This window comes from Ruegeria sp. BG3 (assembly GCF_056538485.1).
In genome coordinates, this window is record NZ_JBQFTE010000003.1 from 288,358 (window position 1) to 346,028 (window position 57,671).

53 protein-coding genes (2 of these 53 only partly in view) are annotated in these 57,671 nt (G+C 56.8%); 16 read left to right on the forward strand and 37 right to left on the reverse strand.

The genetic code is table 11. The annotated features are described in order from the left end of the window. On the forward strand, positions 1–1,087 hold the 3' portion of the coding sequence (locus ACR0AI_RS07215; RefSeq protein ID WP_480701286.1) for a Dyp-type peroxidase. Its footprint begins 398 nt before the window's first position; 1,087 of the gene's 1,485 nt are visible here — the last part of the coding sequence; the start codon falls outside the window, past its left edge; it ends in the stop codon at positions 1,085–1,087. A gap of 9 nt (positions 1,088–1,096) precedes the next feature. Further along, positions 1,097–2,296 carry a catalase family protein gene (locus ACR0AI_RS07220; RefSeq protein ID WP_480672784.1) on the forward strand — a complete coding sequence of 400 codons (1,200 nt, stop codon included), beginning with the start codon at positions 1,097–1,099 and terminating at the stop codon, positions 2,294–2,296. Between the two features lie 68 nt (positions 2,297–2,364). Here ACR0AI_RS07220 and ACR0AI_RS07225 read toward each other — a convergent pair whose 3' ends face one another. The 3 genes from ACR0AI_RS07225 to ACR0AI_RS07235 all read right to left on the reverse strand — a co-directional run bounded on the left by ACR0AI_RS07225 (position 2,365) and on the right by ACR0AI_RS07235 (position 7,835). Beyond that, positions 2,365–5,712: a peroxidase family protein gene (locus ACR0AI_RS07225; protein ID WP_480672786.1), complete on the reverse strand. Its 3,348-nt coding sequence runs from the start codon at positions 5,710–5,712 to the stop codon at positions 2,365–2,367. Between the two features lie 252 nt (positions 5,713–5,964). After that, positions 5,965–6,501: a hypothetical protein gene (locus ACR0AI_RS07230; protein WP_480672788.1), complete on the reverse strand. Its 537-nt coding sequence runs from the start codon at positions 6,499–6,501 to the stop codon at positions 5,965–5,967. A gap of 446 nt (positions 6,502–6,947) precedes the next feature. After that, entirely contained in the window at positions 6,948–7,835 is an 888-nt protein-coding gene (locus ACR0AI_RS07235; protein ID WP_480672790.1) for a LysR substrate-binding domain-containing protein, read from the reverse strand. A gap of 100 nt (positions 7,836–7,935) precedes the next feature. Between ACR0AI_RS07235 and ACR0AI_RS07240 the strand changes: the two genes are divergently transcribed. Beyond that, positions 7,936–9,246 carry an aminotransferase class I/II-fold pyridoxal phosphate-dependent enzyme gene (locus ACR0AI_RS07240; protein ID WP_480672792.1) on the forward strand — a complete coding sequence of 437 codons (1,311 nt, stop codon included), beginning with the start codon at positions 7,936–7,938 and terminating at the stop codon, positions 9,244–9,246. Between the two features lie 628 nt (positions 9,247–9,874). On the opposite strand, the gene ACR0AI_RS07245 is transcribed toward ACR0AI_RS07240, so the two are convergent. The 10 genes from ACR0AI_RS07245 to ACR0AI_RS07290 form a co-directional block, all read right to left on the reverse strand. Continuing rightward, positions 9,875–10,834 (reverse strand): glutaminase, encoded by a 960-nt coding sequence (locus ACR0AI_RS07245; protein WP_480672793.1) that lies wholly within the window; start codon positions 10,832–10,834, stop codon positions 9,875–9,877. Continuing rightward, the gene (locus ACR0AI_RS07250) at positions 10,812–12,251 is read right to left on the reverse strand and encodes an alanine/glycine:cation symporter family protein (RefSeq protein WP_480672794.1); all 1,440 of its coding nucleotides are present in this window, start codon (positions 12,249–12,251) and stop codon (positions 10,812–10,814) included. Before ACR0AI_RS07250 ends, ACR0AI_RS07245 begins: the two co-directional genes overlap by 23 nt. Positions 12,252–13,234: 983 nt before the next feature. Further along, positions 13,235–14,989, reverse strand: a complete 1,755-nt coding sequence (locus ACR0AI_RS07255; protein ID WP_480672795.1) for a SulP family inorganic anion transporter — start codon at positions 14,987–14,989, stop codon at positions 13,235–13,237. 23 nt (positions 14,990–15,012) lie between these two features. Beyond that, a complete protein-coding gene (locus ACR0AI_RS07260; protein WP_480672797.1) occupies positions 15,013–16,692 on the reverse strand; it encodes a bifunctional protein tyrosine phosphatase family protein/NAD(P)/FAD-dependent oxidoreductase in 1,680 nt (559 codons plus the stop codon). Positions 16,693–16,713: 21 nt separating this feature from the next. Then, positions 16,714–17,598 carry an MBL fold metallo-hydrolase gene (locus ACR0AI_RS07265; protein WP_480672799.1) on the reverse strand — a complete coding sequence of 295 codons (885 nt, stop codon included), beginning with the start codon at positions 17,596–17,598 and terminating at the stop codon, positions 16,714–16,716. 24 nt (positions 17,599–17,622) lie between these two features. Further along, positions 17,623–18,060, reverse strand: a complete 438-nt coding sequence (locus ACR0AI_RS07270; RefSeq protein ID WP_480672801.1) for a DUF6691 family protein — start codon at positions 18,058–18,060, stop codon at positions 17,623–17,625. 2 nt (positions 18,061–18,062) lie between these two features. Next, positions 18,063–18,497: a YeeE/YedE family protein gene (locus ACR0AI_RS07275; RefSeq protein WP_480672803.1), complete on the reverse strand. Its 435-nt coding sequence runs from the start codon at positions 18,495–18,497 to the stop codon at positions 18,063–18,065. Further along, a complete protein-coding gene (locus tag ACR0AI_RS07280) occupies positions 18,497–18,706 on the reverse strand; it encodes a YgaP family membrane protein (protein WP_480672805.1) in 210 nt (69 codons plus the stop codon). The genes ACR0AI_RS07275 and ACR0AI_RS07280 overlap by 1 nt, the downstream gene beginning before the upstream one ends. Before the next feature lie 102 nt (positions 18,707–18,808). Further along, positions 18,809–19,483 (reverse strand): Crp/Fnr family transcriptional regulator, encoded by a 675-nt coding sequence (locus ACR0AI_RS07285; RefSeq protein WP_480672807.1) that lies wholly within the window; start codon positions 19,481–19,483, stop codon positions 18,809–18,811. A 194-nt stretch (positions 19,484–19,677) separates the two neighbouring features. Further along, positions 19,678–20,337: a GntR family transcriptional regulator gene (locus ACR0AI_RS07290; RefSeq protein ID WP_480672809.1), complete on the reverse strand. Its 660-nt coding sequence runs from the start codon at positions 20,335–20,337 to the stop codon at positions 19,678–19,680. 134 nt (positions 20,338–20,471) lie between these two features. On the opposite strand from ACR0AI_RS07290, the gene dctP reads away from it, so the two are divergent. From dctP to ACR0AI_RS07315, 5 genes are all read left to right on the forward strand, one after another. After that, positions 20,472–21,458 (forward strand): TRAP transporter substrate-binding protein DctP, encoded by a 987-nt coding sequence (gene dctP, locus ACR0AI_RS07295; RefSeq protein ID WP_170467593.1) that lies wholly within the window; start codon positions 20,472–20,474, stop codon positions 21,456–21,458. Between the two features lie 93 nt (positions 21,459–21,551). After that, the gene (locus tag ACR0AI_RS07300; protein WP_170378218.1) at positions 21,552–22,094 is read left to right on the forward strand and encodes a TRAP transporter small permease; all 543 of its coding nucleotides are present in this window, start codon (positions 21,552–21,554) and stop codon (positions 22,092–22,094) included. 5 nt (positions 22,095–22,099) lie between these two features. Continuing rightward, positions 22,100–23,416, forward strand: a complete 1,317-nt coding sequence (locus ACR0AI_RS07305) for a TRAP transporter large permease (RefSeq protein ID WP_170463731.1) — start codon at positions 22,100–22,102, stop codon at positions 23,414–23,416. Continuing rightward, complete coding sequence (locus tag ACR0AI_RS07310) at positions 23,413–24,669, forward strand: malonyl-CoA decarboxylase (RefSeq protein ID WP_480672811.1); 1,257 nt, start codon at positions 23,413–23,415, stop codon at positions 24,667–24,669. Before ACR0AI_RS07305 ends, ACR0AI_RS07310 begins: the two co-directional genes overlap by 4 nt. Positions 24,670–24,674: 5 nt before the next feature. Beyond that, entirely contained in the window at positions 24,675–26,189 is a 1,515-nt protein-coding gene (locus ACR0AI_RS07315) for a malonate--CoA ligase (protein WP_480672813.1), read from the forward strand. Between the two features lie 385 nt (positions 26,190–26,574). Here the strand turns inward: ACR0AI_RS07315 and ACR0AI_RS07320 are convergent, their stop codons facing one another. From ACR0AI_RS07320 to ACR0AI_RS07335, 4 genes are all read right to left on the reverse strand, one after another. After that, positions 26,575–27,864: an L-fuconate dehydratase gene (locus ACR0AI_RS07320; RefSeq protein WP_480672815.1), complete on the reverse strand. Its 1,290-nt coding sequence runs from the start codon at positions 27,862–27,864 to the stop codon at positions 26,575–26,577. Continuing rightward, positions 27,861–28,706: a fumarylacetoacetate hydrolase family protein gene (locus ACR0AI_RS07325; protein WP_480672817.1), complete on the reverse strand. Its 846-nt coding sequence runs from the start codon at positions 28,704–28,706 to the stop codon at positions 27,861–27,863. The genes ACR0AI_RS07320 and ACR0AI_RS07325 overlap by 4 nt, the downstream gene beginning before the upstream one ends. A gap of 15 nt (positions 28,707–28,721) precedes the next feature. After that, positions 28,722–29,471 carry an SDR family oxidoreductase gene (locus ACR0AI_RS07330; RefSeq protein WP_480672819.1) on the reverse strand — a complete coding sequence of 250 codons (750 nt, stop codon included), beginning with the start codon at positions 29,469–29,471 and terminating at the stop codon, positions 28,722–28,724. A 143-nt stretch (positions 29,472–29,614) separates the two neighbouring features. Beyond that, the gene (locus ACR0AI_RS07335; protein ID WP_480672821.1) at positions 29,615–30,481 is read right to left on the reverse strand and encodes a hypothetical protein; all 867 of its coding nucleotides are present in this window, start codon (positions 30,479–30,481) and stop codon (positions 29,615–29,617) included. A 153-nt stretch (positions 30,482–30,634) separates the two neighbouring features. Between ACR0AI_RS07335 and ACR0AI_RS07340 the strand changes: the two genes are divergently transcribed. Then, entirely contained in the window at positions 30,635–31,411 is a 777-nt protein-coding gene (locus ACR0AI_RS07340; RefSeq protein ID WP_480672823.1) for an IclR family transcriptional regulator, read from the forward strand. A 107-nt stretch (positions 31,412–31,518) separates the two neighbouring features. Here the strand turns inward: ACR0AI_RS07340 and ACR0AI_RS07345 are convergent, their stop codons facing one another. The 16 genes from ACR0AI_RS07345 to ACR0AI_RS07420 form a co-directional block, all read right to left on the reverse strand. Further along, positions 31,519–32,397 (reverse strand): DMT family transporter, encoded by an 879-nt coding sequence (locus ACR0AI_RS07345; RefSeq protein ID WP_480672825.1) that lies wholly within the window; start codon positions 32,395–32,397, stop codon positions 31,519–31,521. Further along, complete coding sequence (locus ACR0AI_RS07350) at positions 32,394–33,113, reverse strand: TfuA-like protein (protein WP_480672827.1); 720 nt, start codon at positions 33,111–33,113, stop codon at positions 32,394–32,396. The genes ACR0AI_RS07345 and ACR0AI_RS07350 overlap by 4 nt, the downstream gene beginning before the upstream one ends. Beyond that, positions 33,110–34,303: a YcaO-like family protein gene (locus ACR0AI_RS07355; protein ID WP_480672829.1), complete on the reverse strand. Its 1,194-nt coding sequence runs from the start codon at positions 34,301–34,303 to the stop codon at positions 33,110–33,112. The genes ACR0AI_RS07350 and ACR0AI_RS07355 overlap by 4 nt, the downstream gene beginning before the upstream one ends. A gap of 121 nt (positions 34,304–34,424) precedes the next feature. After that, on the reverse strand, positions 34,425–34,793 hold the full coding sequence (locus ACR0AI_RS07360) for a hypothetical protein (RefSeq protein WP_480672831.1): 369 nt from the start codon (positions 34,791–34,793) through the stop codon (positions 34,425–34,427). 606 nt (positions 34,794–35,399) lie between these two features. Next, entirely contained in the window at positions 35,400–36,170 is a 771-nt protein-coding gene (locus tag ACR0AI_RS07365; protein ID WP_480672833.1) for a lysophospholipid acyltransferase family protein, read from the reverse strand. Positions 36,171–36,235: 65 nt separating this feature from the next. After that, on the reverse strand, positions 36,236–36,643 hold the full coding sequence (locus tag ACR0AI_RS07370; protein ID WP_480672835.1) for a universal stress protein: 408 nt from the start codon (positions 36,641–36,643) through the stop codon (positions 36,236–36,238). A 71-nt stretch (positions 36,644–36,714) separates the two neighbouring features. Then, positions 36,715–37,725 (reverse strand): Ldh family oxidoreductase, encoded by a 1,011-nt coding sequence (locus ACR0AI_RS07375; RefSeq protein ID WP_480672837.1) that lies wholly within the window; start codon positions 37,723–37,725, stop codon positions 36,715–36,717. A gap of 48 nt (positions 37,726–37,773) precedes the next feature. Next, positions 37,774–38,955 (reverse strand): UxaA family hydrolase, encoded by a 1,182-nt coding sequence (locus tag ACR0AI_RS07380; protein WP_170467617.1) that lies wholly within the window; start codon positions 38,953–38,955, stop codon positions 37,774–37,776. Positions 38,956–38,967: 12 nt separating this feature from the next. After that, complete coding sequence (locus ACR0AI_RS07385; RefSeq protein ID WP_480672839.1) at positions 38,968–39,258, reverse strand: UxaA family hydrolase; 291 nt, start codon at positions 39,256–39,258, stop codon at positions 38,968–38,970. Between the two features lie 11 nt (positions 39,259–39,269). After that, on the reverse strand, positions 39,270–40,250 hold the full coding sequence (locus ACR0AI_RS07390) for a zinc-dependent alcohol dehydrogenase (protein WP_480672841.1): 981 nt from the start codon (positions 40,248–40,250) through the stop codon (positions 39,270–39,272). Then, the gene (locus ACR0AI_RS07395) at positions 40,247–40,969 is read right to left on the reverse strand and encodes an SDR family NAD(P)-dependent oxidoreductase (protein WP_480672843.1); all 723 of its coding nucleotides are present in this window, start codon (positions 40,967–40,969) and stop codon (positions 40,247–40,249) included. The genes ACR0AI_RS07390 and ACR0AI_RS07395 overlap by 4 nt, the downstream gene beginning before the upstream one ends. 41 nt (positions 40,970–41,010) lie before the next feature. Next, positions 41,011–42,318: a histidinol dehydrogenase gene (gene hisD, locus ACR0AI_RS07400; RefSeq protein WP_170720323.1), complete on the reverse strand. Its 1,308-nt coding sequence runs from the start codon at positions 42,316–42,318 to the stop codon at positions 41,011–41,013. Positions 42,319–42,328: 10 nt separating this feature from the next. Beyond that, a complete protein-coding gene (locus tag ACR0AI_RS07405; protein ID WP_170378176.1) occupies positions 42,329–43,657 on the reverse strand; it encodes a TRAP transporter large permease in 1,329 nt (442 codons plus the stop codon). A gap of 11 nt (positions 43,658–43,668) precedes the next feature. Next, positions 43,669–44,184 (reverse strand): TRAP transporter small permease, encoded by a 516-nt coding sequence (locus ACR0AI_RS07410; RefSeq protein ID WP_480672845.1) that lies wholly within the window; start codon positions 44,182–44,184, stop codon positions 43,669–43,671. 115 nt (positions 44,185–44,299) lie between these two features. Then, positions 44,300–45,445: a TRAP transporter substrate-binding protein gene (locus ACR0AI_RS07415; protein ID WP_170467626.1), complete on the reverse strand. Its 1,146-nt coding sequence runs from the start codon at positions 45,443–45,445 to the stop codon at positions 44,300–44,302. A 26-nt stretch (positions 45,446–45,471) separates the two neighbouring features. Then, positions 45,472–45,654: a hypothetical protein gene (locus ACR0AI_RS07420; RefSeq protein ID WP_170467628.1), complete on the reverse strand. Its 183-nt coding sequence runs from the start codon at positions 45,652–45,654 to the stop codon at positions 45,472–45,474. Positions 45,655–45,806: 152 nt separating this feature from the next. Between ACR0AI_RS07420 and ACR0AI_RS07425 the strand changes: the two genes are divergently transcribed. Then, complete coding sequence (locus ACR0AI_RS07425) at positions 45,807–46,853, forward strand: LacI family DNA-binding transcriptional regulator (protein WP_480672847.1); 1,047 nt, start codon at positions 45,807–45,809, stop codon at positions 46,851–46,853. A gap of 92 nt (positions 46,854–46,945) precedes the next feature. On the opposite strand, the gene ACR0AI_RS07430 is transcribed toward ACR0AI_RS07425, so the two are convergent. From ACR0AI_RS07430 to ACR0AI_RS07445, 4 genes are read right to left on the reverse strand one after another with little or no spacing between them, the layout of a single operon-like run. Further along, entirely contained in the window at positions 46,946–47,890 is a 945-nt protein-coding gene (locus tag ACR0AI_RS07430; protein ID WP_170378167.1) for an ABC transporter substrate-binding protein, read from the reverse strand. 41 nt (positions 47,891–47,931) lie between these two features. Continuing rightward, complete coding sequence (locus ACR0AI_RS07435; protein WP_170378165.1) at positions 47,932–48,939, reverse strand: ABC transporter permease; 1,008 nt, start codon at positions 48,937–48,939, stop codon at positions 47,932–47,934. Then, entirely contained in the window at positions 48,936–50,462 is a 1,527-nt protein-coding gene (locus ACR0AI_RS07440) for a sugar ABC transporter ATP-binding protein (RefSeq protein WP_480672850.1), read from the reverse strand. The genes ACR0AI_RS07435 and ACR0AI_RS07440 overlap by 4 nt, the downstream gene beginning before the upstream one ends. Positions 50,463–50,503: 41 nt before the next feature. Continuing rightward, on the reverse strand, positions 50,504–52,057 hold the full coding sequence (locus ACR0AI_RS07445) for a UxaA family hydrolase (RefSeq protein WP_480672852.1): 1,554 nt from the start codon (positions 52,055–52,057) through the stop codon (positions 50,504–50,506). Between the two features lie 83 nt (positions 52,058–52,140). Between ACR0AI_RS07445 and ACR0AI_RS07450 the strand changes: the two genes are divergently transcribed. The 6 genes in view from ACR0AI_RS07450 to ACR0AI_RS07475 are tightly spaced (at most 12 nt apart) and all read left to right on the forward strand, a layout consistent with a single transcriptional unit that may run on beyond the window. Beyond that, positions 52,141–52,878, forward strand: a complete 738-nt coding sequence (locus ACR0AI_RS07450; RefSeq protein ID WP_480672854.1) for a GntR family transcriptional regulator — start codon at positions 52,141–52,143, stop codon at positions 52,876–52,878. Further along, the gene (locus ACR0AI_RS07455) at positions 52,875–53,927 is read left to right on the forward strand and encodes an aldo/keto reductase (RefSeq protein WP_480672856.1); all 1,053 of its coding nucleotides are present in this window, start codon (positions 52,875–52,877) and stop codon (positions 53,925–53,927) included. The genes ACR0AI_RS07450 and ACR0AI_RS07455 overlap by 4 nt, the downstream gene beginning before the upstream one ends. After that, positions 53,917–54,345 (forward strand): RbsD/FucU family protein, encoded by a 429-nt coding sequence (locus ACR0AI_RS07460; RefSeq protein ID WP_480672858.1) that lies wholly within the window; start codon positions 53,917–53,919, stop codon positions 54,343–54,345. Before ACR0AI_RS07455 ends, ACR0AI_RS07460 begins: the two co-directional genes overlap by 11 nt. Next, positions 54,342–55,172 carry an amidohydrolase family protein gene (locus tag ACR0AI_RS07465; protein WP_480672860.1) on the forward strand — a complete coding sequence of 277 codons (831 nt, stop codon included), beginning with the start codon at positions 54,342–54,344 and terminating at the stop codon, positions 55,170–55,172. The genes ACR0AI_RS07460 and ACR0AI_RS07465 overlap by 4 nt, the downstream gene beginning before the upstream one ends. A gap of 1 nt (position 55,173) precedes the next feature. After that, positions 55,174–56,286, forward strand: a complete 1,113-nt coding sequence (locus ACR0AI_RS07470; protein ID WP_480672862.1) for a fumarylacetoacetate hydrolase family protein — start codon at positions 55,174–55,176, stop codon at positions 56,284–56,286. 12 nt (positions 56,287–56,298) lie between these two features. Continuing rightward, positions 56,299–57,671, forward strand: partial view of an aldehyde dehydrogenase (NADP(+)) gene (locus ACR0AI_RS07475; RefSeq protein WP_480672864.1) — the 5' portion only. It continues 130 nt past the right edge of the window; the window shows 1,373 of its 1,503 coding nt (coding positions 1–1,373); it begins with the start codon at positions 56,299–56,301; its stop codon lies beyond the right edge, outside the window.

A 57,671-nucleotide genomic window follows, 5' to 3' on the forward strand; every position in this document is an offset into this window, starting at 1 on the left:
GTTGATGCTATACGCGCGCGAGGGTGGGTTGGAACCCCTGAAATCAACTTTGCTGGGTGGCAATTTCAAAGATGCCTTCGGTATTGTTCATGCACTGCCGACGCGCGCAAATGACGGTATTGAACCTTTCGGATTTGCTGACGGTATCAGTGAGCCAAAAGTGGATTGGGAACAACAAAGCCCACCGCCAAAGCACGGCCGCGAGAAATACGCCAACTTGATCGCACCGGGTGAGATCGTTTTGGGCCACATCAATGAATACAAGGAAGTCTCACCTGCGCCGCAGATCAATGCTGACGACGGGGATCGCGACTTTGGGCGCAACGGTAGCTATCTGATCCTGCGCCAACTGGAGCAGGACGTGGAGGGGTTCTGGCAGTATCTGGATACGGCGGCAAACGGCGACGCGGCGCGGCGCGAGGCCTTGGCCACCGCCATGGTGGGCCGCGCGCGGGACGGCACGCCTTTGATCCGGGGCCGGCGCGAGATAGAGGGTGGGCGAAAAGGAAACGATTTCACCTATGAGGATGACGTCGATGGCATCGTATGTCCGGTCGGCGCCCATATCCGGCGTGCGAACCCACGAACCGGCGACCAGCCACCCGGCGTTGATGGCCTATGGGCCTGGATAACCAGCACTCTCGGGTTCCGGCGCAGACGTGATGGCCTGCCGGGCCGACACGATCTTGTCGCATCGACACGCTTTCACCGTCTTGCCCGTCGTGGGCGGGCCTATGGGTCGCCGCTGTCGCCCGAGCAAGCGCTGTCGGGCAAACCTGACACCCAAGAGGCGAGGGGGCTGCACTTCATCTGCCTCTGCGCCGACATCACGCGCCAGTTCGAATTCGTCCAGAACGCATGGATGGCGTCCCCTACGTTCGATGGTCTGCATGGCGAGGCCGATCCGATTGTTGGCAGCCGTGAACCCGTCGGTGGTGTGCCATCAGACAGTTTCAGTATCCAGAGCGCGACAGGTATTGCAGAGCGGCTCGAAGGCCTGCCCCAATTCGTGACCGTCAGGGGCGGCGGCTATTTCTTCTTGCCCAGCTTGCGCGCAATACGCTTTCTCGCAGAGCAGAAAGACTAGGAGATATTCATGCGCGCCATCCTTCTTGTCATTCGCCGTTTCTTGCATTCGCTGCTTCAGATCGGGCTGCACTTCGAACGCAGGCTCGAGCCGTTTTTCCGCCCGCAGCTCAACCGCCTCATACGTGATCCCGCGGCGCGGTTCCTGCAGCGCCTCAAGAACCGCAAGCGCCCAAACCACGGGCTTGGCCTGGCTGAGGAAAAGATATTCGACTGGGAAGAAGAGGCGTTGCAGACGATCATCGATGAGATGCGCGAGCAGATGAACCTGCATTTTCAGCCCGGCGCCTACGAACGTGGTGGTAATACAAAAACGCATGGACTAGTACGCGCGACCTTTACGGTGAATGCCGACTTGCCCGAGCACCTGCGCAAAGGTGTGTTCGCAGTTGAACGAAGCTATCCGGCCTATATCCGCTTTGCCGGGCCCGGCCCCGACGTGCCCGAAGATATCCGAGATGTCGGGTTCGGGTCGATGTCAGTCAAACTGATGGACGTGCCTGGCCCGAAGCTGATGGACGAAGAGAAATTCACGCAGGACTGGCCCGCTGTCGTCACGCCGACATTCGTCACACCGGACGTACGAGAGAATGCCAAGCTGCAGTATTGGAGTACCATTGACGAGCCGATCTGGTATTTTCTGAACCCCAAGGATACGCATCTGATCGATTTTCTCATGCAGGGTCTGTGGAACGAAACTCAGTACAATCCACTGGGCCAACGCTACTATAGCTGCGTGCCGTATCTGCTGGGCGAAGGGCAGGCCATGCTCTACTCTTACAGGCCGTTAACGGATGTGCCGATGGGTATTCCCGGTGTCCCGTTCGGACGCGTGCCCCCGAATTACTTGCGTGACAACATGGCGCGCGCCCTGCGCGCGGGTCCCGCCGAGTTCGAGATGCTGGTTCAGATTCAGACCGACCCGCACCTGATGCCCGTCGAGGATGCTTCGGTGCTGTGGCCCGAAGAGAAATCGCCTTGGATACCGGTCGCTCGCCTCCATATCCCTCAACAGGATTTCGACACGCCTGCCCAAATGTCCTTTGCGCGGAACCTGCGGATCAACCCCTGGCATTCGCTGCCCGAACACCGCCCACTGGGCAACCAAAGCCGGGCGCGGCGGCGCATGTACCAGGAATTAGCGGCGTTTCGTCAGAAAATGAACAAGGCTGACCACGTCGAACCCGACGGGACCGAGACGTTCGAATGACAATTTCACTTAACCGGTGCGAGCTTTTGGAGAGGCAAGATGCAGTGTTTCCCCTCGGGGCCAAACACCTAGGATGATGCGAACCGCTCAAACATTTCCGGCAGCAGCGTGTTGCGGTAGAGGCCTTCAAAGTCTGACGGACGGATGGCAGCCGGCTGACCCGCGCGAGCGAGCATCCGGAAAAACGACGCCCATTGCTTGGTGGTGAGATCATCTAAAACGTTCTTCTCCGCTAAAAGCGCCATAAACTCATGCTCTGGAATCAGACCGTTGTCATGCCTCGCAGCCATGTCGGTTAGTGTCGCCATATAGTCTGCCAGCACCTTTTCATCGATCATACCGTTTTCGTCATAGACCATCGTGCGTTTGCCCGGGCGGCGTTTCGCCATCTCTTTCAGGGGGATGCCGCGACCCAACAGGAGGTTTTTCAGTCCGCCAAATTTGAAGGTCGACCCAAGGGTCAGAAACAGCGCTCGAGATCCACTTGTTTCAAATGTTTGCCAGCCTTTCAGGTTCTCCGGCAACCCAGCACGCGAGATGTCATTGCCCAGGTTGAAGGGAAGGATGTGCTTTTCCATATCCGTCAGCCTGAGCTGCACGCCTTCGCGCTTCTCGTCCTTGCGATAACCTCTGAGCTGGTTCACTTCTTTCTGCGTCAAAATCCACTCGCTCACAAAGCCAGGGTACTCGGGCGACTGGTAGCCGGGCCAGGGGTGTTTTTTCTCGCTCAGAATAGCCTTGGCCGCTGCAATCAAATCAGCGCGGGTGACGCCATCGGGATCTCTGGTCAGTATGTCGCGGGCAAAGACCCGGCCTTTACCTTCCAAGTCGGCAAACACGGCACCATCGGTTATGTCGACGATATAGATCGTGCCCTCATGCGCCACGCGGATCAGTTGGTTGGGCACGTTGTCCTCGAAATGCGCGTCCTTCCACGGATCACCCAGACCCATGTCGCGAATGTGCTGCTCGCCCCAGGTGATGATGCCGGTGGATTCCAGCGGATGCTCGTCCGGCGCCTCAGTTGCCGAGGTGCCCACGTATTCGTAAGTGTTAACCGTCTTTCGGGTCTCTAGCCAATCGCGCAGTTCTGGGCAGTGCAGGTAGAGCAGCTTTTCCTTGTCAACGGCTTCAACCAGATTGATAGCTGTCCAACCAACCTCGTCCGGGCGCCATTTCTCGGTGAGGTAGGGGTTTTTGCGGATACGGCTGGTGGCCTCCTGCACGAAGGTTTGAAAGCCTTCGTTGGTGATTGCCAGACCCTCGGGTCGATGTTCGTTCAAGGTCAGCCCGATGATGGCATCCAGCGTTTCAATGCCTTCGGGATAGAGTTCTTGAAGCTTTGCAATCGTCGCTTTGGACGCCTCGCTTGATGGATCAAGGAACAGGTGCTCCCATTTCTCGCTTGGCGGGATGTTGTGGGCACGTTGATAGTCTGTCCAGAAGGGCGTACCACGTTCGCGGTCTTTGCGAATTTCCTGCTCCAACATGTTCATAACGCCTTCTTCGGTCGCCATGTTCCGGAAGAAATCGGCCGTATTGCCGGCAACAGGCGCGCCGAGACGAGTATTCATCATGTAATAATAGACGGCACCTAGACCCTCATCCTTGAGGAATTGGTGGCCGTCGAGTTCGCGCAAGTTCATCATATTCACTTCGCGCGTGTCGTCATCGACAGTCTCTCCGATGGGCGGGCATTTCAACTGATCGACCCAGATTTGGTGACCAAAGCGGTAGGCCTTGCTGAAGAAGTTTCCCTTGATCTCGGGCTTGTTCTTTTCGACCTTCCCGGCGGCAATGCCGTGGGCCACAGGATCCGTGCCTTGTTCAGGGCGGTAGATCTTTTTGTCGAAATGAGGCAGCTTGCGTTCCGCGCGGCCGAACAGGTTGGCGTTTAGCCCGTTGACCACGGCTTCGTTGGCAAACAGCGTGTGTGTCCAGGTGCCGGTGTGGATTTTCACATAGGTCATGGTGACCACGCGCCGCGCGATCTGGAAAATCTGATTGTCTGACCAGTCTGGATAGCGCTCTTTCAAAACCCCGGCGACCCAATTGTGATGGCGCGCATAGAGCGTGTGTTCTGCTTCCAGCGGCGCGGTCATATTGCGCCCAAAGCCGGTAACTATCTGTTTTTGCAGCGGGCCATCTTCGCTGACAGGCACGTCTTTCAGCGGGAGAAATCCGCCGGTGCCATCTTTTTCGGTGTCTTCCAGATAAAGCTTACCGCCGGGCACTGGCGTGCCGTCTGGGTTTGAGCGCACTTCTGCCAGCGTTTCGATATCGCTGCCATAGATGTGGCTCATGTCCCACCAGACGGTGGTACCATGCATGCCTTCGCCATCTTCGCGCAAGGCATGTGGCGCATCGGATCGGCTCCAATCATATTTTACACCAAGCGCGGCCCATTCGCTGTCGGGGTCGATGGGAATCGCGTGTTTCAACGCATTGTCCGGCGCGGTTTGTGCTACGTCGTGTACAAGCTGCTGAAGGTGGGCAGCAGCATGAAAGCTGGCCGTCTTGGCTTCGATGGTTTTACCATTGCGATAGCCAAAAACCTTCGCAACATCCGCTTCGCTTGGCAGTTTCGGATTTTGGGATTGATCTTGCGGGCGATAGCCTTTTTCAAGCCCGTGGTCTACAAACTCCTGGCCCACACGGCCTTCGCCCGGCCCAAATTGGGTATCAAGATACGCGCCATCTGGGGAAAAGCCGGAATCCGCCCATTTTGGTATATCCCCTTTGGGCAGCTGACCGACGATGTCGCCGCGTTCTCCGTCAGGGTCGCGTTCGCCCTTTTCCATCTGCGTGCGCGCATCGCCCAAAGCCGCGAGCCGCAGAATGCCAAGCTTGCGCTGCGTCCAACGGCCCGCATTGCCAGGCGTGGCACCAGAATTCGCCCAGGCCCCAACAGGACCCAGCGCCAGAGAAACCAGAGAATCCTTGAAGTTTCGTGCCCGATCCAACATTGATTTTTTGGGGATATGGTCCCCTGGGCGCTGAAAATCCGTGCAGAGCACCCACGCATCCTTGTGGCCTTCATAAGCTTTGGCCGGATCGGTCTTGAGGTATTCCTCGGTCAATTCGTTGGGGCGTAGGACGGCCGCGCCGCTATTGCCATCGACACGGTTTTTTTCGATCTGTTGGGTCCAGAATTCTGAAAACCTGTGGCTTGGGTCTTTCTGAGCAGCCTTTTCAAACCAGTCCGCCGCCGAGAGAAAATCCCCCACATTGCGGAAGGCGTGTGCGCCGAGGGCACAATCTTCGGCAGTCGCAAGACCTTCTTCATGGCGTTTGACATAGAGTTTTATTGCTGTCGCAAAATTGCCTGCATTTATGTTTGCCAATGGATCTTCAGAGATAAAATCGACCTGCTGGTCGTGCTTAGCAGTGACAGGACATCCGGAAACGACGTTCATTTCAACCTCCAACAAAACCTTGGGTTGAGGTGTTAAAAGACACCAAAAACCTTGAATGAGAAATAGAAACGTGACACCTGCCAACCATAATCGGCTGGTTGGATAGGGTTGATTGTAGTTTATCAGTCTACTCAGTGCGACTTTTTTTTATGACGCAGCCGGGGTGCTTTCGATCTCGACACCCAGGAGGTTTGTTGCCTAGCTCTTGCCCAGCGCGCCTCGGAACCTAGCCTTACCGACTTTACCTATCACCTATTGAGGTAACCCAGCCCTTAACCAGCCTTCACGCCAGTTGTTTGCGGAGGCTGGAACAGAGAAGATTGGAATCTGGATTTCCTTTGAAGCGGTAGTCAAGCTAGGGCGCAACATCTGCAGGTCTTTAACTGCTTTGCGAACCGCTTCTTCATCCGTCAGATGTCTCAGAGAAGCGATCAGCATAAGATGACTCATGACGAAGCTGGATCGCACTGAAAAAGCATCCCGATGAGCTCCAGCCGCTTCCTCAAATCGCTCAGGCTGAAAGAGTGCGCTTGCCTGAGCAAGGTAGGCCGCATGACGAAACGGATCATGTAGGCTAATGTCGACAGACTGAACCGCGTGTTTCAGAGCCTCCTCCGGCCTATCAAGCAGGCAAAGGTTTATGTATACTAGCATGTGAACTATTGCAGCGTTTGGATTTTGCTTGAGTGCTTGTTTCAAAACGTCCCGTGCACGCGGCAGGTCTCGCGCGAGCATTGAGATAGAATGTACCGCATATACCATTGCTATCCCGTCTGCACGATCGCTCATAAGGACCCGTTCAGCGGCCGTGACAGCTTCCTTTGGTCCCTCGCCAATAGGTTCAAGCCCTTGAACCATCCGTTGAATATGTAACCAAGCCAAAAGCCCGGCTGCAGACGTAGAGTCTGGGTCACGATCCAGCGCGAGTGTTGTTAGTCGATTGGCCTTGCGGTTGTCTTCGCCGTCATAAGATGGAAGTGCGATTGCGCCCTAAGGTACAGTTCGTAAGCTTCCAAATTGTCCGTTGGTTTCGCTCGTGCTCGGTTTGTTTCAGCGTGCCTCAGCGATGGCTCAATCGCTGTCACGACCTCAACGGTGACTTTGTCTTGAAGGTCAAAAATATCGTCAAGCACGCCGTCAAATCGATCTGCCCACACATGGCTGCCGTTCCCGCCAAATAGAGCAATTGACTGCACAGAGCCCAACATAAAAAACACTCGCCATCTCAGCTGTTCTCATCCGTCAAAGTGCTGTCCTTCCTCTCGAAGTAGACTAACGACCTCATCAATCGCAGGATGGCGTCTCGATCTATGCGGAAGCTCGAGGGCCAACACCCGACCTGTTCCGATACTTTCCGATGAAACTTTTTTGAGTTGTCCAGAATGAAGCGCCTGCTCAACCAGGCAGCTATGTCCCATAAGCACACCCGCACCGGACTTCGCTTCTTCGACGGCAAGGGCGTAGAGCGAATACCTCGGCCCCCTTTGGGGATCACCAACTGAAACACCTGTCGCCTCTGACCACATGGACCAGTCTTCTTGCCACGTCTGGTCGTGCAGCAACTGCGCGGACTCCAGATCAAGACCATCTGCTATCCTTGGCGAACAAACGGGGAGGATTTCGTCTTCCCCAAGCACGATCTGATCCGGTGTTTCAACAGCGACGGAAAAGAAAACTGACAGATCAAATAGTTCTCTCGATAGGCTGGGAGGCCGCTCCATCGCTGTCACCGAGACATTCAGGTCGGGACGCTTCTCGCGCAGCTTGCCCAATCGCGCTGGTAACCATAGCTGCGCAATTGAGGGCAAAGCGGCAATGTGTATCTCAGGGTTGGGTGCTAGGTTTCGTAAACTCTGCGTCGCCGCGGCGAGAAGATCAAAGGCATTTGTGAACTCTTCCGCTAGCTTGCGACCAGAGGAGGTTGACGAAACACCGTGAGCCCCTCTTTCAAACAAGGTAGTTCCGGCCCAGCCTTCTAAGGCTTTTACATGTTGTGATACCGCGCCAGCCGTGACGCCCAACTCCTCGGCCGCGGAAACGAAATTTTCTAGCCTCGCCGCAGCCTCGAAGGCACGCAGAGCATTGAGGGGCGGCCCTTTGGGGCGACGTGGAGCGACAGCCATAGATCTGAGCCTTAGTTTTTCTAAGCCCAGAAATAGCAAAACTGGTTTGCGTTGTCATTCCGATCTGTCCAATCTGTGTGCAGCCAAGGAGGGAATTGCGATGACCATAGAAATGAGAAACTGGGTGCCGGCCGAAAGCGAAGCACTGGTCCAGAAGATCGCAACCGAAACGTCTCGCGCCTCATCCAACGCTCTGCTGGATCGGATTGAGCATTTAGCCACCCGAAATCGGGAAATCCACGAGCACGAATGCTTCAACCTGAATCCTGCAACCAATGTAATGAACCCGAGAGCTGAAGCACTGCTGTCTTCAGGAATCGGCTCGCGCCCGTCGCTTGGATATCCGGGCGAAAAATATGAGATGGGACTTGAAGCCATCGAAGAGATCGAGGTCATCTCTGCGGAGCTTTGCGCGGAAGTTTTCGACGCAAAGTTCGCAGAAATCCGCGTGCCTTCTGGCGCGATAGCGAACCTCTATGGCTTCATGGCCACCTGCCAAGCCGGCGATACGATCATTGCACCGCCAGCATCGATCGGTGGGCACGTAACGCATCACGTCGCGGGATGCGCCGGGTTGTTTGGTTTGCATACAATAGATGCACCAACCGATACCGATGGCTACACCGTCGATCTCGACCAGCTGCGCGCGCTTGTACGAAAGGAGCGCCCCAAATTGATCACGATCGGCGGAAGTCTCAACCTTTTTGAGCACCCGGTCAAAGAAGTACGGGCCATTGCAGATGAAGTCGGTGCCAAGGTGATGTTCGACGCCGCGCACCAATGCGGGATTATCGCGGGAAGAGCCTGGCGCAACCCCTTGGCGGAGGGCGCACACTTCATGACAATGAGTACGTACAAAAGCCTCGGCGGTCCTGCTGGGGGGCTGATTGTCACAAACGATGCGGAGATCGCAAAGGCTTTGGATGCAATTGCATTCCCAGGCATGACGGCAAACTTCGACGCCGCTAAGTCAGCTGCTCTTGCTGTGACAATGCTTGATTGGCGCGACTATGGACAGGACTACGCTGCCGAGATGATCGCGATGTCCCGCGCAATGGCCCAGGGCCTCGATGCGCAAGGTGTTCCAGTTTTTGCCGGACGCGAGGGTTTCACCGCCTCTCACCAGTTCGCTGTTCTGGCAGAAAGCTTTGGCGGTGGACAGGCTGCATCCAAGACCCTGCGCAAATCCGGGTTCCTGGCTTGCGGTATTGGCCTGCCGGTGACGGAAATCGAAGGTGACATGAATGGTCTGCGCATAGGTACGCCCGAGTTGGTGAGATGGGGCATGACGTGTGAGCACGCCGACAGACTAGCTTCTTTGATTGCGCGCGGATTGAAGGGCGACGATATCGCCGCCGAAGTGGCTGACTGGCGCCGTCACTTTGCGAGCGTGCACTTCGTTCATGGCTAAGTCTTTAAAATCGCCGCAGTGGAATAAGTGACCGCTTCGTCCGCAGAGCCGACCATGAGAAGCGCTTTAGTCTCGCCAACGCAGCGAATGGCGGCTTTGGGCCGAGTGCTGGGGTAGGGTGTTTTGCTGGTCGACCAAACTTAAGCAACACATACAGCGCCGGTTTCCAGGTTGCGAAGAGGCTCGCTGGCGTTCCGTTTGACGTAGATTTGAAGCGCTTGAATTGTCGAAACGTTCAAAAAGCGCAAGAATCTTAAAGTGTTGAATTCAATGAGAGAAAACTCTCAAAAATTCGGTCCCTTTTTTACGTACTCCGACAACGTTGCTTTGGTCTTGCTAGAAAATTTAACTAAGGCCTCGTAACCATCGAATGACAAGTCGCGCGGGTACGATAGCCGAGTGGAAGACCTTGGGGCAGTCTTGTGAGAGGAATTTGTTTTGAGGCGGGCAGGGGGCTTTCTAAGCTTCTATCCATTAAAAGATGATCGCCGCTCAAAGTGCTGTAAACCTATTCTCGGATCACTCGTCTTACATCGCCGCCACCCATACCGGTCTGACTTCAGTTGTGTCCTCTGCCGGTCATTGAAGTGGAACTAAATACATTTGGAACCGGTTCACCCAATCCGGGTCATACACTTGGTCCGAAAATGGACCACCCCGTGGCGCGAACCAGTTCTTGAAAGGCGATTGTTGCTAGATAGGAATTGCCTTTTTGATCGAGCCCGGGGCTCCAGGCGACAACAGAAGCGATACCGGGTACAATGCACAAGATTCCGCCGCCAACGCCGCTTTTCGCTGGAAGGCCAACGCGGAAGGCAAATTCGCCCGAAGCATCGTAGGATCCACACATCATCATGAGCGCAGTAACTCTTCTTGCTCTTTGCGCTGATAATACTGTGGCGCCGGTGGCCGTATTTTGACCCGCCGACGCAAGAAAACGACCTGCTAGCGCCAACTGTTCGCAAGACATGGCGATGCTACACTGGCGAAAGTACAGGGACAGAACATCCTCTACCGGTGCCTTAAGGTTAGCTTCCGCCTGCATAAAATGCGCAAGCGCACGATTTCTGGATCCAGTTCGCATCTCAGAATCTGCAACTGACGCATCAACTTCAATCGAGTTGTCTTCTGCAAGCTCTCGGCACAACGCTAAGAGGGCGTTGATTGCGTCGTCAGCAGAACGGTTTTCGAGCAGAACATCGGCCACCACGATCGCTCCGGGGTTGATAAACGGGTTCCTTGGGATTCCGCGCTCGTGTTCGAGCTGAACGATTGAATTGAACGGATCGCCGGAAGGTTCTCGGCCAACTCTCTGCCACAAGGTGGCGCCAACCTGTTGCAGCGCCAAAGTAAGCGAGAACACTTTTGAGATACTCTGGATTGAAAACAGCGTGCCCGCGTCCCCAGCGGACACTAGCGGACCGTTGATCGGTGCGACGGCGATACCGAATTGGTTTAGATCAACTGTGGCGAGTTCTGGAATATACTTTGCTACCTTCCCCCTTTCGGACATGCCGGCAATGCGATCTGCGATATCGTCCAAGACTGCCTGAAGCTTTTCGCTTTCAGTGGTTTTGAGTGTCGGCATGGATCTCCTCCGTCCAGACAGTGTGATCTACGCCCTTGCTAAGCTCGGGAAATTTGCTTGCGACAAAGCGAGGTTCAAGGTTCTGTCGGCGTTGCGAGAAATAATCCACCGTTAGTTTGTAGACGGTGCCAGAGAGCAGCACTATCGCAACCAAATTGATGGTCGCCATTATTCCCATGGCCGCATCCGCGAAATTGAACACTGTGGCAACAGCTTGCACTGCTCCCCAGACAACCATTGAAAGGCAACCTAATCGCAAGATGTAAATCGGCAATTTGCCTTCCAATTTTAGGAACGTCATTGCGTTTTCGGCATATGAGTAATTGCCAAGTATGGACGTGAAGCCAAAGAAGACGATAGCGATCGCGATAAAGTGGCGACCGATTTCGCCAAGATGGACCGCCGCCGCGTCTTGAGTCAGTCGCATTCCGGTAGGTCCATCAATTTCAATTGCGCCCGACAGAAGAATTAGCAGTGCAGTTGCCGTTGCGACCAAAATCGTATCCACAAAACACCCAAATGCCTGGACGAAACCTTGGCTGGAAGGGTGGTGGGGATCAGGTGTTGCAACTGCTGCAATGTTTGGTGCTGAGCCCATGCCCGCTTCGTTGGAGAAAAGCCCCCGTTTGATACCGTTAAGCGCAGCAGCCATGACGCCTCCTGTCACGCCTCCTGCAGCTTCCTGAAGGCCAAACGCGCCTGCAACAATCGACCACAACATAGCGGGTACTTCGGAAATGTTCAGGACTACGACAACACCTGCAAGCAAAAGGTAGAGACCAGCCATGAGCGGTACAACGATCTCTGCAAACTTTGCGATGGTTCTTATGCCGCCGAATATGACTACCGCTGCTGCTGCGGCCAGCGCTATGCCAACGACCAATTTGTTTAACCCGAACGCGCCCTCGAATGCTTCAGCAATCGAGTTGGATTGGACCGCGACAAAAACCAAACCAAAGCTGACGATCAGGCAGATCGAGAAAATGACTCCAGCCCAAGGAGCGTTCAAGGCGTTGGCCATGTAGAACGCGGGACCTCCTCTGAACCTTCCGTTGGAAGATGTCACTTTATAGAGTTGGGCCAAAGTACTTTCGGAATAGGCGGTGGCCATTCCAACCAATGCCACGATCCACATCCAAAAGATTGCGCCTGGACCTCCCAAGGTCAGAGCCACGGCTACGCCAGCAAGGTTTCCAGTGCCGACGCGGGAAGCCAGACTTACTGTCAGCGCTTGAAACGGAGTAATACCTCTTTTGTCCGTGCTCTTCGAAGACGTCAGGACGCGCAGCATTTCCCCGAAATGGAGAAACTGAAGCGCACCGAGTCGAATTGTAAAAAAGATACCGGTCCCAAGAAGACCGTAGATCAATACGTAGTTCCAAAGAACCGTGTTTATGCCGTTTACCAATATTTCCAAAGCGCGCTCCTTTAGAATTCAAGCACTTCCAGGAAGGCAAAAAAGAGTCTGCCTATTTTTTCATCATGCACGAAGATGCGAGGGTTGTCAGGAATATGCTGCGAAGAATCCCTAAACGTTTGGCTCTTACGTCATAGAAATTGTGCCATGAACAGATGATGACTTATGAGTTGGACGGTACGCTTGGCAGAGTTTGTGCCGTCGTGATTTAAACTGTACTGGTTGAAACGTCCTGCGCGAAAGAGACGACCCTCTTCACCTCGCCGTATGGGAGCGGACATCTGCGCAGCCGCAGTGAACTGTCGCTCTATCCCGCTGATCCCGTATTCGCCTGACCGCGGATCTTGCGCCCGCAGGGAACGGCCAGTTTAACGGGCCGCAGCGCAGTAACGGAAGGGTATTCTGCCGATCAACCAAGTCCTAGCAGGGCACACAGCGTCTGTTTCAAGGTTGCGAAGAGGCTCATTGGCTTTCTGTTCGACTTAGGCTTAGAGCGCTAGAGCTGTCTAACAATTTAAAAAAGCGCAAAATAATAGCGTATTAAATTGAATGAGAGGAGAGTCGCAATAATTCAATTCCATTGTTTATGTAGTCCGACAAAAAAGCGCGATTTCTCCATCTACATCGTGTAATCATGATTATGGTAAAAAACAATTTGATCCCCCAGGATACATACAAGTCGCGGTTTCACTAGTCTTGGCTAGAAGATTGCATATTGGCCGGATGCTTACACTTGGGATATTCGTTACTATGACCTAAACGGGCGTTTTACAGATGCCAAAGGCAGGTTTCGTCGCAAAAGAACTGCTGGAGGAACTGAGGAACGGTTGTCCATTTCAAAGAAGGATATGGGAATACGCCTACTTTTTGTCGAGCGGGGACACCCCGGTCAGAGGATTCGTGACTGCCATTTATTGCCCGTTAAACACTCGCTAGACAGGGCTTAAGCGCCGCACTTCAATCGGACGTTAAGCCTGGCAAACCTACAGAATCGAATGGTTTCGGACTGTCTCAACAACTTTGTCATGCGCGCCGACCGTGATCCAAGCCTCATATTGCGATAGAAATACCAGACCGTTCAACTGTTGAAGGAAATGAGATCGCTTCAGTTTGTCCATAACCGGTCCCTTGACCTCGGACAGATGCATAGCGACGCCCATATCTGACAAGCGGTGGTTGATCGCCTCAAGACTTTCCAACGCGGAGTAGTCAACTTCGTTCACCGCAGAAAACATCAAGATCACATGACTGACGCTGCCCCCTTCAGGCACACGGTGCTGGATAAGGTCTTCCAGAAACCGCGCGTTGACGAAATACAGGCTTTCATCCACGCGTAACGTCACTATGGACGGGATCGTTTCAACCTCGTGACGTAGAATGTTGCGGAAATGCTGCGTGCCGGGCACAAGCCCCACCTCGGCCACATGCGGGCGCGAAGTCTTGTAAAGGTGCAGCAGGATCGAGGTTACCACGCCCGAAGCGACCCCGACCTCGACTCCCAGCCCCAACGTAAGGCCAATGGTTGCGGCGACCGCTACAAAATCTGCGCGAGAATAGACCCAAGTCTTTTTAAGAACTGAAAAATCCACAAGACTGAGCACGGCAACGATGATCGTTGCAGCCAAAGTGGCCTTGGGCAGGAAGTAGACCAACGGCGTCAGTGCAAAGGCGGCAACGGCAAGGCCAACAGCCGTGAATGCACCGGCAGCCGGAGTTTCGGCTCCGGCATCAAAATTGACAACCGAACGCGCAAACCCACCCGAAACCGGATAGCCCCCGGTAAACGCTGCCCCCAGATTGGCAGCGCCCAAACCGATCAACTCCTGATCCGGATCAATCCGCTGGCGTTTCTTTGCGGCTAGTGTCTGCGCGACCGAGACACTTTCAACGAATCCGATGATCGAAATAAGGATCGCAGGAGCGATCATCTCTCCTACAAGATCAAAGGAAAGATCAGGCCTTGTGAACGGAGGTAAGCCCTGTGGCACCGTCCCTACAATTTGAACACCTTGAGCATTCAGACCCAAAGTCCAGACGGTAACAGTTGTGGCGACCACGGCGGCGACAGGCCCGGCTTTCGTCAGAATGTCGGCAAGAACCGGCCCTACCCCCAAGAACCCAAGAAAATGTTTGAGGTGCTTGCGCACCCAGAACAAAAAGCCGGTGGCAAGGCTGCCGATTGCCAGCGTCACCCAATTTGTTTCAGGTAAATGGGCAAGGATTGATCCGACCATTTCAGGCAGTGTGTGCCCATGCGCATCGAACCCCAGGATGTGCTTGAGCTGACTGGTCGCAATCAAAACGCCGGAGGCTGTGATAAAACCGGCAATCACCGGGTGGCTGAGGAAATTAGCCATGAATCCCAACCGCATCACGCCCAAAAGCACCAGAAACGCGCCGGACAGAAAGGCCAAGGTCAGGGCTGCGACGGCATAGCCTGCAGTGCCCTGCTCGGCCACCTGCCCGATTGCAGTGGCGGTCAAAAGCGACACCACCGCCACCGGCCCAACCGCCAGCGCGCGGCTTGTCCCGAAGACCGCATAAAGCACAATCGGAACAATCGACGCGTAGATGCCGGCCTCGGGCGGCAATCCCGCCAACAGAGCGTAGGCAAGCGATTGCGGGATCAACATGATCGTCACGATCAAGGCCGCAATCAGGTCGTTGGAAAATGCGCCGCGCGAATAACTCCTGCCCCAATCCAGAATGGGGACAAATCGGCAAAGGTGGTTGATCATCAGAGGTCTTTCTTTGCGCAGGGCTACTCCGGGGCCACGTTCAGCTTTTCAGGCCGCGCCATCCATTCCTTGCCACGCAGCATTGCCTTCCAATAAATCGGCGGCAGCAGGCTTTCCTTTAGAAACCACGCCAAGCGACTGGGTTTGGTACCGTCTATAATAAACCGCGGAAAACTGGGCTTGAGCGCACCGCCATAGCCGAACTCGGCCAATACGATCTTGCCGCGTTCGACGGTCAGCGGGCACGAGCCATAACCGTCATATTGCGCCGTCGCAGACCGACCTGCGATGTCAGCCACGATGTTATCCGCCACGGTGGGCGCCTGCTTGCGTGCCGCCGCCGCTGTTTTAGCGTTCGGCGCATTCATCACATCGCCCAGTGACCAGATATTGTCATAGCTTTTGTGCCTTAGCGTGGCCTGATCGACATCGACCCACCCAGCCGCATCTGCAAGCGGTGACACCCGCACGAAATCCGGGGCGGTCTGCGGTGGACAGACATGGATCATGTCGAATCCCACTTCGACCCTGCGCGGCTCATTGTCTGGTTGGGTCACCTCGAACACCGCCGTCTTTGCGGGTCCGTCGATGGCAAAGAGATTGTGGAAGAAGTTCAGCGAGGCGTCGTATTTTTTAACATAGTCCTCCAGCGCCGGGACATAGTCCTTGACGCCGAACAGCACTCCGCCCGCGTTCATGAACTGGATGTCAATGTCGTTCAAAACGCCCCGCCGAGACCAGGCGTCGCCGGATAGGTACATGGCCTTTTGCGGCGCACCGGCACATTTGATTGGCATCGGAGGCTGGGTAAAAATTGCCCTGCCCTTTTGCATCTCACGCACCAACTGCCACGTATATGGGGCAAGATCATAGCGATAGTTCGAGGTTACGCCGTTGCGGCCAAGAGTTTCCTCTAACCCCTCGACCTTGCCCCAATCCAGCTTCAGACCCGGGCAGACGACAAGTCGGTCATACTTCACCACTCGGCAAGCATCCAAAACGACTGCGTTGCTTTCCGGCTCAAACGCGGCGACTGCCGCCTTGATCCAATGCACGCCTTTGGGGATCAGACTGCCCATGGTCTTGGCCGTTGTCTGGGCATCAAAGATACCGCCGCCCACCATGGTCCAACCGGGCTGATAGTAATGAACATCTGCCGGATCAATGACGGCAATATCCAGATCGGGTTGCCGCGATTTTAGACTGGCTGCGACCGAGATACCCCCTGCCCCCGCGCCGACAATAATAACCTGAAAATGGGCGTCGCCCGTGTCTGTTGGGGTCTTGCCGCCATTTGCGATCCGGCGGGCCACGCCGTTCATGTCGTAGCCAGCTGCCTTTGTGGCTGTCAGGATTTCAGCGATCGGTCGTTTCATAGCCTCATGAAAAGACCATAGCGTGGCCGAGCGTGTCCCGGTGCGACAGTAGGCAAACACTGGGCGTTGCAGGTCCTCAAGCGCTGCGCCAAACGCCTCGACATCCAGATCTTTCACCATGCCTGATTGCACGGGAACGTAGCGGGCCTCGATCCCTGCGGCCTTGGCTGCGGCGGCGATTTCCTTGAATGAGGGTTGATCCGCCCCTTCGCCATCCGGACGGTTACAGATTATCGCGCGAAAACCCTGCGCAGCGATTGTCCCGACATCCTCGACCGAGATCTGAGGGCTGACGGTGAATTTGGGTGATAACGTGCGAAACTCCATCTATGTTCTCCTTCTGGCCTGTCAGAGGGCGTTTACAGGCACTTTGAGCATCGGGTTGCCATCGGGATCCTTGGGCACCTCGCCTGCTCTCATGTTGACCTGCAGTGAAGGGATAATGAGGTTTGGCATCGCCAGCGTTGCATCACGTTCGGTGCGGAACTTGACGAATTCTTCTTTCGTCTTGCCGCCTCCAACATGGATATTGTGGGTCTTTTCCTCGGCTATGCTGGTTTCCCAGGCAATGTCGCGCCCGTTCGGCCCATAGTCGTGGCACATGAACAAACGCGTTTCATCCGGCAATGCCAGGACTTTCTGGATCGAGTCATATAGAACGCCCGCGTCGCCGCCCGGAAAATCGGCCCGGGCAGAGCCGCCGTCGGGCATGAACAACGTATCCCCAACAAAGGCCGCATCACCCATAACATGAACCATGCAGGCTGGCGTGTGTCCGGGCGTGTACATGGCGTAGGCCTGCATATTCCCAATCATATAGGTGTCGCCATCTTCGAACAGCGCATCGAATTGCGAGCCGTCACGTTGAAACTCGGTTCCTTCGTTGAAGACCTTGCCGAACGTGTCCTGCACCACGGTGATCTTAGAGCCGACCCCGATCTTGCCCCCCAGTTTTTCCTGAATATACGGTGCGGCGGACAGATGATCGGCATGCACATGGGTTTCGATAATCCACTCCAGCTGCAGGCCCTTGTCGACCACAGTTCGGATCAGTTCATCCGCGTGGTCAAAGGTGATACGCCCGGCCGCGTAGTCGATATCCATGACACTGTCGACGATCGCACAAGCGTTCGAGTCCGGGTCTTTCACGATGTAGCTGATCGTGTTTGTTGCAGCGTCAAAGAACGCAAAAACGTTTGGTTTGATCGCCATGTTTACAGGGTAAGTGGCCACGTCTTGTCTCCTCCGGGTCTAAATTCAGGTACGTGTTTGCAAATCAGGAACCAGCGCCGCCTGCAGGCCCTTGGCGAGGGCGATGCCCACAACCAAAGCACCGATGAAGGCAAAGATCTCCCATCGACCCGTGCCCAGTGCGGGCAATGCGCCACCCGGGCAGAATCCGGCGATGCCCCAACCGATGCCGAACAAGGCGGAGCCACCGACGAGCTTGGCATCGATTTTTCGCGCCGACGGCAAATGAAACGCAGGTTCAAGCACGGGCGCGGCGCGGCCGAAGACCAATTTGTATCCGACAAAGGTGGTTATCAGCGCACCTCCCATGACGAAGATCAGGGACGGGTCCCAGGCACCAAACAGGTCGAAGAAATTCAGCACCTTGGCTGGGTTCACCATGCCGGAAAGCGAGATTCCAACACCGAAGACCAGACCGATCAAATAGGTTGAGATGAGTTTCACGCTTATCCCCCAAAAACGTGGCGTGTGACGAAAACGGTGGCAAAGGCGAACAGCATGAACGTTGCTGTGGCTGCGACCGAGCGAACGCTTAGTCTGGCCATTCCACACACACCGTGGCCTGAGGTGCAGCCTCCGCCCAGGGTCACGCCGACACCGACAATCACACCGCCCAGCACAAACCCAGTAGTGGAGACCGGCACCTGCACCTGAGGCATCTGCCCAGACATCAACCACACCACCAAGGGGCCGGTTGCCATGCCGACCAGCAATGCGGCGCGCCAGGTAACATCACCAGACGATGCGGGCCGCAACAGCCCGGCTAAAACACCGGTTGCCCCCATCACGCGCCCCATCAGCAACATCAGCAGCACTGAGGCCACACCAATCAGAACGCCGCCCGTCAGCGACGCCCAAGGGGTAAATGCCGTCTCGATCATCAGCAGTCCTGACAGGTCTTGAGGCCAACGATGCGGTAAAGCGGGCAGTTGCCGACAAAGGCCGTGAGGGTGAACACACCCGCCACGATCAATGCCAGCCAGAACAGGAGTCCAGCCCCCAGCACGCTTGTGCCCAAAGCCAAGTATAAAAGCATCGCAGCAATCAGAATGCGCAACGCGCGGCCAAGTTTGCCCATATTTGTAGTCATGTCACACTCCATCGGGAATCGATGAAATGACAATTGCACAGCGCAACTCACAGCTTTGGTGACATGGTCACCAAACTGCCGAAGCAAATACAAAGTTTGTATTCAAACCTCGGGCGTCGCCGATCTTGCCAAGCGTTCCAGCCCCTCGCGGTCGGTCAGGCAGACTTCGCCACGCGACTGTTCCACCCAGCCATGGCGTTGGAATTCAGCCAACGTACGCGAGATCACTTCGCGCGCCGTGCCCAGCTCGGTCCCCAATACTGCATGCGTTGCGTGCACCGTCTCGCCCATCCCGGCCAGCTCTAACAATCGCGAGGCCAGCCGAACATCCATACGCTTGAACACGATATCGTCGATCAAAGTAAAGAGATCGGTGATCCGGCGAGAGTAAGCTGTAAAGACGAACTCGCGAAACACAGGGGATTTCGCAACCAGATCGTCGAACGTTTGGCGCGGGATAGCCACCGCTGAAACGTCTGTCTCGGCTATGCCGTCGGCGGAATAGTCTTCAAAGGCCAGCATACACGCCGTGGTCAGCACGCAGCTTTCACCGGCATGAACACGGTAGAGGAACACCTCGCGCCCGGTTTCAGATTTCTGCTGAACTCGGACGGTTCCCTCTAACAGAAGCAACAGGTTGTCAGCCGTCTGGCCTGGCGCAAATATCTGCGTCCCTGCGGGTACATTGACGATCTGGCTGCCGCTGATCAGATCGGCGCGCACAGTATCTGGCAAGCGGCTAAGACCTTTGAACTTATCAATCCAAGAGTATTCCACAGCCGATAACCCTACTATTTTGCTTGCCACAGCAATTGTGCCAGAACGGCGCTGGGGTTCAATGCGATATTTTGAATGTGAGGCGAACAACCGCGTTCTGACCGTTGCCATGTGTGTCACATGGCAACGCCAAGTTTTTCTAAAGCTGGAATGGGGTTTCGCTGAGTGGCTGCGGTTGGTGAACCTCCGCCCTCTTATCGCTCGGTTGTGTTTTTTAGCGATGCCATCAGGTTGTGGAACTTCTCGCCTTGAACTGCGACATGGGAACGAAGGGCATTGGCAGTATCGTCCGCCAAGCCGTCCTCAAGAGCGCGAACGATGTCCTCATGTTCGGACATCGACTGCGCCATACGGCCACGAAATCGAAGCTGTTGCCGCCGGAAAGGTTTGAGGCGCCGATGCAGTTTGGAGGCCTCTTGTTCCAGAAACGAATTCCCGGATTGCTTATAGATAATTCGATGAAACCGTTCGTTTTCGAGGTAGTACGTGTCTGGATCACCGGCATCGACGGCCTGCTGACATCTCGCGTTGGCGTCCGTCAGATCTTTCAAAGCCTCCTCGGAGATACGCATAGCGGCAAGTCGGCCGCAGACAGCTTCGAGCTCGGCCATGACCTCGAACATCTCCATCAGTTCTACCGGACCCGGCTGTCGCACAAAAGCACCACGGCGCGGAATGAGGTCGACCAAGCCCGACAGCGCAAGTCGTTGAAATGCTTCTCTAAGTGGTGTTCTCGAGACACCAAACTGTTCAGCCAGTTTGACCTCATCCAGACGATCGCCATCTGAGAATGTACCGTCAAAGATCAACTCTTCCAGTTCCTGGGCGATATTATCGGCAAGTCGTAAGTCCATAGGATTATGTATAGGACTCAATTTGCGAAAAATTCAAGAGCAATGATCTTGTATACAAAAACGTTGACTAAAAAACAGAACCGGCTTAAGCATACCCTGACCCCGGTACGCCGGGTCGAACCAGGGAGGAAATAATGAAAACCATTTTTAAGACAGCCGTTGCTGTAGCAGCGCTTGTATCTGCTGGCACGCTTGTATCCGCAAAAGAGCTGCGCCTGTCGCACCAGTGGTCCAACAAGGACATCCGTCACCAGGTCGCCCAGATCGTGGCCGATGAGGTTGCCGCCGCCGATGTTGATCTGGAGATTAAGATTTTCGGCTCAAAATCGCTGTTCAAACCGCGCGAGCAGTACAAGCCGCTCAGCCGAGGTCAGCTGGACATGACCGTTCTGCCGCTCAGCTATGCCGGTGGTCAGCAGCCCGCCTATAACCTGACTTTAATGCCCGGTCTGGTGAAAAACCACGATCACGCAGCGCGTCTGTCTGAGTCACCCTTTATGGAGGCGCTGGAAGAGAAGATGGCTGAGGATGATGTAATGGTTCTGGTCCATGGCTATCTGGCCGGTGGTTTTGCCGGAAAGGACAAGTGCATCACCAAGCCCGAAGACATCGCCGGCTTGCAGACCCGTGCAGCAGGTAAATCCTTTGAGCAAATGCTGGCCGGAGCCGATGCTTCGATCGCCTCGATGGCGTCATCGGAGATCTACAACGCGATGCAGACCGGTGTTTTGCAGGCGGCCAACACTTCGTCATCGTCATTTGTTAGCTATCGCATCTACGAACAGGTCAGCTGCTATACGCCAGCGGGCGACGTTGCCCTGTGGTTCATGTACCAGCCATTGCTGATGAACAAATCCACCTTCGACGGGCTGAATGAAGATCAGCAAGCTGCATTGCTTGCCGCGTCTGAAAAGGCACAGACTTACTATCTGGAAGAAGCCAAGAAGCAGGACGCAAACTCGGCCAAAGTCTTCGCCGAAGCGGGCGTCGAGATCGCCGAAATGAGCGCCGAAGACTTCGAAGCATGGCGCGCTCTGGCGCAGGAAACATCCTATAAGGCGTTCGTGGAAGAAGTCCCGGACGGGCAGGAGCTGCTGGACAAGGCTCTGGCGGTCGAGTGACCCTCTCTCGCTTGGGCGGCCCCGCTGCCGCCCGGCACTGATCTCAGTTCTGATCTTCAGACGTAATTGCATCTCAATCACTAGGAGACGCAAATGGCTGGCCATAGCTCTGCCGTTGCTTCCCATACCGGGAACAATCCCTTCCTTCGCCTTGTCGCAGCACTTTCAACACTGGCCGGATGGTGTTCCGCAGCCATGATCGTTGCTGCCGTCGCCATCACCTGCCAAATGATCGTCGTGCGTTTTGTCCTGAATGGCTCGACCATCTGGCAAACCGAAGCGGTCATCTATCTTGTCATCGCCGCCACCCTCGTCGGTCTACCTTATGTGCAACGCCTGCGCGGGCATGTGAATGTCGACCTGATCCCGATCTCGCTGGCCCCGCGCCCCCGCTATTTTATGGCGATCCTGACCTCGGCCCTGTCCATCGCCATCGTCTCGGTCATGCTGTTCTACGGCTACGAGTATTGGCACTTCGCATGGGAGCGTGGCTGGAAATCCGACACCGTATGGGGTGTGCGCCTGTGGATTCCCTACCTGTCCATCCCGGTCGGCTTTGGATTGCTGCTGCTTCAGCTGATTGCTGACCTCGTCGCCGTCCTGCTTGGCATCGATAAACCCTTTGGTCTGGAGTAAAGCCGATGGACCCCCTTCTGCTCGGCGCCATTGTCGCCATCGCCACCATCCTTGTTCTGTTTTCGGGCGTGTCGGTCGCCATCGGTTTGCTGATCGTTTCAGCCGGGTTTCTGATTGTCTTCGACGGCCCGCGTTCGCTGGAACTGATGCCTGAGATTTTGTTCGGAAAGCTGGATAACTTTGCCCTTCTGTCGATCCCGATGTTTATCATCATGGGGGCGTCCATCGCGTCGACGAGGGCCGGAGCCGACTTGTACGAAGCCTTGGAACGCTGGCTGACCCGTGTACCCGGAGGGTTGGTCGTATCCAACCTTGGCGCCTGCGCTTTGTTCGCAGCCATGTCCGGATCTTCACCTGCCACATGTGCCGCCATCGGCAAGATGGGCATCCCCGAGATGCGCAAGCGCGGCTATCCCGACGGCGTTGCCGCAGGTTCCATCGCTGCAGGTGGTACGCTTGGTATCTTGATCCCGCCCTCCGTCACCATGATCGTCTACGGCATCGCCACCGAGACCTCGATTGGTCGCCTGTTTTTGGCCGGCGTGATCCCCGGCCTGATGCTGGTTGGTCTGTTCATGGCCTGGTCGCTTTATTCGACCTGGAAATCCGGTGACGCCACCCGTCTGGGGTCTGGTAGCTACACCTGGCGCGAGCGTTTCGAGATCCTACCGCGGGTTCTACCCTTCCTCGGCATCATTCTGGGTGTGCTTTACGCCATGTATGGCGGTATCGCCACGCCGTCGGAAACCGCTGCTGTCGGCGCCCTGCTCTGCCTGCTGATCGCGATGATCATCTACAAGCTGTGGAACCCCAAGGACATCTGGGTCGTGCTGCGCGACAGCACCAAGGAAAGCGTGATGATCCTGTTCATCATCGCCGCTGCCGGTGTGTTCTCCTACATGCTCAGCTCGCTGTTCATCACTCAGGCGATTGCCGAGTGGATCGGTACGCTGGACGTGAACCGCTGGGTTCTGATGGGTGCGGTCAACGTGTTCCTGCTGATCGCCGGGTTCTTCTTGCCGCCCGTCGCTGTGATCCTGATGGCGGCACCGATCCTGCTGCCGATCATCACCACCGCTGGCTTCGATCCGATCTGGTTTGCGGTTGTACTGACAATCAACATGGAGATTGGCCTGATCTCGCCCCCTGTCGGCCTGAACCTCTATGTGATCAACGGCATTGCGCCCGACATCTCGCTGAAGACCATCCTGACAGGCTCTCTCCCCTTCGTGGCCTGCATGGTGATCGCGATTGTCCTGCTGTGCTTGTTCCCCGGTCTGGCCACCTGGCTGCCTGACCTGGTGATGGGAGCGGCAGTATGACCCTGCTGGCGGATCTTCTGTCCACCGTGTTCGAGCGACGCTATCGCCGCTCGAGCGTGGCGGCCCTCGATGGTCGCCCGCTGACCGAACTGGCCGATGCGCTAGTTGGGTCAGCGGGTGAGACCTCGGGGCTGGCGCTGGCTGAGGAAATCCTAACCCGGTTCGACACTCTGTGTGACGAGGAAAAGCTGGAGTTCTTCCGCTATATCGCCTCAGCCATGAATATTGACCCCGAGGCGGTGCGCTCGTCGCTGGATGAATACGAACGCGACCCCTCGAAAGCGACCTATCGCAGCTTTGCGGCTGCGGTGGAACCGGCCCGACAGGAATTGATCCGCCGGTTGAACCGCGTACCCGGTGCCACCGGCGCACTGGTACAGATGCGTGCAGATCTGCTGCGGCTGGGCGGCAAGGAACCGGAACTGCAGGCGCTGGATTTGGATTTCCGGCATCTATTCGCCAGCTGGTTCAACCGTGGCTTTCTGGTGCTGCGCCCGATCAACTGGGAAAGCCCGGCGCATATTCTCGAAAAGATCATTGCTTATGAGGCAGTCCACGCCATCGACAGCTGGGATGACCTGCGCCGCAGGCTCGAGCCAACCGACCGGCGCTGTTTCGCCTTCTTCCACCCTGCAATGCCCGATGAGCCATTGATCTTTGTCGAAGTGGCGCTGAACCAAGGCATCCCGGGCTCGGTTCAGGCGCTGCTCGCCGAAGACCGCGATCCGCTGCCGCAAGATCAGGCGGATACGGCTGTGTTCTACTCGATCTCGAACTGTCAGGCCGGGTTGGCCAGCATCTCGTTCGGCAACTCGCTGATCAAGCAGGTGGCCTCGGATATGGCAGCGGAACTGTCGGGATTGAAAACCTTTGTCACCCTGTCGCCCATTCCGGGTCTGACCAAGTGGCTTACGCAGGAAAACACCGAATGGGACGTCGAAAAGCCCGATCAGATGAAGGCGCTCGCGGCGCATTACCTGCTGAACGCAAAGGGCCGGGGCAACATGCCTTTCGACCCGGTGGCGCGGTTCCATCTTGGCAACGGTGCGCTGGTTCATGCGGTTCATGCGGATGCCGATACGTCGGACAAGGGCCGGGCACAGTCCGGCGGCACCATGGTCAACTATCTCTATGACCTCAGCCGCGTGGCGCAGAACCACGAACAATTTGCCAATACCCGCGAGGTGAACGCCTCGACTGAGGTCAAATCGCTTGCCGCGTCCGCCTCTTTCACATCGACACAGGAAAGGTAATCCCTATGGCCAATCCTCTCTATGACGGTTTGTTCGGCGCTCACGCCGCCAAAGACACACCTTTTTTGCATCTGCTCGACGGTTCGGTGATAACGCATCAGGACTTTTTAAGCACCGCAGCGCAGATCGCCCACCTGACCACACAAATAGGCCTACAGCCCGGCGACCGGGTTGCGGCGCAGATCGAGAAATCAACAGAAGCGCTGGCCCTCTATGCCGCCTGCGCGCAGGCAGGTCTGGTGTTTTTACCCTTGAATACCGCCTATACCGTCGATGAGCTGACCTACTTTATTGAAAACAGCGGTGCCTCGCTGATTGTCTGTGACGCCAAAAGTGAAGAGAAACTTGCCCCCATTGGCGCGCAACTGAGCGCGGGCGTAGAGACCCTGAACGCGGATGGCAGCGGTAGCCTGATGGAAAAGGCATCGGCAATGCCTGTCAGCTTCGACACTGTCGATCGGGACGGCGAGGATTTGGCGGCGTTCCTCTACACATCGGGCACCACGGGCCGGTCCAAAGGCGCGATGTTGACCCAGAACAACCTGTTGTCGAATGCCGAAACGCTCGTTGAAGAATGGCGTTTCAAATCCGACGATGTGCTGCTGCACGCGCTGCCGATCTTTCACACTCACGGACTGTTTGTTGCAACCAATGTGTCACTGGCTGCGGGCAGTAGCATTATATTCATGCCCAAGTTCGATCTGGACGAGATTATCCGTCAGATGCCTCAGGCCACGACGATGATGGGCGTGCCCACTTTCTACACACGCCTGTTGGATGACAGTCGGTTCACAAAGGAACTGACCGAACATATGCGCCTGTTTGTTTCCGGTTCCGCGCCCTTGCTAGCCGAAACGCATGTGCAGTTCGAACAGCGCACCGGACACCGCATACTCGAACGCTATGGCATGACTGAAACCAACATGAATACGTCAAACCCTTATGAAGGGGAGCGTCGCGCAGGCACCGTCGGGGTCCCTCTGCCCGGGGTTGAGCTGAAAATCTGCGACTCTGATGGCAACGCTCTTTCGCAGGGCGAGATTGGAGAGATCGAGGTACGTGGACCAAACGTATTCAAAGGTTATTGGCAAATGCCGGAAAAAACCGCGGCCGAGCTACGCGAGAACGGCTTTTTCATCACCGGCGATCTGGGCCGGATCGATGAAGAGGGCTACGTCCAGATCGTAGGCCGAAACAAAGACCTTATCATCTCAGGCGGCTACAACATCTACCCCAAGGAGATTGAACTTGTGCTGGATGACCAACCCGGCGTTCTGGAAAGCGCCGTCGTCGGCGTCCCCCACCCAGACTTCGGAGAAACGGTTCTTGGCGTGATTGTCGCGGAACCGGGCGAGACCCCCAACCTTGAAGAGATGCAGGCAGCGGTGTGCAACAGCCTCGCGCGGTTTAAACACCCCCGGAAGTTGATCCTGATGGATGAGCTTCCCCGCAACACCATGGGAAAGGTTCAAAAGAACATCCTGCGCGACCAGTACAAGGATATGTTCATGGCCGCATGAGAGGCTACCGTTTTTCCGATCAAGCAATGCAACGTCGGGGTAACTGCGGCTTGCTCCACGTTCGCAAAAGCCCTGCGCGATAAAAACGTTAGAGGCGACTTAGGCAAGTCCGTCGAAGCGTCTTTGCCCTATGACCAGTCAATCACCCTTCCGTCGAGGAATGCTTCGGTTTTTTAACTAGTTCTTGAGCGGTGGAATGGTTGGTTTACAGCGGGTCAAAGATTCTTGCAGTAAACCGGCGTTGCGCCAGAGCCTCGGTTGCACCAAGCAAAACAAACAGGCGGCCTCAAAGGCCGTTTTCCCAAAGTTAAACGTTTTGTATCTCCTTCAGGTCGGGTAAAGCGCAGCCCGACAGTTGTTGCTTTTTGGGTCAGGCGACGGGAGTTTATTCCACTGCCATTGGGGGCAGGATCCGGAAATCTCTGATGCTGTCAGGTTTCATCTCGATCGAGAACCCGGGCTGCGCCGGCGCCAAATAGGCTCCTTTCTTCACCACGCATGGGTGGATAAAGTGCTCATGCAGGTGATCGACATACTCGATCCGCTTGCTGTCCTTCTCACCCGAGATCGCGACGTAGTCGATCATCGACATATGCTGGACGTATTCGCACAGGCCCACGCCCCCGGCATGCGGCCAAACCGGTAGATCGTACTTCGCCGCCATCAGCATGACCGCGAGCACCTCGTTCAGCCCACCCATCCTGCAGCTGTCGATCTGAACAATATCGATCGCGCCTTCCTTGATGAACTGCTTGAACATGATCCGGTTCTGGCACATCTCGCCCGTCGCCACCTTGACCGGCGCGACGCCTTCACGGATCGCCTTGTGGCCGAATACGTCATCAGGGCTTGTGGGTTCTTCGATGAAGAAGGGCCGTGCAAAAGACAGCGCCTTGACCCAGTCAATCGCCTGATCGACTTCCCAAACCTGATTGGCGTCGATCATGATGTTCATGTCTTCGCCCAGCACTTCACGCGCGATGGTCAGGCGGCGAATGTCGTCATCCAGATCGCGGCCCACTTTGAACTTGGTGTGGGTAAAGCCCGCCTCCTTGGCCTCCTGACATAGACGGCGCAGCTTGTCGTCGGGATAGCCCAGCCAGCCCGCCGAGGTGGTGTAGCAGGGATAGCCCTCATCCTTCAGTTTGGCGATGCGCTCCGCTTTGCCCGGTTCAGTGGCACGGAGCATCGCCAGCGCCTCATCCGGAGTGATCGCATCGGTCAGGTAGCGGAAGTCTATCAAGCGCACGATTTCTTCGGGGCTCATCTCGCTGACCAGTTGCCAGACAGGTTTTCCCGCTTCTTTGGCCCACAGATCCCACGCGGCGTTCACGACCGCGCCGGTCGCTAGGTGGATCGCCCCCTTGTCGGGACCAATCCAACGCAGTTGGCTGTCGCCGGTGATATGACGCCAGAACCGGCCCATATCGTCGGTGATCCAGTCCAGCTCCAGCCCTTTGACCAACGCACCGAGGGCTTGGATCGCGGCCACACAGATCTCATTGCCGCGGCCAATGGTGAAGGTCAGCCCGTGGCCCTCATGCGCGCCGTCGGTTTCCAGCACCACATAGGCCGCCGAGTAGTCGGGGTCGGGGTTCATCGCATCCGACCCGTCCAGACTGTCCGAAGTCGGAAACCGAAGGTCCTCGGTCCGAATGCCGGTAATCCGGGTCACTTGCTGGCCTCAACGGTTTGGCGCTGAACGCCCAACCCTTCGATCCCCAGCTCCATCCGGTCTCCGGGTTTCAGATAGGTTTGCGGGTCCTGCCCCATACCCACGCCCGGAGGCGTCCCCGTCGAGATCACATCACCCGGCTGCAATGACATGAACTGCGACAGGTGCGAGATCACTGTCGCAACATCAAAATGCATCGTTCTGGTCGAGCCGTCCTGATACCGATGCCCGTTCACCTCAAGATACATCGGCAGGTTCTGCGGGTCCGACACCTCATCACGCGTCACCAGCCATGGGCCGATGGGGCCAAACGTGTCGGCGGACTTGCCCTTGACCCACTGGCCCGAGCGGTGCAGCTGGAAGTCGCGTTCCGACAGATCGTTGACCACGCAATAGCCCGCGACATGGTCCAGCGCGTCCTCGACGGAGACGTATTTTGTATGCTTGCCGATCACCACACCCAGTTCGACCTCCCAATCGGTTTTGACTGAGTTGCGGGGGATTTCCACAGTGTCATCAGGCCCCATGATCGCCGAGGTCGCCTTGAAGAAGATCACCGGTTCTTCGGGCAGGGCCATGCCAGATTCAGCAGCGTGGTCGGCATAGTTCAGGCCGATGCAAATGAACTTGCCCACATGCCCGACACAGGCTCCAATGCGCGGGGTACCTTCGACCACGGGCAGAGCATCCAAATCCAACGCACGCAGGGCATCAAGCCCGGCATCCGACAACGCGTCGCCCGCGATATCGTCAACGACACCCGACAAATCGCGGATCGCACCGTTTTCATCCATAAGGCCGGGTTTTTCTTGTCCAACCGGACCGTAACGCAGCAGTTTCATCTCAAATCTCCCTGATCAAACGGTCCAGCCGCCATCGATGGCGAAGGTCTGTCCGGTGGTGAATGCGGTCTCATCGCTGGCCAGATAGACGGCCAAGGCGGCAACCTCGTCTGCGTGGCCGATACGGCCCATGGGCTGGCGCGCGATGAAGTCTTTCATCGCTTGCTCGTAGTCGCCGGTGGCGCGCAGGCGGTCGTGCAGGCTGGGGCTGTCGACTGTGCCGGGGCAGATCGCGTTGCAGCGGATGCCTTGCGTGATGAAGTCGGCGGCGATGGACTTGGTCAGGCCAATCACGGCCGCTTTGGACGCACAATACGAGAAACGGTTCGGCACACCTTTGATCGACGAGGCGACCGAGGACATGTTGATGATCGAGCCACCGCCATTCTCCAACATGCCGGGCAGAACCAGCTTTGCTAGCCGGTACATTGCCTTGACGTTCAGATCAAAGCTGAAATCCCATTGGTCATCGTCACATTCAAGGATCGAACCGGCCCCAACAAACCCCGCGCAGTTGAACAGCACGTCCAGTGCTCCAGTGGTTGCGACGACCTCGGCCACAGCGTCTGCATCGGTGACGTCCAGCTTCAGAGCCGTCACACCCTCGATGGCAGCCAGTTCGGCAAGCGTTGCATCGTTGATGTCGCATGCAATCACCTGCGCGCCTTCTGCAACATATTTCTCGACGCTGGCGCGGCCAATGCCCTGCCCTGCGGCGGTTATCAATGCTTTTTTTCCGGCCAGACGGCCCTGTGGTTTGGTCATGTCGTCCTCAATCCGTATGATAAACTTCAGTACTGGGTGCCCATTGTTTGTTTCCGCTGCGGCACAGATCAGTGGCATGTGTAGGGCCATCAGGAATTTCACGCAGGTGATGGCATTCTACGCCTTGGTTTGACGCATCAAATTCAGCCATGAGAAAACGTTCCCGAACCTCCGGCGCTTACAGCCAGCTTATTGATCTTGTTAGTTGGGAAACTCGCAATTGCACCAACGGTCTCAATGTTTTCGCAGCCATTTGTGACCAGGAAACCGTGATTGTCGGACCAGCCGTCGCGCGTGACCGACCCCAACGACTGGATCGTCACGCCGACAGTGCCCGCGGCCTTGGATGATTCTGGATCATTGGAGGATCCGGCCCGGCCTTGCCACTCCTGGTTAGGTGAGATACTTCCCTTGATCAGGCCCTGACCCAAATTACCCCTCATCTTCGACGAGGTGCCTGTAGCAGTTGTTTGCGCCTCATCGATGCCAATCAAAATCGGCAATGCGCGCCGGCCGGCGTTCAGCCTCAAGATGCACTTATCGCTGTCGGCCACAGCCACCTTATGGGGCTGGTAAACGAGAGCTTCGTAAGTAATTACATCATTTGTGCCGTAGAAGATCGCCTGATCCTTCACCTGCGGCCAGGCTTCGGAGACGGTTAGAGCCTCGTTGTATTGCGCTTTATTCATTGCAGCCTGTTTCGCGCCTTCGGAGTTCGACTTGAGGCAGCCCAGCTCCAGAAAGTCAAACCGCGCGCACTGCAGCATCAGAAGCTCGCCGTTCTTGGCAGGGGCACTAATATTGTCTGGCGCGAATTTGGCAATTGTGTCTTCCGAAGCTAAACCGCTTAGGTCGACATTCAGACCTTGGATTTGCTGTCCACCAATCAGCTTGGGTTCAAAAACAACATCGGGGAGAGATATCCGGTTCGATTCGGCGTGCACTGCGCCTGCGGCCAGAATGACGCAGCTTACAAGCAATCCATTGATTGTATGGGTCGATTTTGTCACGTGCTTCTCCCTGATCTCGGTTTGCGACTCTCCCACATCGCTGCAATTTGCATTTAAAACTTTAATTTACAAATAAATCAACATTGACTCGCGCTACAAATTCAAGTCACTTTGCCCACGCATTCGCCCGCAAGCGCGAATTGGGAGGAATACGTGTCAGCAACTTCAGAGAAATATCGTGCCCCTGCCCTAGAGAAGGGTTTGGACATCATCGAGTTGCTATCGCTGCATGCCGACGGACTGGCGCAAGGTGACATTGCACGCGCTCTGGACCGGTCCCAAAGCGAAATCTACCGCATGCTGTCCACACTGGTGCGACGCGGTTATGTGATCCGGTCCTCTGACGATGATCTCTATTCGCTCAGCCTGAAAATGTTTGCGATTTCGCAAAGGTATCCTCCGGTCGAGCGGTTGCTTGAGATGGCGACACCCAAAATGCGGGCCGTAACGCGAAAGGCCTGGCAATCCTGCCATATGGGTATGGAGAGCAATGGAGACATAGTTGTTGTCGCCTCGATTGCCTCTCCCGGGAACTGGGGTTTGGCATTGCGCGTCGGAACCGTGATTGGCCTTGGGAATACCGGCACCGGCCGTGTTCTTGCAGCTTTTCGCAGTGACGTTGACCTCGACCAGCTGCTGGACAATCACAGGCTTGCGCAAGGCGAGCCCGAATTTGACGTCGTTGAATTCAGGGAACATGTCGCCCGCATACGCGAATTGGGCTATGAGAGAATGCCATCAGCCACAGCGGTTGGGGTGACGAACCTCGCCTACCCAGTGCTGGACCATGAAGGACATGCAATCAGTGTCGTGAACTGTCCATTTTTGGAAAGGATTGATCAGCTTGAAGTTCCGGGAATTGAAGACGTGCATCAACTCTACAAGTCTTTGGCGGAAGAATTGACCGATTTCTATACGGGCAAGTCGTAAGCCTGACCTACAAGTCACTTGTCACAAAGGGAAAAGGTCAAGCAAGCTGGTCCATGTCCGTTCTGATCCATGTGCGAAGAGGCTGTTTTCGCCAAAAACTCGCATCTTTAGACAAGAGATGCGTCCTCTTTGGTTTTGTTGGCCAAAAGACCGCCAACTGTGATGAGACCAGCGCCAATCCAACCCCACAAATCGGGCAAGGTATTCCAGATCAAATATCCGAAGAATACTGCCCAGAGCATTCCGGAATACTCAATCGAGGCCAGCGTACTAATTGGTGAGAAGGAACATGCTGACGTTCTGAAATACACACACAAAGCGCCACAAACACCCAGCAAGCCAACGAGCCAGAGGTCGGAAGAACTTGGAACGTAGCTCCCATAGGGAACCAAAACAGCGGCTGCGGCAAAGACCATGAGATACTCATATCCAGCGATTGCTTCCGGTGTATCCCGTCTTGAAAGGGCACGCGCCGTGATTAAGCCGAGTGCGCTACACAACGCCGCCGCCAATGGAAAAAAGGCTGCCACGTTAAGACCTAGGCCCGGCGGGCGTATTAAAAGTAAAGCGCCCATAGCGCCGGAAACGAGTGCAAGTAGTTGTGGAAGCCCAGGATGTTCCCGAAACACAAGTGAAGACAAGACCATCGAAAAGATAGGCGCGACCATGAAAATCATGGTCACTTCGGCAAGCGGCAAGTTTTGAAGACCGGAAATGAAAAAGTACATTGTGCCTAAGGTCAGCACGCCCCTTGCCATCAATAGCGGCCATCTTGGTGAGGCCAAAGATCTCCAGTTTCGAGGCGCAATAAATACAAAGAAAAACAAAAGTCCAAAGGTGCTTTCGAACAAGATGATCTGAAGCCCGGAATACGTCTCGGATAGCACCTTGGCGACCGCGTCCATCGCAGACATAAAAAACACGCCAAGCGCAAAGTAAGCTGGACCATTGGCGTAGAGTTGCGATGGTTTGAGACGGGCGATCATGACGTGAGCTGATCAAATATCGACGTTCGTTCCAGCCGAAAGCGCGCAGTGAACGGACCAGGTGTGTCGCGTAGAAATGCGTTCATAGACTTAAGCATTTCGATCGCATCAATTTTCTTCAAATTGACCGTATTGTTCTCAAGCCACCGTTCAAGCCGAAGCAATTCATCGGGTTGCACATTGTCCTGTTCGCCGAGGTGCAGCATGTGTTCGTACGAGCGGTTGGAGAAATACTCTTGATCCATAAGATTCAGGAGCTTATCGGCCGTTACTTGAGAAATTAATTTGTTTTCCGAAGCAACTTCAAGTGTTGCTCTGATGTTTACAAGCGGCTCTGACAGCGACGGGTATTTCAGTTCTGCAGGTCCGTGATTTAATGCAACCTCGTCGTCACGCGTCAATAGACCGTCGCGGTATTCCTCAAAGATGCGGCCGACCCCTTTCATGCCAAAACTATGCAGTTCCGCCGCCCGCAACGCGCCCATGCTGGAGCTGCCAAACACGTGTATACCCTGATCAAGCGCCCAGAGTATTTCCTTGTGCAACACGGAGGGTGTGAACTGAAAATAGCCGTCAATTATTCCGATAGCGCGTGGCTTTCGCGCGACCGCATCCAATACATCCCCCTGAGCCGCCGGGGGCAGATATTCAGCGGTCAAAATCTGTTTGGCTTCACTTTCGTGAATGGTGGGGCCGCAGAAAACAAAAACGGTCATTGCATTAACGCTGTCGCATTTTGCGCACGCAGTCCCGGCGTATAGCGTGGGTCGTCATGCGGCCCCTCCAACCCGGGGACGACCACCCGTACAACTGCAATGCGATTGGAGACATAGTCGGCTGTAATGTCAATGAAGCAGGCACCGTCCAGTCCAGCGGCAGTCAACCGCGATTTGAGCCAAACAAGATCTCCCTCGGGAGATTTGCTTTCATACGACTGCCTGGAGTCAAAACTCAGGCATCCAGGTCGGGCAATCGTTTCTTGGAACTTCATCTCAGAGTAGTAGTCCGAATGCAGATCATCACGCGCGCCCGTGATCAAAGTCAGCCGTTCCTGCGCAGCTTCTGTCAGGGCGCGCGAGAGCGCGATCTGCCGACACGGGTGACACCCCGCGCCGACAGATGGGCGCGAGAGAAGTACCGGCACGTTTCCATTTTCACATGCCCATACCAAGTAGGCGGGCACGCCGATTTCCGTCGTCACGTCCCAGATCGCCAAGTTAATGTCGGCGTCCTTGAATTTGTGTAGGGTCTGGCACAAACCGTGGTCTTCGATAGTCAGTTGATCAATCCGACGTGCATCTCGTTCCGGCCACGGCAAACTCGACCATAGCGCAACAGCATCCCGTTCGATCACTTCGCACAAGCCGTGTATCTTTGCCTCGGAAAGTGAGTTCCCCGAGGCCAGACCATTCGAACTCGACAGGAAGAACCCGCTCCCGGGTGGCAGAGGGCGCGTGTAGTTTGTATGTACCAATTCGTAGGGAACCCACACATTTTCCGAACCCACCAACAGTTGCATTTCAATCCAGAGGTTCGGCGCGAAAGGATCAAATTTCATCTCATTGCTTAGCGGCAACTGATCAACTGGCAAAACGCTGTGCGTGTATCTGATATCTTCAAGGCTCGCGAGTATGACAGGAGCCACAATACGTTCTGCGTGGAAAATCTCGATGGACTCCATCACGGCAGAAGCGACCGCAGCGTCATATGTCACGCCCTTCCCCTGAGAAACTGCCATTGATCGCGAGTTTGGCCTGCATACGACGGTTGTCGGTAGCCCAACACGATCAAGCCCTGTGACATCCGCGATACGCGTGATGCCAAAAACCGGAAACAGGTCCCGCAAAAGCTCTACCGTCTGCTTGGGCGAGCGAATGCGATGTGTCCCATCAAAATACTGTTTCAAAACAAGTTCTCACGCGACTGGGAACAACCTATCAGTGCGCGCAATGACGATTCTTACTGCGCGACACGAATGTTGGCTCAAAGGCTTGAGCCAACACTCAAACACGTTGCTTTGACTGGTTTTAAGCAGTTGGTTGAATCTTCGCCCCGACTTGGGCCGGATCAATCTTTGCTCCCAGTTGAGACGGATCAATTTTGGCTCCGTGTTGGCCTGGATCAATCTTGGCGCCAATTTGACCTGGATCGATCTTGGCCCCGATTTGGCCCGGATCAATCTTTGCACCCAGCTGAGACGGGTCAATTTTGGCTCCATGCTGGCCGGGGTCAATCTTGGCCCCGACTTGCGAAGGGTCACCGTAGCATACGTCTTCGGCAGCGATCGCAGATTGGCGACGTGCAGAATTGGTACCGCGCTGAGCATAAACTCCGGATTGATCGATAGTGATCAGACGGCCATCAGGCGCACGAACAGTTCTTTTGTTTTCAAACATTTAATTTCTCCCTTTGTTGGAATCTTCGTTCTAATTTGTTTTGCACTTCAAGAACCAGAGCGCGCCATTCCCTAACACAGAACTTGCATGATCACCAAGGCGCATGACGGGCGCTTTCCCAGATGAGTTGGAATGAGAACCTACGTTCAGACCAGTAGGAAAAGCATCGGTTTGACAGACTTTGGAGCTGCAAGCATGCTCAACCCCAAAGCAAAACTTGTTGTTTGGTGCTCCTTCATTGCCTGGCGAATTTCGGCACTATCGGCCGAAACGGGGTCGTCAAGTATGGCCGGGCGCGACCTAGGTTTCTAGTAGTGGTCGTGGTCTGCGCAGTCGTTACTCATTCTATTGGAAGCTCTGTTTGCGGCAAAAGCGCAGACCACAATGCAGAACAATTGCATGTCGTCCCAGCCGATGAACCAAACGTTTTTTGATGGACGCAATAGGCAATAATTGTAGGCACTTAACAGTCTCTCCTGCCTGATACGCGATCTTCTTGATTGGCCCTAAGGGAGATCAACGCCGACTGGTCAAAGAGACAGTGCGCCGTCTTAGAAACTCGAGCAGATCCCGTGGATTGCCGGCCCGTTTTTCAATCTCGTCTCTCTAGATAGGGTCACCGACGATCGGGCGCTGGGGTTTGTCCAAGGCATGCCGCACTTCGTACAAAAGCAACCCTTGGCGCAGCGTGGCGGAGACATTGCTGGCGATTTGATATGCGCGACTGTTGCGTCCGGGAAAACGAATGGGGACAACTGTGGCCCCAGAGCGCTGGATAAGTTTGGCTGTAAAGGGATTCCATTCGCGTTCGATCGCAGGGCCCCACCAACTGTTCGACGAGGCAACAACCCCGGAAGGGAACAATGCGATCAACCCTCCGTTCGCAAGATGCTCCATAGCTTTTCGGCGCATCTCAAGGCTCTTTTCGAGAGCGTCGGGTTCATGATCAAAGGGGACCGGGATCATGAACTGGTCAATCTCAAGGACACCCGTCAGCAGAGACCGCGTTAGAATTTTGTAGTCGGTTCGGACATGACCGATCAATTCCGCCAGGATCATGCCGTCGACAAGTCCGTGCGGGTGATTGGCGACAACCACCACGGGCCCTTTGCTCGGGATTTGACGAATTTCTTCATCGGGCGTTAGCAGCGCGATGCCCATCACCTTGAGGGCCTGGCCCCAGAAGGGTTGCCCAGCGGGAACACCCATTGCCTCGAATTTTCGGATGCGACGCAACAAATGGAATTTGCTTGTAGCCAGCTCAATCGCTTTGATCGCCCATCGCTGAACCGGGTTGCTGAATGTGGATGCATAAGACAAGCGGCGGCGATCATAGGGCTGCTCGCTAAGGTTTGTTCCGTCGCTCTGGCCAAGCAACAGCCGAGTCTCTTTGTCCGGGCGGCCAGTACCGGGTCTTTTGAGGGATTGAGACCCCTTGCCCCTCATCGAAGGATGAAGACCGAACACGGCGCGCGGCGTGAAATACGCGACGCCGTCGAGCCCAGAAGATAGTCCCTAACGCCGGGTTTGTGAGAACCGACAATAACCAAATCAACATGGTTTTCACGGGCATACTCCGCTACTTTCAGGCCCGGTTTGCCGGTGATGACTTCGGTCGAGATGTCTTCCGCGCCGCTCGCAAGGCGATCCAGTTCGTCCTTGATACGCGCTGTCAGGTGGTTTTCGGGTTTCGACTCCACGAATTCGGCGACGAAACCGGGTATGTCTTCCAGCACTGTCATCAAGGTCATCCGGCCGTCTTCGGCAAGCAGACGGCGCCCAGCGGCGATTTTGTTGGCGACGACGCCTTCGTGGTCCAGAGCGACCGGGATCAGAATGTGCTTGTACATAGTCAGTTCCTTTGTCGATTTAGGGGGCGTTTGTGGCGGCCGTGCCGCGGGAAACGATCATCTTGGCGGCCTCAGACATTTGCACGCGCGAGTTCGCGAGCCAGATCAAGATATTGACCGGGAACCGCTATGCCATGCGCCTGCGCGCTGCTGATCGACTCTGCAAGCCGATCCCCCGGAAGCCGTGCGCCTTCGAGGCTTTCGATGGCCGTTAGCACCATTTCGAGACGGTCCGTGAAGGCGTCCAGATTGTTTGGGCTCATAGCAATCAGGAACTGTCCGGACCCTGGAGAAGGCCCCTCTGCGTCAAAAAAAGAAGCCACGCCCAAGCTGGGGTTCGCACCGGTGAAAACCGACGCGAGAACCTCAACCATCAAGGCAAGCACGGTTCCCTTTGCCCCTCCGGCGGGGGCCATAGAACCAGCCAATGCGGCGGCTGGGTCGGTTGTGGGTTGGCCGTCTTTGTCAAAGGCCCAATCCGGTGGGATGGGCTGGCCTGTCTTGTTGGCATGCATGACCTTGCCGCGCGCAACATGCGACAGCGCCAGATCAATCACCAGCGGCGGCGCGTCGCGTCGCGGCGCTGCAAAGGCAATGGGGTTGGTGCCAAAAACCGGACTCGCGGCGCCCCAAGGGGCGATTGCCGGAGGGGCATTGGCAAACATCAAGCCAACAAGGCCCTCAGCGGCGAGCTTTTCGACCTGCACCGACAACGTCCCCGCGTGATGCGAGTTTTTGATCGACATCGTTGCTGTGCCGTACGAACGCGCCACGCTTATGCCCTCTGAGATGGCGTGATCCAGCGCTGGGTACGCAAACCCGAAATCGGCGTCAGTGGAGATCGCAGTTTGACTAGTCAGGCGAGAAGTAATGTTTGCGTCCCGGTTTATCTTTCCGCTACGCACCTGCGCGACATAGTCCCCGAGACGCGAAAAACCGTGACCCGCCTGGCCTTCGGCTTCTGCCGCCGCCAGCGCATTGGCGACGGACTCAGAGTGTTCCTTAGAAACCCCCTGAGCCATCAATGCACCCGAAATGAGGGCCTTGGCCTCGGAAAGGCTGATGTTTTCCATATGTGCCATGGTTTTATCTTTGGGTGGGGCGGCACCTTGGCGCCGCCCCTGCCAGATCTAGGCGCTGCGATAAAGCTTGGTCATCGAGAATTCGCGATGGCCAAGTGCTTCGGCGGCTGTGTTGCGGCCATTGGCTGTGCGGCGGATCATGTCGATCAGTGCATCGCCCGCTTCGTCAATGGTCTGTTCCCGACGCAGGATGCCCGACACGTCGACGTCCACGTGCTCGCCCATCGTACGCACAGTCCGAGGGTTCGCGGTGATCTTGATAACCGGAACAATCGGGTTGCCCACCACATTGCCTTGACCCGTGGGGAAGGTGTGGATGACAGCGCCACCGGCCGCCATCAGGGTCACACATTCTGCCGCGGCCGAGGAACTGTCCATGAAGTAAAGCCCTGCGCCCGAGCTTGGCGCTTCGGCGGCATCGAGGATGTCGATATATTGCGAGGTCCGACCGATCTTCTCGAGGTTGCCCAAAGCTTTTTCCTCAATCGTGGTCAGGCCGCCTTCGATGTTACCTTTGGTCGGCTGGGAATCCGACAGGTCATCGGTCTGATGCGCAAAGATCACGTCGTCCTGATAGGCTTTCCACATCTTGTACCAACGCTCACCCACTTCTTCGTTGATCGCGCGTTTCTGGCAGATGTGTTCAGCGCCGGTGATCTCGGAGGTTTCGCCGAAAAAACCGGTGATGCCCTCGGGCAGCAGCTTGTCGTACATATTGCCAACCGTCGGGCAGGACCCCAAACCGGTGGTGGTGTCAGACTCACCGCATTTGGTCGAGATCCAAAGCTCGTTCAGCGCGCATTCTTCGCGCTGGTATTCCGAGGTCAGATGCACAAATTCCTTCGCGGCCCAGCTGGCCTGACGAATGGTTTCAAAATCCCCTTTCTGCTCGATCGAGAATTCGGCAACGGGTTTGCCGGTTTCGCGAATGCCGTCCGCAATCCGCTTGGTCCAACCGGGCTCAATACCGATCACGACAACAGCGGCCACATTGGGGTTCGCCCCGGTGCCAATCATGGTCCGGAAGTGCAGCTCCAGATCCGCGCCAAACTGTAGGCGGCCATAGGCATGCGGGATGGCAAGCGTGCCTTTGACGTTGTTAGCAACGGCTTCGCACGCTGCGTTTGATATATCGTCGACCGGCAGGATAACCACGTGGTTACGAACGCCGACACGGCCATTCTCACGACGGTAAGCATGCACAGACATATTTTTGAAATCGAGTGCCATGAAGAGGACTCCTTACCAGCGCTTCGTTTTGCAATTGTGGGTGTGGACGTGACTGCCCTTGGGGATGTCAGCGATGATCTTGCCGATATCCTCGCCGTATTTGATCGCGGTATCGCCGTCCTTGAAGTCTTTCAGCGCGATCTTGTGGCCGATTGGCACATCAGCGCCTGATGTCAGGCGGAAGGTCGAATTGTCATGGGTTACGCAGACCAGCATATCGGTGCCGGCCGTCAGGCCCTCGACCACGACAACACCGACATTGTCGGCATGTTCGTGGACGAGCAAGTGGGGGATTTCAGCCATTTGTAGTCTCCTCAGGCGTCAGGTTTTAGAATGATTTTCGGGGCCGCGACGCGCCCTGCCAGAATGTCTTCGAAGGCATGCGCGCCATCTGACAACGGGCGGCTTTCCACCCAGTCCAGCGCGCCCAGCCTGCCATCGAACATGGCTGCGGCGGTGTCGCGGAAATCTTGTGCGGTATAGGTGTATGTGCCGATAAAGGTGATTTCCTGCAGCGTCATGCGACGCACATCCAGGCCGCCAGTATCTTCACCCAGGCCGATATGCAGAACCACACCTCCAGGCTTGGCAGCGGCAGAGGCAGCTGCCCTTGTTGCCGCAAATCCGACTGCGTCGACAACAACAGGGAATTCGTCCTGAACCTCCTTGGCGACTTGCATTCCGCAGGTGGCGGCGAGGTATTCTCGGCGGATGTCATTTCTATCGACGACTACAACTTCGTCAAAGTCCATCGCTTGCAGGGATAAAGCGGCGGCCACTCCAATTGCGCCGCCACCAATGACAAGCGCTTGGCGCGGTTCCGATGGATGCAGCGCCTCAACGCCAAGTCGGGCCGCATGCCAGCCGACGGCGATGGGTTCGGCCAGTGCTGCCTTGGCCAGTGAAACATCGTCAGGCACTGTGACCAGATTGGCTTCGGGGATCCGCACAAGCTCGGCAAAGGCGCCCTCGCGCGGGGGCATCGAGATTATCTGCCGCGTCGGACACAGGTTTTCACGTCCGGAAACACAGGCAGGACAGGCACCGCAATTGACCAGAGGGTTGATCGTCACACGCTCACCTGCGCGAGGTCCGTCAACTATGGTACCAGCCGCTTCGTGCCCAAGGATAAGAGGGGCCGGGCGACGGTTGTCGTGCCCCAGATAGGCATGCATGTCCGAACCACAGATGCCCACGCTTTCCACCCGGATCAGCGCCTCGCCCAGCTGTGGGGTTGGGTCCCTGGTCTCTTCGTAAGACAGGGCCTTAACGTCGGTATAAACAAGAGCTTTCATTTGGCGGTGAACCCTCCGTCCAGCATCAGGAGTTGGCCGGTCACGTAGCGAGAGGCTTCTGAACACAGAAAGAGCAGAGGCCCATCGAGATCTCCGAGCGCCCCGTTGCGGCCAATGCAAGTTTGAGCTGCGTTACGTTCGGCGCGTTCGGGATCAGCAAAGACCGCCGCAGTCAGTTCGGTCTCAAAAAAGCCCGGGCCAATCGCATTTGTGTTGATCCCCGCAGACGACCACGCCTCGGCCATGGCGCGGGTCATCTGGGCCACGCCACCCTTTGAAGCGCCATAGGGAAGTCCGTTTGGAAAGGCGCGGAAGGACTGCAGCGAGGCAAAGTTGATAATCCGCCCCCAGCCTTTCGCCTTCATGGCCGGGACGAAAGCCTTGCTCAGGAAGAACGGGGCGGAGAGGTTGACCGCAAGGGTCGCGTTCCAAATCTCTGGTGACAGCTCCTCGGCAGGCAGTCTTGGGTTGAGGCCCGCAGCGTGAACAACAATATCCGGCGCACCGAACGGAGCAGCGATTTCGCACACGAGCTCCGGTTGGTTTTCAAGATCGGCCACATCGCCAGCGACGACGGCAACGTTTCCGCCCATCTCGTCCGCCCAGCTTGCCAAGGCTTCGGCGCGGCGGGCAACGCCCACCACCCTTGCGCCAGAGTTTGCCAAGATCGTTGCCGCTTGTTGTCCGAGGCCAGAACTGGCCCCGGTCACAACGGCCACGCGGCCGTCAACGCTGAATAATCGTGAGGAAGACAAGTGTTTTAGCCTTGCGCCGTCAGGTTGAATTCTTCGTTTGGGAAGTACTTCTTCAGGCGGATGTCAGCGGTGCGTGCGTGGCCTTCCATGCCTTCGAGGCGTGCAATCCGTGCGGTCGCTTCAGCGACGGGCTTGGCACCTTCACGGGTCGCGCGCTGCCAAGTCACGATTTTCATGTACTTGTGCACACTCAGGCCACCTGTGTAGCTGGCCGCCCCAGAGGTCGGCAGGACGTGGTTTGTACCCGCCGCCTTGTCGCCAAAGGCCACGGTGGTTTCCTCGCCCAAGAACAGCGAGCCATAGCAGCTGAGGCGATCCAACCACCACTCCAGATCTTCCGCCTGAACCGTCAGGTGTTCGGGTGCATAAGCATCGGAAGTTGCCGCCATTTCCTCTCGGTCCGCGCACAGGATGACCTCCGCATAGTCGCGCCAGGCGGCGGTGGCATTGTCGCGGTTCACTTCTGGCAGATCGGCAATCAGCTCTGGCACCAGCCGCATGACCTCTTCGGCTAGGGCGCGGTCATCGGTGACCAACCAGACCGGCGAGTTATAGCCATGTTCGGCCTGACCTACGAGATCGGCCGCAACCACCATCGGATCGGCTGTTTTGTCGGCCAGTATCAGGCTGTCGGTCGGGCCGGCAATCATGTCGATGCCGACACGGCCGAACAGCATCCGCTTCGCCTCAGCCACGAACTGGTTTCCCGGACCTACGAGAATATTGGCCTTGGGCAAGCCGAATAGGCCAAACGTCATCGCCGCAACGCCCTGAACACCGCCCATGGCCAGGATTTTATCTGCACCACAGATATGTGCTGCATAGATGATGGCAGGCGCGATACCCACGTCGGGGCGTGGTGGTGAACAGGCGACGATGTGCTTGCACCCAGCGACTTTTGCCGTGGTGACGGTCATGATCGCGCTTGCGATATGGCTATACCGTCCACCGGGCACATAGCAGCCTGCAGCATCCACCGGGATTGCCTTCTGCCCCGCAATAAAGCCAGGCACGACCTCGGTCTCAAAATCCTTGACCGTGCCCAACTGCGCTTCGGCGAACTTCTTGACGTTGGCGTGGCTAAACTGGATGTCCTGCTTCAGCTTTTCGGGCACGAGGGCCGACGCAGCCTCAATGGCCTCAGGCGACAACAGAATTTCGCCATCGTAATTATCGAACTTCCGGGCGTAGGCCATGGCTGCCTCATCCCCGCCGGCCTCAATTTCATCAAGAATGTCGCGGACGATTTTCTTGGTTTCCGAAGCATCGCTTTTCGAGGTCAGCGTCGCTTTTTTGAGATATTCTCTCGGCATTGATTGCTTCCTATTTGTAAATATCTGGCAGAAGAACGGTCGAGATCGTCGGCACGTAAGCGATGAACAGGGTGACGATCAGCATGAACAGGACGAACGGAATGGCGCGATAAGCGATCTTTAGGATCGACTCGCCCGTTATTCCTGCGACCACGAAAAGGTTCAGCCCCAAGGGTGGCGTGATAAATCCAACGCCCAAAGCGGTGATCATCATGATGCAGAACTGGATCTCGTTCATGCCGATGTCATCCGCCAGCGGTTTCAGGATCGGCGCGAGTATCACTATGTTCGGGGTGGTCTCCATCACGCAGCCCGCCGCGATCAGAATGCCGACCATCATCAGGATAAGGACGAGCGGTTCGTCACTGACCGAGGTGGCGGCTGCCACAAAGCCCTGCGGAACACCAATGATGGCCAGTGCTTCGGCCAAGGGGGCCGAAAAGGCGATGATCGGCAGAATGACCCCGTTCACCTTGGCTGAACTGACCAGCATGGCTGGGAAATCGCTCAGGCTCAGAGTGCGCAGGATGAACCCCATGACAATCGTCACCACCACGGCTGTAGCGCCTGCTTCGGTCGGCGTCAGTCGACCCGAAAAGATGCCGTAGAAGATGATGCCGGGCACCAGAAAGGCATACCAACCTGACTTCAGGGCTTTGCCAAGCCGCGAGAAGTACTCGCCCATGCTGATGTTGCCACCACCTTCCCAGCCCTTGAGGCGGTTCATGATGATGTTCGTGGCAAGAATGGACAGCAGGATCGCAATGCCGGGGATCAGCGCGGCCAGGAACAGTGTCGAGGCAGAAATCCCCAAAACAAGGCCGATGATGATATATGCGATCGATGGAGGGATCAGGATACCGGTACAGGCACCCGCAGCAACAAGAGCACAGGCATATGGCCGGGGGTAGCCGGATTCGACCAGGCGGTCGATCGTCATGCGGCCAACAGCTGCGGCCCCTGCGGCGTCCGAGCCCGAGATCGCGGCGAACATCCCGCAGACAAGTACCGTGGCCGATCCAAAGCCGCCCTTGGCGAACTGAGTTAGAGCCTCGGCCACATCAAGAAATTTTCGACTGAGCCCGGTTCTTACTAGGACGTCGCCCGTTAAGATAAACAGCGGCACAGCCGTCAACGCGAAAAAGTCGATGCCAGAGAACAGCTTTTCCCCGACGAGGCTCAAAGGCAGAGCCCCTGACCAGACAAGCATCAGGATCGCGGCGGAGCCGATGGCGGCCCAGACGGGAACGGCAAGTGCGACAAGGACGACGAACAGGATGACCGGGCCATAAAAATCCCAGCCGAGAACAACGGATTGATCGAGTTGATTCCAAAGCATGTCCAGCCCCCTCAGTCGAACAGTTTGTCACCTTCGTAAACGGGGCGACCCGCACGAAGGTCCGCGATGTCGCGGAGGATGGATTGGAAGAGGCGAAGCAGAACCAGTGCGAAACCGATTGGAACGGCCATCAGAAACCACACGCGGCTGATACGCAGACCATCTGTTACAGATCCAAATTTTGCGGAAACGTGGACTGTTTCATACGAGTAGTAGAGCGCCACGACTGAGACGGCGACCATCACAAGATCCCCAAAGAGATACAGCAGCGCCTTAATCCGCGGGCTGACATAGTGCATGATCACGTCAATGCGGATATGTCCGCGTTCACGAACCGCAGCGGCAGCGCCGATCCACGCGAGGTAGATAAACGAGTATCGGACGATTTCCTCGCCCCAGATCGAGGAATAGGACAACAACTCGCGCCGAAGCACTTCGATGAACATCGTCGCCACCAGCATCGTGTAGAACACGAGCAGCAGCCAGCGCTCGGCATTCCGGTTCAGTTCTTGCAGTATTCGTTGCATGCAATCCTCCCGTTCACCGACACCTCAAGGGCAGCCGGCAGCCGGATTTCCAAGTTGTCGTCAGATTTGTGGGGCGGCCTGTAACTATGCCGCCCCTGAAACGCGACGAGGCGTATCAAGCATCGTGGACGTAGTAGCGCCCTTTCGTGCCAGCCGCTTCTTCCAGCTTGGCAAAGTTGTCCATGGAACCGGCCAGCTCGACCTTGAACTCATCCCAATCGGACAGTTGGTATCCACCAGCGGCTTTCCATTCCGCCAGCTGATCCTCACTGAGGCTGTGGAACTCAACACCTGCTTTGCGCAGTTCCGCCATTGCATAGGTGCGCGCAGATGGAACTTTGGCCAGGTTCTGATGCGAGGTCAGCTCGCCCGCGAACTCGATGCCTTCCTGCACATCTGCGGGTAGCGAGTTGAACCATTCCAGATTCATCGAGTAAATCTGACTGTCCGGCACCGCTTGGGTAAAGGTGACATGGCTCAGGATGTCCTTGAAGCCAAACACAAAGAGCGCGCCAACCGACGGGTCCAGAGCATCCGCCACGCCCTGCTTGATCGCCGAAGGCGTTTCGCCCCAGGCCACCGGCGTCGGGTTCGCGCCGACCATACGATAGTACTGCTGCAGCATCTTCGAGCCGGGCACGCGGAACTTGACGCCTGCCATGTCGCCAGGCGTGATCACGGCATTGCCACCCTTGCGAACGGCCACGACACGTGGGTCGATATTGATGTAGAAAAGCGCCTTGAAACCTGCGGCTTCGATCTTGGGGTGTACTTCGGCTTTCCACGCATCCGAGGTCACAAGGTTGGTGAAGCGCTGGTTCGAGCCGCAGAAATAGGGCATGTTGATAAGGTCTGCCGCGCTCGCATAGGGAGCGAAATTCGACAGGGAATGCTGCGCACATTGGATGGTTCCAGCCTGCACTGCTTGCACCAGGGCACCACCGGCCCCCAGCTGACCACCAGGTGCCAGCTTGACATAGACCTTGCCATTGGTGGCGTTCTGGATGTTTTCCTTCAGGTCCAACTGCATGATCGGATAGCTGCGCGATGCACCCAAGACATACGCTGTCGCAAGGGTCATCGTGAATTCCGCTGCATCCTCGCGTTCACGCTCCTCCTTGGCGGTTTGTGCCGCGGCCTCGCTGGACCACAAAGTCCCCGCAGCCCCTGCAACCAACGCTGCGGTGAAGCTACCGCTTCCTGCCAGCTTCAAGAAGTTCCGGCGTGAAGCCGAAGCCAATTCCTGCTTTTCACGATCCATGTTTTCCTCCCTATGGGTCATGTCATTTATTGTTTTTTTGATTGTGCAGCCGCCTCTTTCCTTAGCGTGACGACAACGAATGCGAGCGATGCCGCGAACAGCAACACCATCTCTCCTACGTCGCCCAGGAATTGGCCGTAGCCAAATGCGCCCGCGACGACGTTGATCAGGAACGCCAGAAAAAGCGCAATGGCCGCGAATATGAACATTCCCAAACCCCCTCCTCTCCGATTCGAAGCAACTGTAAGCGCTTACATTTTGCATTGCAAGCGCTTACACTGTACCTAGAATGGCACCGTAGTTGACCCCGCATTCCTAAGAGCGCAAATGGAGCGCAGAAACCACGAGTGTATTTAGGTAAATGACGAAGGCATCTTCTCCAGACCAGCCAAGCCGGACGTCACCGACGCTGGAAGACGTTGCACAACGTGCAGGCGTTTCAACGGCCACGGTGTCGAGGTGCCTCAACAATCCCAAAATGGTGTCCGAGAAAACCCGCGAAAGGGTTCTCAGCGCAGTCAAAACACTTGGCTACACACCGAATTTCGGGGCTCAGGCCCTTGCCGCCAAGCGCACCAGAACCTTTGGCGCAATTATCCCGACGATGGAGAACGCGATCTTCGCAAGGGGCCTCCAAGCCTTTCAGGAAGAGCTTCAGAGGCATGGCATAACCCTCCTTGTCGCCAGCTCTTCGTATAACCCTGAGCTTGAAGAAGAGCAAATCCGCAGCCTCGTGGCACGCGGTGCGGATGCGCTTTTACTGATAGGCTTTGACCGGACCCCACAGATTTACGATTTCCTTAGGAAACAACGGATCCCGTGTGTAGTCGCCTGGGTCTATGATCCTGACCAAACGCACCTGTCCATCGGGTTCGATAACCGAAGCGCCATGCGCGCGCTGACCGAACAGGTTCTCGACCTTGGACATCGCGCCATAGCCTTTGTCACAGCAGAGCGGGACGGGAACGACCGGGCTCGGTTGCGCTGTGAGGGCGTCGAGCAAGCGATGCTGTCTCGGGACCTTGATGCCGGCAACTTGCATGTCATCGAAACGCCCTACTCGATCGACAACGGTGCCCGCGCCCTTGAAGCAGCAATGGAATTGGACCCGAGACCCACTGCAATATTGTGCGGCAACGATGTACTAGCCGCTGGTGCTCTCAGGCAGGCCCGGAAAATGGGTCTTCAGGTGCCTCTGGATGTCTCCATCACCGGGTTTGATGACATCGAAATAGCAGAGATCGTAACTCCGGCCCTGACAACGGTTCATGTTCCGCATCGAAACATGGGCAAAGGCGCCGCCCGTATGCTGGTCGCTTTGCGCAAAGGTGAGGATGCGGGGTCAAGTATTCAGCTTGAAGCCACGACAAAGATACGCGAGTCACTCGGGCCTGCACCCCAGGCCTAGGACACATGGCCACTAGTTGACCCGAGCTACCTCTAAAGCATCCGGCCCACCCAGTAAGGGCAGGCCGGACAGGTTATTGTGAGTGGATGGTCTTAGTCGTACAGAACGGCCGAGATTTTCGGGTCGTCGATATTCGAGGCATCGTAGTAGTAGAAGCCCGTGTCGATCAGGCTCGGCACTTCTTCACCTTTCAGGGCCGAAACGGCAGCTTTGACGGTTTCATAGCCGATACCAACCGGGTTCTGCGTGATCGCACCAGCCATCAGACCGCTTTTGATCGCGTCTTTCTGTGCCTTGCCACTGTCATAGCCGATGATGACCAGACCTTCGGTGCCCAGTTCCTGAACGCCGTTCACAACGCCGATGGCTGAGCCTTCATTGGTGCCGAAGATACCATTCAGATCCGGGTTTGCAGTCAGGATCGCCTTGGTCACCTCGGTCGATTTCAGGTGATCGCCCTGACCGTATTGAACGGTAACGACTTCGATGTCCGGGTATTTCTCGGCGATGCGGTTTACGAACCCGTCGCGTCGGTCGATCCCCGTACGGCTGGTCTGGTCATGCGCCACAACGGCGACCTTGCCTTTGCCGCCAATCTTCTCGGCCATCTTGTCCGCAGCCAAACCGGCCGCTGCAAGGTTGTCTGTAGTTGCGGTCGAAAGCGGGATGTCACTATCGACACCACTGTCGAAGGCGATAATCGGAATGCCTTTGTCATTGGCCTGTTTCAGCAGTGGGATTGCCGCCTGGCTGTCCAGCGCGGCAAAGCCGATGGCTTTGGGATTATTAGCCAGGGCAGCCGCCAGCATGTCGATCTGACGGTCTACCATGGTTTCGTTGTCAGGGCCTTCGAAGGTGATCGTGACGTCAAACTCATCCGCCGCCTGCTCTGCGCCGGACTTCACCGCCTGCCAGAACTGGTGCTGGAAGCCCTTGGACACCAGCGGGATATAGATTTCTTCGGCAGCTGCCATCGAGGCGGGACCTGCCAGGGTGGCCGCACTCAGCGCCCCCAGAATGAAACGACGTGAAAACATGTTTTCTCCTCCACAGTTGGTCGTTTTTTGATTGGATAAACTCAGCCGGACTTCTTGCGCCGTGCCATGTCGGCATAAACGGCCAGAATGATGATCGCGCCGGTGACAACCGTCTGCCACTCCTGTGCAACGGACAGGACCCGCAGCCCGTTGGTCAGCACCGCCATGATCAAGGCGCCGATCAAGGTGCCAAGGATCGTGCCGCGACCGCCCGACAGCGATGTGCCGCCGATGACAACCGCCGCGATGGCCTCCAGCTCATACCCAAGGCCCAAAGCAGGCTGGGCTGAGTTCAGGCGCGAGGCGATCAGGATGCCGCCGATGCCGCAGATAGCCCCGGCCAGTGCGTAGATGCGGATCTTCCACATATCGGTGTTGACGCCCGACAAACGCACCGCCTCTTCGTTCGACCCCAGCGCAAAGGTATAGCGGCCCAGAACTGTACGGCTCAGGATATACGAGGCGGCGATTGCGACGATGAACAGGATCAGAACGCCATTAGGTATGGGCAGCGCGGGGAAGACTTCTCCGATCAGTGACCCGCGCGAGATCTGGTCAAAGCCTGGCGTGTCGTTAAAGTAGATTGGTCGCGTCCCCGAAATTACCAGCGACAGCCCCTTCAGGATCAGCATCATGCCAAGCGTGGCGATGAAGGGTGGGATTTTCATCTTAGCGACGAATGTTCCCGAACACAGGCCACAGAACGCGCCTGCCGCGATTGCGGCCGCGACACCCAATAGCAACGGCATGCCCAGATAGGTCAGCACCACCCCCGCGATCACCGCGCAGAAGGTCATCAGCGTGCCAACCGATAGGTCAATGCCACCGGTGATGATCACCAAAGTCGCGGCCACCGCCAGCACCCCGTTGACCGAGGTCGCCTGCAAAATTGCAATCATGTTAGAGGTTTGCATGAAGTTCGGCGATGCGATCGAAAAGCCGATCAGCAACGCGATCAAGCTCGCGAAGGCCAGCATTTTCTGGTAGGCGCCGCTTTCCGACAAACCCCCGAGGGGCTTTTTCTTGTCGATATCCGTAGCTGTGGTCATTGAATTGTCCCCGTTACCTGCATCGCCGCCGCCCGTTGGGTGGCCAGATGCATGATGTCTTCTTGTGTGGTGTCTTTTCCGCCGGGCAGAATGCCGGTCAGCCGGCCCTCGCACATCACGGCGATGCGGTGGCTGAGGCGCATGATCTCGGGCAATTCGGACGAGATCACGATGATCGTCTTGCCCTGTTCTGCCAGTTCCTCGAGCAGTTTGTAGATTTCGGATTTCGCGCCCACGTCGATGCCCCGTGTAGGTTCATCGAAGATCAGGATATCGCAATCGCGCAGCAGCCATTTGGCGATGACAACCTTTTGCTGATTACCCCCCGAGAGCAGCCGAACCTCTTGCACATCCGATGGCGTTCGGATGCCCAGCTGTGCGATATAGCCCTTGGCGGTGGTGCTGATTTCACTGTCGTTCAGAACACCGCCGGTGCTTGTGAAAAGATCCATCGAGGCCAGCGCGATATTGTCCCGCACATTCATCCCCGTGGCGAGGCCGAAATGCTTGCGGTCCTCAGATAGATACCCGATCCCGGCCTTCACCGCGTCGGTGGGCGACTTGATCGAGACCACCTGACCATGCACCCGAATCTCACCGGCATCTTTTGGGTCGGCACCAAAGATTGCCCGCGCGACCTCGGTCCGGCCAGCGCCCATCAGACCAGCAAAGCCCAGTATCTCGCCTTTCTGAACTGAAAAGCTTACATCGTGGATTTCTTTGCTGCGGGTCAGGCCCGAAACCTGAAGCGAAACCTCGGCATAACCCAGATCGGGCACGTCCAGAGGTTCCTCATTCACCTCACGCCCCACCATCATTGCGATGATCTGGCTGATCGGGGTCTCTGCAGCACCCACCGTGCCGACATATTCCCCGTCGCGCATGACCGTGACCCGGTCCGAGATTTGCTTCAGCTCGTCCATTTTGTGGCTGATATAGACGATGCCCACACCCTCAGACTTGAGGCGGCGGATGATCACGAACAGCTCGGCGATTTCGGCGTCGTTCAGGGCCGCGGTCGGCTCATCCATGATCAAAACTTTCGACCGGAAGGACAAAGCCTTGGCGATCTCGACCATCTGCTGTTTTGCGATGGTAAGGCTGCCGACCAGCGCCTTGGGGTCGAGGTTCAGGTTCATCGAGGCGAAGATTTCAGCCGTTTGCGCATTCAGCGCGGCTTCGTCCAAACGGCCAAAGCTTTTGCGCGGTTCCCGTCCGATGAAGATATTCTGCGCGACGGTCAGGTCATTCATCAGGCTCAGTTCCTGATGGATGATGCCAATGCCCAGATCCTGCGCCTCGCGCGGGGTGGTTGGGCTGACAGATCGCCCCTCGATCACCAGATCGCCGCCGTCACGCTGATAGATGCCCGAGAGAATCTTCATCAGCGTGCTTTTCCCGGCACCGTTCTCGCCCATCAGTGCGTGAACTTCACCCGGAAACAGATCGAACTGCACGGATTTCAGCGCATGCACACCGGGGAAGTGCTTATCAATCCCCGTCATGTCGACCAGTTTCGTCATTTCTCCTCCCATTCTGCCCCTCTCCCCAAGGGCGGTGCGGCTTACATCACCGCGCCGATTTGCCAGGGGACGAATTCCACGCCCCCAAAGCCAAGTTCTTCACTTTTGGTTTTCTCGCCCGAGGCGACACGGATCAGTACCTCGAATAGCTCTTCGCCTTTGGCTTCGATGCTGACGCCATCGGTGACGATGTCGCCGCAGTTCAGATCCATGTCGTCTGCCATCCGGGCATACATTTCCGAGTTGGTTGCCAGTTTGATGCAGGGTGTCGGCTGGTAGCCCGACACCGAACCGCGGCCGGTGGTGAAGACAATCAGGTTCGCGCCTGATGCCACCTGCCCTGTAACCGAGCATGGATCAAATCCGGGGCTATCCATGAAGACGAACCCGTGTTTGTCCACCTTCTCGCCGAACTTGTAGACGTCGCGCAGCGGTGCCGTGCCGCCCTTGGCGACAGCACCCAGCGATTTCTCCAGAATGGTCGTCAGCCCGCCGCGCTTGTTGCCGGGGCTTGGGTTGTTGTCCATCTCGCCGCCATTGCGCTCGGTATAGTCTTCCCACCAGTGGATACGCTCTATGAGCTTTTCGCCCACTTCGATGGTCTCGGCACGGCGGGTCAAAAGATGCTCCGCCCCGTAGATTTCAGATGTCTCGGACAGGATCGTTGTTCCGCCGTGGCGCACCAGCAGATCCGAAGCATACCCAACGGCCGGATTGGCCGTGATCCCGGAATACCCGTCTGATCCACCGCATTGCATTCCAACAGTGATCGCACTGATGGGCGCGGGCGCGCGCTCAGCTTGATTGGCCAGTTCGGCTATTCCCCGCAGCTCATCCAAACCGCGTTCGATCGTGCGGCGCGTGCCGCCCTCATTCTGGATGGTCATGTAGCGCAACGCACCATCAGGGCGGATCGGACGTCCTCCGACAAGGTCTGCGACCTGCATGACCTCGCAGCCCAAACCAATCAGCAGGATACCCCCGAAATTCGGGTGCTGAGCGTAACCGGCCAATGTTCGGAACAAGGTGGCGTAGCCTTCATCCTTGCCTGACATGCCGCAGCCGGTGCCATGCACAATCGGCACCACCCCGTCGACATTGGGGAAATAATCCAGCAGCCTGGACTTCTCGGCTGCCTCGGCAATGAACCTTGCAACCGAGCCCGAGCAATTCACGCTGGTCAAGATACCGATATAGTTACGGGTCCCTACCCGCCCATCGGCACGATGATACCCGTCAAACGTCCGATCTGCGGGCAGCGTCGGCAGCGGAGCATTGGCACTGGCATGCGCATAGTCCTGTTGATGCGCGCCCATCCCCAGATTGTGGACATGGATGTGCTCACCCGGTGCGATGTCGCTTTTGGCCTGACCGATGATCTGGCCGTAACGGATCACGTTTTCACCAGCCCGAATCGGCATCGTCGCAATCTTGTGCCCGCGGGCCACTTGCGAGGTCAGAGGTGTCGACACATGTGACGGCTGCTCGCCCGCCTGCAAGTCGCGCAGGGCAATAACAATATTGTCATCAGGGTTAAGCTGAACGACGTCCCGCGCCGCCTTTTCCAGAACATTTATGCCGTCGTGTGCTTGCATCACTTCCCCGCTTGCTTGGCCCATGTTGCTAAGTGTTAGATCTTCTCTTGTCAACTAACATGTTAGAATGTTAAAACCTGACCATGAACAAGCTCCAAGATATTGACGCCTCTCTCCTGCCCGAGATTACGACCACCGAAGGATCGCTGGCTCAGCGGGTTCACCACTCTTTGAAAACGGCGATTCTGGCGCTGGACTTTCCACCTGGCGCGAACCTTCGGAAGGCCCCGGTTTGTGAGCGTTTAGGCGTGTCACGCGCGCCTGTTGCGGACGCCATCGCCCGGCTTGCATCTGAAGGTTTGGTGGATGTGGTCCCGCAATCGGGGACGCGCGTGTCCTATTTCTCGATGGATGAAATCCGCGAAGGCGCCTTTCTGCGCGAAGCACTCGAACTAGCAACCGTCGCCAAAGTGACGCGGGACCTGACTGAAGATCAGCGCAAACGCCTCAGCCGCAATATGCGCCTGCAAGAGCTTTTGATCGAAGATGACGACATTCCCGGCTTCTATCAGGCCGACGAAGAGTTTCACGGTATGCTGATGGACTTCACCGGCTTTCGCCGCCTCGCCAACGTGGCGCAGAATGTTTCTCTGCAGGTGAGCCGGGCGCGGATGCTGTTGCTGCCGACCCCCGGCCGGATTGCGGAAACACTGGCGGAACACAAAGCCATTTTTGACGCGATTTGCAGCCGCAACGAACAGGCCGCTCAGGACGCAATGCGCGCCCATTTGGGACAGTTGATGCCGCGCATCGAGGAACTCAGGCAGCAAAAGCCGCACCTTTTCAACCTCACCCAACAGTCGCATAGCGAGGCAGGATGACCGTTTCACAGACAGAATTGCTCAATAACCGTACCGCGCGACCAGTTCCGCTGACCCGGATGGGATTTGGTGGTGCTCCCCTGGGAAATCTGTACCGCAAGGTGTCGGATGAGGACGCGCAGGCCGCGCTTCAGGCCGCTTACGATGCGGGCATTCGGTTCTTTGACACCGCACCGCAATACGGGCTTGGGCGGTCCGAGTGGCGCTTTGGCGAGGCGATTGCCCGCTTCGGACGCGAAAACATCCAGCTGTCCACCAAGATCGGGCGTCTGCTGCTGGATTGCGAACCCCATGAGGTCACGCCCGAGGCCTTCGTGGACGTTCCGCAAAAGCGGATTGTGTTCGACTATACTTATGACGGCGTAATGCGCTCTTACGAGGCCAGCCGCGAACGGATCGGCGTCGCAAATGCCGACATCCTTCTGGTGCATGACGTCTGCGTGTTTAGCCAGGGCAGTCAGGAAATGTCCGACGCCAAGGTCCGTGAACTGTTCGACGGCGGTGGCTACAAGGCACTGGTTGAGCTGCGGGACGCCGGAGAGATCGCCGCCATCGGCGCAGGTGTGAACGAATGGCAGGTATGTGAAAAGCTGCTGGGTCTGGGTGATTTCGACGGTTTCCTGATGGCCGGCCGCTATACGCTGCTTGAACAAGAGGCGTTGGACAGCTTCCTGCCCCTTTGTGAAAAGCGCGACGTGGGGATCATTCTGGGCGGGCCTTATAACTCCGGCATCCTCGCAACCGGAGCCGTACCGGGTGCAAAATACAACTACGCCGATGCGCCCGAGGACATACTTGCGCGCGTCCGCAAGATCGAGGCCGTTTGCGCCGCGCATGACACTCCTCTGATCGCGGCGGCCCTTCAATTTGTTCTGGGCCATCCGTGCGTCAAAACAGTCGTGCCGGGCGCTGTCAGCGCAGCCGAAGTGCAATCCAACGTGGCCCTGCTAGAGCGGGAAGTGCCCCCGGGCCTCTGGTCTGATCTGTGGTCCGAGGGGCTGATCCGTCCGGATGCACCGCTGCCGAGCGAGGCCGCCAATGCTGCGTAACATCGACCCCATTCTGTCGCCCAGCCTGCTACATGCGCTCAGAGCCATGGGACACGGTGATGAAATCGTGATTGCGGATGCGAATTTTCCCGGCACAAGCACCGGCCCTGAGTGTATCCGAGCGGATGGCTCAACCGCGAGTGAGATGCTGCGGGCCGTTCTATCCTTAATGCCTCTGGATACATTCGTGATCGACCCCGCCCTGACCATGCAGGTGGTCGGTGATCCGGACGCAATTCCCGAAGCCGTCGCCGATTTTCAGGACATCATTGACGCGACGGCGGACAACCCGGCCAAGGTACAGGGGCTTGAGCGGTTTGCCTTCTATGAGCGTGCGGCCAATGCGTTTGCCATCGTCCAAACAGGCGAGCGCAGGCTCTATGGCAATATCATCCTGAAAAAGGGCGTGATCGCGTGAGGATTGACGCGCATCAGCACTTCTGGGCCGTGGCGCGGGGGGACTATGGCTGGCTGACGCCTGACTTGGACGTGATCTACCGCGACTTTACCCCTGATGATCTGGCCCCGATGCTGAAAGTCGCTGGCATTGAAGGCACCGTGCTGGTGCAGGCGGCTCCAACGGTGGCCGAGACGGAATACATGCTGTCCCTGGCCGATGAGACTCCATTTATCAAAGGAGTTGTGGGTTGGGTCGATTTCGAAGCCCCGGATGCGGCGACCCAGATCGCTGCGTTGGATGCGCACCCAACGCTGGTTGGGCTTCGTCCGATGATCCAAGACATTGCCGATCCGCTCTGGATGCTGGGCGACGCTCTGACCCCCACTTTTACTGAACTTACAGCGCGTGGACTGACCTTCGACGCATTGACCTTGCCGCAGCATCTGGGACCGCTCAGAAAGCTAGTGTCACATCATCCGGACATGAAGGTTGTCATTGATCACGGCTCCAAGCCGCTGATCCGGGACGCAATATTCGAGGGTTGGGCTGAGGATATGGCAGCGCTGGCCAGCGAGACCAACGCATGGTGCAAACTGTCCGGTCTTGTCACCGAAGCCGCATCCGATTGGACCGTCGATGATCTGCGCCCCTACGTGGACCACCTGCTGAACAGCTTCGGCCCGTCCCGCCTGATCTGGGGCAGCGACTGGCCGGTTTGCACCTTGGCCAGCAGCTACGAACGCTGGCTTGAAACTACAGACCATTTGTTGAGCCAGCTCAGCAGCTCCGAACGAGATGCCGTCATGGGTGGCAACGCCGCGCGGGCCTATAACCTCAGGGATTGATATGACTCTACCAAATCTGGACTCCAACGGGCTGTGGCTCGGACGTATTGAGCGCGCTGGGATTGGCCCCTGCGTTGTGACCCTGCGCGATGGCCGCGTGGTCGATGTCACGTCTAAAACTGCGCCAACCGTTCGGGATATTCTCGAGCGGGACGATGCAGCGGATTACGTCCGTGCGGCGCTAGGCGAAGACCTTGGCCCTATTGACGCGGATCATCAGTGGCTGGCGCCGTGTGACCTGCAAGCGGTCAAAGCCTGCGGCGTCACATTTGCCGGCTCGATGGTCGAGCGCGTAATCGAGGAACAGGCCGCAGGCGATCCAGCCAAAGCCGACGCGATACGGTCGCGCATCGGGGAGCGGATCGGCGACAGCCTGTCCAATATCACGCCCGGTTCGGATGAGGCCGCAAAAGTCAAAGAGGCGCTGATCGAAGAAGGTCTCTGGAGCCAGTACCTCGAGGTCGGGATCGGACCAGATGCCGAGGTATTCTCCAAAGCGCAGGTTCTGTCCTCGGTTGGCGCGGGCGCGGATATCGGGCTGCACCCGATTTCCACCTGGAACAACCCCGAACCCGAGGTGGTTCTGGCCGTAACCTCACGCGGTGAAATCAAGGGCGCGACGCTGGGCAACGATGTGAATCTGCGCGATGTCGAGGGGCGCTCGGCCCTGCTGCTCAGCAAGGCCAAGGACAACAACGCCTCATGCGCGATCGGCCCAATGATCCGGCTGTTCGACGATGGCTTCACCCTCGACGACGTGCGCAAGGCCGAGTTGACGCTGACTGTCACCGGACCCGATGGGTTTGTTCTGAATGGCGCGTCTTCCATGTCCCAGATCAGCCGCGATCCTGCGGATCTTGTGAAACAGACCATTGGACGCCATCACCAATACCCGGACGGGCTGATGTTGTTTCTGGGCACGCTCTTTGCCCCAACTCAGGACCGCGACACGCCCGGAGGAGGCTTCACCCATAAACTTGGCGATATCGTCACCATCGCCAACAGCCAGCTTGGGGCACTTACAAACACGGTGCGCCTGTCCACGGAATGCCCTGAATGGACCTTCGGGGCCTCACATCTGATGCGAAACCTCGCCCAACGCGGCCTGCTTTAAGAGAGAACCAATATGTTGACTGGAAAACACCTGATCGCTGGCGAATGGGTCGGCGCAGACGCCACTTTTGCATCGGAACCTGCCCATGGTCCCAGCCATGATTTTGCCGTTGGCACGCCTGCGCTGGTTGACAGTGCCGTAGGCGCCGCCGAGGAGGCTTTTGCCTCGTTCGGATGGTCGACCCGGGCCGAGCGCGCCGCATTGCTGCGCAAAATCGCGGATGAGATTGACGCACGCGGCGATGCGATCACTGAAATCGGAACGCAAGAAACCGGCCTGCCAGAGGCCCGTTTGCAAGGCGAACGTGGCCGCACCGTCGGTCAGCTGCGTCTGTTCGCCGATCACATTGAGGCGGGCGACTATCTGGACATGCGCCACGATCCGGCCATGCCCGATCGCGCACCCCTGCCCCGCCCCGACCTGCGCATGATCCAGCGTCCTCTGGGGCCTGTAGCCGTGTTCGGCGCGTCTAACTTCCCGCTGGCCTTCTCGGTCGCGGGGGGCGATACGGCTGCTGCTTTGGCCGCAGGCTGCCCCGTCGTGGTCAAGGGCCATTCGGCGCATCCGGGCACGGGTGAAATCGTCGCGCAGGCCATCGACGCTGCCATCAAGGCGACAGGCGTTCATCCCGGTGTGTTCTCATTGGTGCAAGGCGGCAAGCGGGACGTGGGAACGCGACTGGTGCAGCATCCTCTGATCCGGGCGGTTGGGTTTACCGGCAGCCTTGCTGGTGGTCGTGCCCTGTTCGATCTATGCGCGCAACGCGACGAACCAATCCCGTTCTTCGGTGAGCTTGGCTCGGTCAATCCAATGTTCATCCTGCCGCAAGCCGCCGCCGCGCGCGGGGCTGAGATCGGGACTGGCTGGTCTGGCTCTTTGACCATGGGAGCTGGGCAGTTCTGCACCAATCCCGGCATCGCGGTTATCATTGACGGCCCCGAGGCAGATGCGTTCCAGTCTGCCGCCGAAGTTGGCCTGTCCGCCATAGCCGAGCAAACCATGCTGACCGATGGCATTGCCGACGCCTACCGTCAGGGGGTTTCACGAGTCGCGGCGGGCACAGGGGTCACCCAGATTATAGGCACCAGCTGCGCGACGCGTGATGCGTCCCCCTACCTGTTCACGGTATCCGGCGATGACTGGCTGGCCGACCACAAACTGCAAGAAGAGGTCTTTGGTCCGCTCGGCATCGTCGTCCGCGTCCGCGACACGGCTCAGATGCAGCAGATTGCCCGCGCGATCGAAGGCCAGCTGACTTGCACCTTGCATTTGGACCCGGGCGACAAATCCGACGCACAGGCGTTGCTGCCACTGCTCGAACGTAAAGCCGGGCGCTTGCTGGCCAACAGCTTCCCCACAGGAGTCGAGGTCTGCGACAGCATGGT

Coding starts and splice junctions, on each gene's coding strand:
- ACR0AI_RS07220 (WP_480672784.1), top strand. CDS start 1,097: ATGCGCGCCATCCTTCTTGTCATTCGCCGTTTCTTGCATTCGCTGCTT.
- ACR0AI_RS07225 (WP_480672786.1), bottom strand. CDS start 5,712: ATGAACGTCGTTTCCGGATGTCCTGTCACTGCTAAGCACGACCAGCAG.
- ACR0AI_RS07230 (WP_480672788.1), bottom strand. CDS start 6,501: ATGAGCGATCGTGCAGACGGGATAGCAATGGTATATGCGGTACATTCT.
- ACR0AI_RS07235 (WP_480672790.1), bottom strand. CDS start 7,835: ATGGCTGTCGCTCCACGTCGCCCCAAAGGGCCGCCCCTCAATGCTCTG.
- ACR0AI_RS07240 (WP_480672792.1), top strand. CDS start 7,936: ATGACCATAGAAATGAGAAACTGGGTGCCGGCCGAAAGCGAAGCACTG.
- ACR0AI_RS07245 (WP_480672793.1), bottom strand. CDS start 10,834: ATGCCGACACTCAAAACCACTGAAAGCGAAAAGCTTCAGGCAGTCTTG.
- ACR0AI_RS07255 (WP_480672795.1), bottom strand. CDS start 14,989: ATGATCAACCACCTTTGCCGATTTGTCCCCATTCTGGATTGGGGCAGG.
- ACR0AI_RS07260 (WP_480672797.1), bottom strand. CDS start 16,692: ATGGAGTTTCGCACGTTATCACCCAAATTCACCGTCAGCCCTCAGATC.
- ACR0AI_RS07275 (WP_480672803.1), bottom strand. CDS start 18,497: ATGATCGAGACGGCATTTACCCCTTGGGCGTCGCTGACGGGCGGCGTT.
- ACR0AI_RS07280 (WP_480672805.1), bottom strand. CDS start 18,706: ATGACTACAAATATGGGCAAACTTGGCCGCGCGTTGCGCATTCTGATT.
- ACR0AI_RS07290 (WP_480672809.1), bottom strand. CDS start 20,337: ATGGACTTACGACTTGCCGATAATATCGCCCAGGAACTGGAAGAGTTG.
- dctP (WP_170467593.1), top strand. CDS start 20,472: ATGAAAACCATTTTTAAGACAGCCGTTGCTGTAGCAGCGCTTGTATCT.
- ACR0AI_RS07300 (WP_170378218.1), top strand. CDS start 21,552: ATGGCTGGCCATAGCTCTGCCGTTGCTTCCCATACCGGGAACAATCCC.
- ACR0AI_RS07305 (WP_170463731.1), top strand. CDS start 22,100: ATGGACCCCCTTCTGCTCGGCGCCATTGTCGCCATCGCCACCATCCTT.
- ACR0AI_RS07310 (WP_480672811.1), top strand. CDS start 23,413: ATGACCCTGCTGGCGGATCTTCTGTCCACCGTGTTCGAGCGACGCTAT.
- ACR0AI_RS07315 (WP_480672813.1), top strand. CDS start 24,675: ATGGCCAATCCTCTCTATGACGGTTTGTTCGGCGCTCACGCCGCCAAA.
- ACR0AI_RS07325 (WP_480672817.1), bottom strand. CDS start 28,706: ATGAAACTGCTGCGTTACGGTCCGGTTGGACAAGAAAAACCCGGCCTT.
- ACR0AI_RS07330 (WP_480672819.1), bottom strand. CDS start 29,471: ATGACCAAACCACAGGGCCGTCTGGCCGGAAAAAAAGCATTGATAACC.
- ACR0AI_RS07345 (WP_480672825.1), bottom strand. CDS start 32,397: ATGATCGCCCGTCTCAAACCATCGCAACTCTACGCCAATGGTCCAGCT.
- ACR0AI_RS07350 (WP_480672827.1), bottom strand. CDS start 33,113: ATGACCGTTTTTGTTTTCTGCGGCCCCACCATTCACGAAAGTGAAGCC.
- ACR0AI_RS07360 (WP_480672831.1), bottom strand. CDS start 34,793: ATGTTTGAAAACAAAAGAACTGTTCGTGCGCCTGATGGCCGTCTGATC.
- ACR0AI_RS07370 (WP_480672835.1), bottom strand. CDS start 36,643: ATGTACAAGCACATTCTGATCCCGGTCGCTCTGGACCACGAAGGCGTC.
- ACR0AI_RS07375 (WP_480672837.1), bottom strand. CDS start 37,725: ATGGCACATATGGAAAACATCAGCCTTTCCGAGGCCAAGGCCCTCATT.
- ACR0AI_RS07380 (WP_170467617.1), bottom strand. CDS start 38,955: ATGGCACTCGATTTCAAAAATATGTCTGTGCATGCTTACCGTCGTGAG.
- ACR0AI_RS07385 (WP_480672839.1), bottom strand. CDS start 39,258: ATGGCTGAAATCCCCCACTTGCTCGTCCACGAACATGCCGACAATGTC.
- ACR0AI_RS07390 (WP_480672841.1), bottom strand. CDS start 40,250: ATGAAAGCTCTTGTTTATACCGACGTTAAGGCCCTGTCTTACGAAGAG.
- hisD (WP_170720323.1), bottom strand. CDS start 42,318: ATGCCGAGAGAATATCTCAAAAAAGCGACGCTGACCTCGAAAAGCGAT.
- ACR0AI_RS07405 (WP_170378176.1), bottom strand. CDS start 43,657: ATGCTTTGGAATCAACTCGATCAATCCGTTGTTCTCGGCTGGGATTTT.
- ACR0AI_RS07410 (WP_480672845.1), bottom strand. CDS start 44,184: ATGCAACGAATACTGCAAGAACTGAACCGGAATGCCGAGCGCTGGCTG.
- ACR0AI_RS07415 (WP_170467626.1), bottom strand. CDS start 45,445: ATGGATCGTGAAAAGCAGGAATTGGCTTCGGCTTCACGCCGGAACTTC.
- ACR0AI_RS07420 (WP_170467628.1), bottom strand. CDS start 45,654: ATGTTCATATTCGCGGCCATTGCGCTTTTTCTGGCGTTCCTGATCAAC.
- ACR0AI_RS07425 (WP_480672847.1), top strand. CDS start 45,807: ATGACGAAGGCATCTTCTCCAGACCAGCCAAGCCGGACGTCACCGACG.
- ACR0AI_RS07430 (WP_170378167.1), bottom strand. CDS start 47,890: ATGTTTTCACGTCGTTTCATTCTGGGGGCGCTGAGTGCGGCCACCCTG.
- ACR0AI_RS07435 (WP_170378165.1), bottom strand. CDS start 48,939: ATGACCACAGCTACGGATATCGACAAGAAAAAGCCCCTCGGGGGTTTG.
- ACR0AI_RS07440 (WP_480672850.1), bottom strand. CDS start 50,462: ATGACGAAACTGGTCGACATGACGGGGATTGATAAGCACTTCCCCGGT.
- ACR0AI_RS07445 (WP_480672852.1), bottom strand. CDS start 52,057: ATGCAAGCACACGACGGCATAAATGTTCTGGAAAAGGCGGCGCGGGAC.
- ACR0AI_RS07450 (WP_480672854.1), top strand. CDS start 52,141: ATGAACAAGCTCCAAGATATTGACGCCTCTCTCCTGCCCGAGATTACG.
- ACR0AI_RS07455 (WP_480672856.1), top strand. CDS start 52,875: ATGACCGTTTCACAGACAGAATTGCTCAATAACCGTACCGCGCGACCA.
- ACR0AI_RS07460 (WP_480672858.1), top strand. CDS start 53,917: ATGCTGCGTAACATCGACCCCATTCTGTCGCCCAGCCTGCTACATGCG.
- ACR0AI_RS07470 (WP_480672862.1), top strand. CDS start 55,174: ATGACTCTACCAAATCTGGACTCCAACGGGCTGTGGCTCGGACGTATT.